Source organism: Bacillus sp. TCT6 (assembly GCF_056033845.1).
The window spans coordinates 3,706,235-3,762,761 of sequence record NZ_JBVYHX010000001.1 but is presented as its reverse complement, the minus strand read 5'-3'; the positions used below and the strand labels follow the sequence as shown (position 1 = coordinate 3,762,761).

65 protein-coding genes and 2 riboswitches (2 of these 67 cut by a window edge) are annotated in these 56,527 nt (G+C 35.0%); of the genes, 45 read left to right on the top strand and 20 right to left on the bottom strand.

Going from position 1 to position 56,527, the window contains the following annotated elements; all coding sequences use genetic code 11:
• The 8 genes from AC0ONG_RS19065 to AC0ONG_RS19030 all read left to right on the top strand — a co-directional run.
• A protein-coding gene (locus AC0ONG_RS19065) for a stage V sporulation protein AA (protein WP_000438368.1) crosses the window boundary here: on the top strand, window positions 1-452 show its 3' portion. 169 nt of this gene lie to the left of the window's left edge; 452 of the gene's 621 nt are visible here — the last part of the coding sequence; the start codon falls outside the window, past its left edge; it ends in the stop codon at window positions 450-452.
• On the top strand, window positions 445-861 hold the full coding sequence (gene spoVAB, locus AC0ONG_RS19060) for a stage V sporulation protein SpoVAB (protein WP_000572938.1): 417 nt from the start codon (window positions 445-447) through the stop codon (window positions 859-861). Before AC0ONG_RS19065 ends, spoVAB begins: the two co-directional genes overlap by 8 nt.
• 14 nt (window positions 862-875) lie before the next feature.
• Entirely contained in the window at window positions 876-1,334 is a 459-nt protein-coding gene (gene spoVAC, locus AC0ONG_RS19055) for a stage V sporulation protein AC (protein ID WP_000203809.1), read from the top strand.
• Window positions 1,335-1,347: 13 nt separating this feature from the next.
• Window positions 1,348-2,364 (top strand): stage V sporulation protein AD, encoded by a 1,017-nt coding sequence (gene spoVAD, locus AC0ONG_RS19050; protein WP_001241139.1) that lies wholly within the window; start codon window positions 1,348-1,350, stop codon window positions 2,362-2,364.
• A 3-nt stretch (window positions 2,365-2,367) separates the two neighbouring features.
• Window positions 2,368-2,718: a stage V sporulation protein AE gene (gene spoVAE, locus AC0ONG_RS19045; protein ID WP_000345907.1), complete on the top strand. Its 351-nt coding sequence runs from the start codon at window positions 2,368-2,370 to the stop codon at window positions 2,716-2,718.
• A 5-nt stretch (window positions 2,719-2,723) separates the two neighbouring features.
• The gene (gene spoVAEA / locus AC0ONG_RS19040) at window positions 2,724-3,293 is read left to right on the top strand and encodes a stage V sporulation protein SpoVABEA (protein WP_001254416.1); all 570 of its coding nucleotides are present in this window, start codon (window positions 2,724-2,726) and stop codon (window positions 3,291-3,293) included.
• On the top strand, window positions 3,280-4,752 hold the full coding sequence (gene spoVAF, locus AC0ONG_RS19035; RefSeq protein WP_000165593.1) for a spore germination protein SpoVAF: 1,473 nt from the start codon (window positions 3,280-3,282) through the stop codon (window positions 4,750-4,752). The genes spoVAEA and spoVAF overlap by 14 nt, the downstream gene beginning before the upstream one ends.
• Before the next feature lie 97 nt (window positions 4,753-4,849).
• Window positions 4,850-5,653, top strand: coding sequence for a Cof-type HAD-IIB family hydrolase (locus AC0ONG_RS19030; protein ID WP_002082221.1), 804 nt, complete (start codon window positions 4,850-4,852; stop codon window positions 5,651-5,653).
• Between the two features lie 31 nt (window positions 5,654-5,684).
• Here the strand turns inward: AC0ONG_RS19030 and AC0ONG_RS19025 are convergent, their stop codons facing one another.
• Window positions 5,685-6,551, bottom strand: a complete 867-nt coding sequence (locus tag AC0ONG_RS19025; RefSeq protein WP_001259343.1) for a DUF1002 domain-containing protein — start codon at window positions 6,549-6,551, stop codon at window positions 5,685-5,687.
• A 187-nt stretch (window positions 6,552-6,738) separates the two neighbouring features.
• On the opposite strand from AC0ONG_RS19025, the gene AC0ONG_RS19020 reads away from it, so the two are divergent.
• Both AC0ONG_RS19020 and ribT read left to right on the top strand, forming a co-directional pair.
• Entirely contained in the window at window positions 6,739-7,176 is a 438-nt protein-coding gene (locus tag AC0ONG_RS19020; protein ID WP_000853784.1) for a peptidylprolyl isomerase, read from the top strand.
• A gap of 462 nt (window positions 7,177-7,638) precedes the next feature.
• Window positions 7,639-8,007, top strand: a complete 369-nt coding sequence (gene ribT, locus AC0ONG_RS19015; RefSeq protein ID WP_000908401.1) for a GNAT family N-acetyltransferase RibT — start codon at window positions 7,639-7,641, stop codon at window positions 8,005-8,007.
• Window positions 8,008-8,027: 20 nt separating this feature from the next.
• Here ribT and AC0ONG_RS19010 read toward each other — a convergent pair whose 3' ends face one another.
• Together AC0ONG_RS19010 and AC0ONG_RS19005 are read right to left on the bottom strand one after the other, a co-directional pair.
• Entirely contained in the window at window positions 8,028-8,546 is a 519-nt protein-coding gene (locus tag AC0ONG_RS19010) for a DUF309 domain-containing protein (RefSeq protein WP_000283612.1), read from the bottom strand.
• A gap of 99 nt (window positions 8,547-8,645) precedes the next feature.
• Entirely contained in the window at window positions 8,646-8,741 is a 96-nt protein-coding gene (locus AC0ONG_RS19005; RefSeq protein WP_000510194.1) for a YjcZ family sporulation protein, read from the bottom strand.
• Window positions 8,742-8,910: 169 nt separating this feature from the next.
• On the opposite strand from AC0ONG_RS19005, the gene scpA reads away from it, so the two are divergent.
• The 6 genes from scpA (at window position 8,911) to AC0ONG_RS18975 (ending at window position 14,174) form a co-directional block, all read left to right on the top strand.
• On the top strand, window positions 8,911-9,654 hold the full coding sequence (gene scpA / locus AC0ONG_RS19000; protein ID WP_001199753.1) for a segregation/condensation protein A: 744 nt from the start codon (window positions 8,911-8,913) through the stop codon (window positions 9,652-9,654).
• Between the two features lie 158 nt (window positions 9,655-9,812).
• A complete protein-coding gene (gene scpB, locus AC0ONG_RS18995; protein WP_000375173.1) occupies window positions 9,813-10,385 on the top strand; it encodes a segregation/condensation protein ScpB in 573 nt (190 codons plus the stop codon).
• Window positions 10,386-10,463: 78 nt separating this feature from the next.
• Complete coding sequence (locus AC0ONG_RS18990) at window positions 10,464-11,366, top strand: ComEC/Rec2 family competence protein (RefSeq protein WP_001214828.1); 903 nt, start codon at window positions 10,464-10,466, stop codon at window positions 11,364-11,366.
• A gap of 211 nt (window positions 11,367-11,577) precedes the next feature.
• Window positions 11,578-12,720 carry an N-acetylglucosamine-6-phosphate deacetylase gene (gene nagA, locus AC0ONG_RS18985; RefSeq protein WP_002082222.1) on the top strand — a complete coding sequence of 381 codons (1,143 nt, stop codon included), beginning with the start codon at window positions 11,578-11,580 and terminating at the stop codon, window positions 12,718-12,720.
• 4 nt (window positions 12,721-12,724) lie between these two features.
• A complete protein-coding gene (gene nagB, locus AC0ONG_RS18980) occupies window positions 12,725-13,513 on the top strand; it encodes a glucosamine-6-phosphate deaminase (protein WP_001024209.1) in 789 nt (262 codons plus the stop codon).
• Window positions 13,443-14,174, top strand: coding sequence for a GntR family transcriptional regulator (locus AC0ONG_RS18975; protein ID WP_014894892.1), 732 nt, complete (start codon window positions 13,443-13,445; stop codon window positions 14,172-14,174). Before nagB ends, AC0ONG_RS18975 begins: the two co-directional genes overlap by 71 nt.
• Before the next feature lie 73 nt (window positions 14,175-14,247).
• Here the strand turns inward: AC0ONG_RS18975 and AC0ONG_RS18970 are convergent, their stop codons facing one another.
• Complete coding sequence (locus tag AC0ONG_RS18970) at window positions 14,248-15,054, bottom strand: Cof-type HAD-IIB family hydrolase (protein ID WP_000594250.1); 807 nt, start codon at window positions 15,052-15,054, stop codon at window positions 14,248-14,250.
• A 165-nt stretch (window positions 15,055-15,219) separates the two neighbouring features.
• On the opposite strand from AC0ONG_RS18970, the gene glcT reads away from it, so the two are divergent.
• The 4 genes from glcT (at window position 15,220) to ptsP (ending at window position 20,582) form a co-directional block, all read left to right on the top strand.
• Complete coding sequence (gene glcT, locus AC0ONG_RS18965) at window positions 15,220-16,068, top strand: glucose PTS transporter transcription antiterminator GlcT (RefSeq protein ID WP_001067323.1); 849 nt, start codon at window positions 15,220-15,222, stop codon at window positions 16,066-16,068.
• Window positions 16,069-16,407: 339 nt separating this feature from the next.
• Window positions 16,408-18,471, top strand: coding sequence for a PTS glucose transporter subunit IIABC (ptsG, locus tag AC0ONG_RS18960; protein ID WP_000473175.1), 2,064 nt, complete (start codon window positions 16,408-16,410; stop codon window positions 18,469-18,471).
• A 135-nt stretch (window positions 18,472-18,606) separates the two neighbouring features.
• Complete coding sequence (ptsH, locus tag AC0ONG_RS18955; RefSeq protein WP_000411080.1) at window positions 18,607-18,870, top strand: phosphocarrier protein HPr; 264 nt, start codon at window positions 18,607-18,609, stop codon at window positions 18,868-18,870.
• Window positions 18,870-20,582, top strand: a complete 1,713-nt coding sequence (gene ptsP, locus AC0ONG_RS18950) for a phosphoenolpyruvate--protein phosphotransferase (RefSeq protein WP_000174211.1) — start codon at window positions 18,870-18,872, stop codon at window positions 20,580-20,582. Before ptsH ends, ptsP begins: the two co-directional genes overlap by 1 nt.
• 97 nt (window positions 20,583-20,679) lie before the next feature.
• Here the strand turns inward: ptsP and AC0ONG_RS18945 are convergent, their stop codons facing one another.
• The 3 genes from AC0ONG_RS18945 to AC0ONG_RS18935 all read right to left on the bottom strand — a co-directional run bounded on the left by AC0ONG_RS18945 (window position 20,680) and on the right by AC0ONG_RS18935 (window position 22,314).
• Window positions 20,680-21,048 (bottom strand): DUF3915 domain-containing protein, encoded by a 369-nt coding sequence (locus tag AC0ONG_RS18945; RefSeq protein WP_000468030.1) that lies wholly within the window; start codon window positions 21,046-21,048, stop codon window positions 20,680-20,682.
• A 196-nt stretch (window positions 21,049-21,244) separates the two neighbouring features.
• The gene (locus tag AC0ONG_RS18940) at window positions 21,245-21,463 is read right to left on the bottom strand and encodes a hypothetical protein (RefSeq protein ID WP_000100493.1); all 219 of its coding nucleotides are present in this window, start codon (window positions 21,461-21,463) and stop codon (window positions 21,245-21,247) included.
• A gap of 233 nt (window positions 21,464-21,696) precedes the next feature.
• A complete protein-coding gene (locus tag AC0ONG_RS18935) occupies window positions 21,697-22,314 on the bottom strand; it encodes a nitroreductase family protein (RefSeq protein ID WP_000180387.1) in 618 nt (205 codons plus the stop codon).
• A 327-nt stretch (window positions 22,315-22,641) separates the two neighbouring features.
• Here AC0ONG_RS18935 and AC0ONG_RS18930 point away from each other — a divergent pair, with 327 nt between their 5' ends.
• The 4 genes from AC0ONG_RS18930 (at window position 22,642) to AC0ONG_RS18915 (ending at window position 26,382) form a co-directional block, all read left to right on the top strand.
• Window positions 22,642-23,934: a GGDEF domain-containing protein gene (locus AC0ONG_RS18930; RefSeq protein ID WP_001023182.1), complete on the top strand. Its 1,293-nt coding sequence runs from the start codon at window positions 22,642-22,644 to the stop codon at window positions 23,932-23,934.
• 90 nt (window positions 23,935-24,024) lie between these two features.
• Complete coding sequence (locus AC0ONG_RS18925) at window positions 24,025-25,161, top strand: serine hydrolase domain-containing protein (RefSeq protein WP_000592890.1); 1,137 nt, start codon at window positions 24,025-24,027, stop codon at window positions 25,159-25,161.
• Between the two features lie 4 nt (window positions 25,162-25,165).
• Complete coding sequence (locus AC0ONG_RS18920; RefSeq protein ID WP_000400426.1) at window positions 25,166-26,044, top strand: NAD(P)-dependent oxidoreductase; 879 nt, start codon at window positions 25,166-25,168, stop codon at window positions 26,042-26,044.
• A 5-nt stretch (window positions 26,045-26,049) separates the two neighbouring features.
• Window positions 26,050-26,382: a DUF3909 family protein gene (locus tag AC0ONG_RS18915; RefSeq protein ID WP_000365616.1), complete on the top strand. Its 333-nt coding sequence runs from the start codon at window positions 26,050-26,052 to the stop codon at window positions 26,380-26,382.
• Window positions 26,383-26,433: 51 nt separating this feature from the next.
• Here AC0ONG_RS18915 and AC0ONG_RS18910 read toward each other — a convergent pair whose 3' ends face one another.
• The 6 genes from AC0ONG_RS18910 to AC0ONG_RS18885 all read right to left on the bottom strand — a co-directional run bounded on the left by AC0ONG_RS18910 (window position 26,434) and on the right by AC0ONG_RS18885 (window position 31,436).
• Window positions 26,434-26,709: a hypothetical protein gene (locus AC0ONG_RS18910; protein WP_000054662.1), complete on the bottom strand. Its 276-nt coding sequence runs from the start codon at window positions 26,707-26,709 to the stop codon at window positions 26,434-26,436.
• 288 nt (window positions 26,710-26,997) lie between these two features.
• Entirely contained in the window at window positions 26,998-27,510 is a 513-nt protein-coding gene (locus AC0ONG_RS18905; RefSeq protein ID WP_000057322.1) for a 1,2-dihydroxy-3-keto-5-methylthiopentene dioxygenase, read from the bottom strand.
• Window positions 27,488-28,126 carry a methylthioribulose 1-phosphate dehydratase gene (locus AC0ONG_RS18900; RefSeq protein ID WP_000811319.1) on the bottom strand — a complete coding sequence of 213 codons (639 nt, stop codon included), beginning with the start codon at window positions 28,124-28,126 and terminating at the stop codon, window positions 27,488-27,490. The genes AC0ONG_RS18905 and AC0ONG_RS18900 overlap by 23 nt, the downstream gene beginning before the upstream one ends.
• Window positions 28,123-28,782 carry a 2-hydroxy-3-keto-5-methylthiopentenyl-1-phosphate phosphatase gene (mtnX, locus tag AC0ONG_RS18895; RefSeq protein ID WP_000027470.1) on the bottom strand — a complete coding sequence of 220 codons (660 nt, stop codon included), beginning with the start codon at window positions 28,780-28,782 and terminating at the stop codon, window positions 28,123-28,125. Before mtnX ends, AC0ONG_RS18900 begins: the two co-directional genes overlap by 4 nt.
• Window positions 28,779-30,023, bottom strand: a complete 1,245-nt coding sequence (gene mtnW, locus AC0ONG_RS18890) for a 2,3-diketo-5-methylthiopentyl-1-phosphate enolase (protein WP_000014205.1) — start codon at window positions 30,021-30,023, stop codon at window positions 28,779-28,781. Before mtnW ends, mtnX begins: the two co-directional genes overlap by 4 nt.
• Before the next feature lie 64 nt (window positions 30,024-30,087).
• Window positions 30,088-30,193: riboswitch (SAM riboswitch) on the bottom strand.
• 64 nt (window positions 30,194-30,257) lie between these two features.
• The gene (locus AC0ONG_RS18885) at window positions 30,258-31,436 is read right to left on the bottom strand and encodes a pyridoxal phosphate-dependent aminotransferase (protein ID WP_000765505.1); all 1,179 of its coding nucleotides are present in this window, start codon (window positions 31,434-31,436) and stop codon (window positions 30,258-30,260) included.
• Between the two features lie 14 nt (window positions 31,437-31,450).
• Here AC0ONG_RS18885 and AC0ONG_RS18880 point away from each other — a divergent pair, with 14 nt between their 5' ends.
• From AC0ONG_RS18880 to AC0ONG_RS18865, 4 genes are all read left to right on the top strand, one after another.
• Window positions 31,451-32,314, top strand: coding sequence for a carbon-nitrogen family hydrolase (locus AC0ONG_RS18880; RefSeq protein WP_002162505.1), 864 nt, complete (start codon window positions 31,451-31,453; stop codon window positions 32,312-32,314).
• A 71-nt stretch (window positions 32,315-32,385) separates the two neighbouring features.
• A riboswitch (SAM riboswitch) is annotated at window positions 32,386-32,527 on the top strand.
• Window positions 32,528-32,617: 90 nt separating this feature from the next.
• Complete coding sequence (gene mtnK / locus AC0ONG_RS18875) at window positions 32,618-33,799, top strand: S-methyl-5-thioribose kinase (RefSeq protein WP_000542670.1); 1,182 nt, start codon at window positions 32,618-32,620, stop codon at window positions 33,797-33,799.
• Window positions 33,796-34,857 carry an S-methyl-5-thioribose-1-phosphate isomerase gene (gene mtnA, locus AC0ONG_RS18870; RefSeq protein ID WP_000104607.1) on the top strand — a complete coding sequence of 354 codons (1,062 nt, stop codon included), beginning with the start codon at window positions 33,796-33,798 and terminating at the stop codon, window positions 34,855-34,857. The genes mtnK and mtnA overlap by 4 nt, the downstream gene beginning before the upstream one ends.
• A gap of 67 nt (window positions 34,858-34,924) precedes the next feature.
• Window positions 34,925-35,086: a YvrJ family protein gene (locus AC0ONG_RS18865; RefSeq protein ID WP_000393338.1), complete on the top strand. Its 162-nt coding sequence runs from the start codon at window positions 34,925-34,927 to the stop codon at window positions 35,084-35,086.
• Window positions 35,087-35,116: 30 nt separating this feature from the next.
• On the opposite strand, the gene AC0ONG_RS18860 is transcribed toward AC0ONG_RS18865, so the two are convergent.
• The gene (locus AC0ONG_RS18860; protein ID WP_000258453.1) at window positions 35,117-35,893 is read right to left on the bottom strand and encodes a 3-hydroxybutyrate dehydrogenase; all 777 of its coding nucleotides are present in this window, start codon (window positions 35,891-35,893) and stop codon (window positions 35,117-35,119) included.
• 196 nt (window positions 35,894-36,089) lie between these two features.
• On the opposite strand from AC0ONG_RS18860, the gene AC0ONG_RS18855 reads away from it, so the two are divergent.
• The 4 genes from AC0ONG_RS18855 to AC0ONG_RS18840 are packed head-to-tail and all read left to right on the top strand — an operon-like array spanning window position 36,090 to window position 38,257.
• The gene (locus AC0ONG_RS18855) at window positions 36,090-36,422 is read left to right on the top strand and encodes a PadR family transcriptional regulator (RefSeq protein WP_000107977.1); all 333 of its coding nucleotides are present in this window, start codon (window positions 36,090-36,092) and stop codon (window positions 36,420-36,422) included.
• Window positions 36,422-37,189 (top strand): DUF1129 domain-containing protein, encoded by a 768-nt coding sequence (locus tag AC0ONG_RS18850; RefSeq protein ID WP_000098920.1) that lies wholly within the window; start codon window positions 36,422-36,424, stop codon window positions 37,187-37,189. Before AC0ONG_RS18855 ends, AC0ONG_RS18850 begins: the two co-directional genes overlap by 1 nt.
• A 13-nt stretch (window positions 37,190-37,202) precedes the next feature.
• On the top strand, window positions 37,203-37,988 hold the full coding sequence (locus tag AC0ONG_RS18845) for a DUF1129 domain-containing protein (RefSeq protein ID WP_098829294.1): 786 nt from the start codon (window positions 37,203-37,205) through the stop codon (window positions 37,986-37,988).
• A 44-nt stretch (window positions 37,989-38,032) separates the two neighbouring features.
• Complete coding sequence (locus AC0ONG_RS18840) at window positions 38,033-38,257, top strand: DNA-binding protein (RefSeq protein ID WP_370541918.1); 225 nt, start codon at window positions 38,033-38,035, stop codon at window positions 38,255-38,257.
• 15 nt (window positions 38,258-38,272) lie between these two features.
• Here the strand turns inward: AC0ONG_RS18840 and AC0ONG_RS18835 are convergent, their stop codons facing one another.
• The gene (locus AC0ONG_RS18835; RefSeq protein WP_000371606.1) at window positions 38,273-38,890 is read right to left on the bottom strand and encodes an ImmA/IrrE family metallo-endopeptidase; all 618 of its coding nucleotides are present in this window, start codon (window positions 38,888-38,890) and stop codon (window positions 38,273-38,275) included.
• 174 nt (window positions 38,891-39,064) lie between these two features.
• Here AC0ONG_RS18835 and AC0ONG_RS18830 point away from each other — a divergent pair, with 174 nt between their 5' ends.
• The 3 genes from AC0ONG_RS18830 (at window position 39,065) to AC0ONG_RS18820 (ending at window position 41,231) form a co-directional block, all read left to right on the top strand.
• The gene (locus AC0ONG_RS18830; protein WP_000288335.1) at window positions 39,065-39,358 is read left to right on the top strand and encodes a DUF3928 family protein; all 294 of its coding nucleotides are present in this window, start codon (window positions 39,065-39,067) and stop codon (window positions 39,356-39,358) included.
• A gap of 108 nt (window positions 39,359-39,466) precedes the next feature.
• On the top strand, window positions 39,467-39,916 hold the full coding sequence (locus tag AC0ONG_RS18825; RefSeq protein ID WP_002005651.1) for an NUDIX hydrolase: 450 nt from the start codon (window positions 39,467-39,469) through the stop codon (window positions 39,914-39,916).
• Between the two features lie 139 nt (window positions 39,917-40,055).
• The gene (locus tag AC0ONG_RS18820; RefSeq protein ID WP_000552075.1) at window positions 40,056-41,231 is read left to right on the top strand and encodes an acetyl-CoA C-acetyltransferase; all 1,176 of its coding nucleotides are present in this window, start codon (window positions 40,056-40,058) and stop codon (window positions 41,229-41,231) included.
• A gap of 29 nt (window positions 41,232-41,260) precedes the next feature.
• Here the strand turns inward: AC0ONG_RS18820 and AC0ONG_RS18815 are convergent, their stop codons facing one another.
• On the bottom strand, window positions 41,261-41,986 hold the full coding sequence (locus AC0ONG_RS18815) for an AAA family ATPase (RefSeq protein WP_000568001.1): 726 nt from the start codon (window positions 41,984-41,986) through the stop codon (window positions 41,261-41,263).
• A gap of 214 nt (window positions 41,987-42,200) precedes the next feature.
• On the opposite strand from AC0ONG_RS18815, the gene AC0ONG_RS18810 reads away from it, so the two are divergent.
• Entirely contained in the window at window positions 42,201-42,929 is a 729-nt protein-coding gene (locus tag AC0ONG_RS18810) for a DUF4184 family protein (RefSeq protein ID WP_001116870.1), read from the top strand.
• A 37-nt stretch (window positions 42,930-42,966) separates the two neighbouring features.
• A complete protein-coding gene (locus AC0ONG_RS18805) occupies window positions 42,967-43,731 on the top strand; it encodes a hypothetical protein (RefSeq protein ID WP_000973897.1) in 765 nt (254 codons plus the stop codon).
• A 46-nt stretch (window positions 43,732-43,777) separates the two neighbouring features.
• Here AC0ONG_RS18805 and AC0ONG_RS18800 read toward each other — a convergent pair whose 3' ends face one another.
• A complete protein-coding gene (locus AC0ONG_RS18800; RefSeq protein ID WP_000758794.1) occupies window positions 43,778-44,209 on the bottom strand; it encodes a DUF3997 domain-containing protein in 432 nt (143 codons plus the stop codon).
• 131 nt (window positions 44,210-44,340) lie between these two features.
• Between AC0ONG_RS18800 and AC0ONG_RS18795 the strand changes: the two genes are divergently transcribed.
• The 3 genes from AC0ONG_RS18795 (at window position 44,341) to AC0ONG_RS18785 (ending at window position 45,623) form a co-directional block, all read left to right on the top strand.
• Window positions 44,341-44,796, top strand: coding sequence for an RDD family protein (locus tag AC0ONG_RS18795; protein WP_000769078.1), 456 nt, complete (start codon window positions 44,341-44,343; stop codon window positions 44,794-44,796).
• 154 nt (window positions 44,797-44,950) lie between these two features.
• A complete protein-coding gene (locus tag AC0ONG_RS18790; protein WP_000145659.1) occupies window positions 44,951-45,049 on the top strand; it encodes a hypothetical protein in 99 nt (32 codons plus the stop codon).
• 64 nt (window positions 45,050-45,113) lie between these two features.
• Complete coding sequence (locus AC0ONG_RS18785; protein ID WP_000218411.1) at window positions 45,114-45,623, top strand: SDR family NAD(P)-dependent oxidoreductase; 510 nt, start codon at window positions 45,114-45,116, stop codon at window positions 45,621-45,623.
• 64 nt (window positions 45,624-45,687) lie between these two features.
• Here the strand turns inward: AC0ONG_RS18785 and AC0ONG_RS18780 are convergent, their stop codons facing one another.
• Entirely contained in the window at window positions 45,688-46,788 is a 1,101-nt protein-coding gene (locus AC0ONG_RS18780) for an ABC transporter ATP-binding protein (protein WP_000818934.1), read from the bottom strand.
• Window positions 46,789-47,050: 262 nt separating this feature from the next.
• Here AC0ONG_RS18780 and malL point away from each other — a divergent pair, with 262 nt between their 5' ends.
• Window positions 47,051-48,727: an oligo-1,6-glucosidase gene (gene malL, locus AC0ONG_RS18775; RefSeq protein ID WP_000415168.1), complete on the top strand. Its 1,677-nt coding sequence runs from the start codon at window positions 47,051-47,053 to the stop codon at window positions 48,725-48,727.
• Window positions 48,728-48,767: 40 nt separating this feature from the next.
• On the opposite strand, the gene AC0ONG_RS18770 is transcribed toward malL, so the two are convergent.
• Entirely contained in the window at window positions 48,768-50,528 is a 1,761-nt protein-coding gene (locus tag AC0ONG_RS18770) for an alpha-glycosidase (RefSeq protein WP_000471787.1), read from the bottom strand.
• Window positions 50,529-50,852: 324 nt separating this feature from the next.
• On the opposite strand from AC0ONG_RS18770, the gene AC0ONG_RS18765 reads away from it, so the two are divergent.
• The 4 genes from AC0ONG_RS18765 to malR all read left to right on the top strand — a co-directional run bounded on the left by AC0ONG_RS18765 (window position 50,853) and on the right by malR (window position 55,625).
• Window positions 50,853-52,112: an extracellular solute-binding protein gene (locus tag AC0ONG_RS18765; RefSeq protein ID WP_000709931.1), complete on the top strand. Its 1,260-nt coding sequence runs from the start codon at window positions 50,853-50,855 to the stop codon at window positions 52,110-52,112.
• Between the two features lie 76 nt (window positions 52,113-52,188).
• Complete coding sequence (gene malC, locus AC0ONG_RS18760; RefSeq protein WP_001194983.1) at window positions 52,189-53,490, top strand: maltosaccharide ABC transporter permease MalC; 1,302 nt, start codon at window positions 52,189-52,191, stop codon at window positions 53,488-53,490.
• Complete coding sequence (malD, locus tag AC0ONG_RS18755; protein ID WP_001022600.1) at window positions 53,491-54,333, top strand: maltosaccharide ABC transporter permease MalD; 843 nt, start codon at window positions 53,491-53,493, stop codon at window positions 54,331-54,333.
• A gap of 269 nt (window positions 54,334-54,602) precedes the next feature.
• The gene (gene malR / locus AC0ONG_RS18750; protein WP_000219054.1) at window positions 54,603-55,625 is read left to right on the top strand and encodes a maltose operon transcriptional repressor MalR; all 1,023 of its coding nucleotides are present in this window, start codon (window positions 54,603-54,605) and stop codon (window positions 55,623-55,625) included.
• 13 nt (window positions 55,626-55,638) lie between these two features.
• On the opposite strand, the gene AC0ONG_RS18745 is transcribed toward malR, so the two are convergent.
• A protein-coding gene (locus tag AC0ONG_RS18745; RefSeq protein ID WP_000434586.1) for an aminotransferase A crosses the window boundary here: on the bottom strand, window positions 55,639-56,527 show its 3' portion. 275 nt of this gene lie beyond the right edge of the window; 889 of the gene's 1,164 nt are visible here — the last part of the coding sequence; the start codon falls outside the window, past its right edge; its stop codon occupies window positions 55,639-55,641.

Below are 56,527 nucleotides of genomic sequence, written 5' to 3'. Positions count from 1 at the left end.
TTGATGTTATGAAAGTAATTGAGATTATTCAACAGAAAGCATCTCATGTACAAATTAATTTACTCGGTTCTGGACAAACTCTTGTTGAAATTATATACGAAAAAAAGAAGGCGCATCCAGTTTTTTTCGGGCTTGTATGGCTGTTACTTTTCATTGGAGCGGCCCTTGCGATCATTTATTTCCATGAAGATGTAAGTATGCAACAAGTACATCAACGGTTATATTACATGATTACTGGAGAATTTAATGCGCAACCACTTTTATTTCAAATTCCTTATTCTTTAGGTCTTGGCTTAGGGATGGTTTTATTCTTTAATCATGTATTTCAAAAGCGAATTAATGAAGAGCCAAGTCCGCTAGAAGTTGAGATGTTTCAATACCAACAGTCGCTTGATCAATATGTAATCGTTAATGAAAACAAGGATAATATGAAACAACTTGCCGATGATTGAGTCTGGATTTGTTATTTTAATTGGTTTAGCTGGAGGGATTGCGGTAGGTAGCGGGTATGTCGCATTTTTAGCTGTACTTGGTATAATCCCCCGTTTAGCTCAATTAACGAGAAGTGGAAAGCATATTCAATATTTTGAGTGGGCAGTCATTGCAGGTACTTTAACAGGGGCTTGGTGTAGTTTGAAAAACATTACATTTCAAACATCGCAATATTGGCTCGTTATATTAGGGATATTTTGTGGCACGTTCATTGGAATGCTTGCTGCGGCATTAACAGAGGTGTTAAATGTTCTACCTATTTTAGCGAAACGAGTAGGGGTAGAGGGGAAGATTGTTGTTTTACTCATTGCTATTGTACTTGGGAAAGTAATAGGATCGTTGTTTCACTGGATTTATTTCGTAAAGTAGGAGGCAGTATATAAATGACAAGTCAGAAATTGAAGGATGATTACATAAATAAAGTGAAGGAGTATCATCCAAAGCCAAACTATTTACTAAATTGTATCAAAGCATTTCTTGTAGGTGGACTCATTTGTACAGTTGGAGAAGTATTGATGAAATTTTATATACATTATTTTCACTTCAGTGAACAAGAGGCAGGAAACCCAACTGTTGCAACGCTTGTTTTATTATCCGCGATTTTAACAGGATGTGGTGTATATGATAAAATCGGTCAATTTGCTGGAGCAGGATCAGCGGTGCCGGTGACAGGATTTGCAAATTCTATGGCGAGCGCTGCCTTAGAGCATAAGAGTGAAGGGATTGTTCTAGGGATTGCTACAAATATGTTTAAACTGGCAGGAAGTGTAATTGTATTTGGGGTTGTTGGTGCATATATCATTGGGTTAATAAGGTATACCTTTAAAGTTTTTATGTCTTAAAGGAGGGGCTAGTATGAGGTTGACCGGAAAACAAACGTGGGTATTTCAAAATGATATATATGTGAATGCAACGGGTACTGCTGTCGGTCCGAAAGAAGCTGAGGGCCCTCTTGGAAAAGATTTTGATATTTCATACGATGACTTGCATTGTGGAGAGGAAAATTGGGAGCTCGCCGAACGAAGATTAATGTCAGACTCAATTCAACAAGCAGTGCAAAAAGGGAATATAAAAACATCGCAAATTGATTTCTTTTTAGCGGGAGATTTATTAAATCAAACAGTGACAGCAAATTATGTTGCGCGTAAGTGGGGCATTCCTTTTTTAGGAATGTTTAGCGCTTGTGCGACGTCTATGGAGACTTTAGCAGTTGGCTCAGCTTTTATAGACGGTGGATTTGCAAATCGTGTCTTAGCTACAGTAAGTAGTCATAATGCAACGGCTGAAAGACAATTTCGCTATCCAACAGAGTATGGTGGGCAAAAGCCAGGGACAGCAAATTCAACTGTGACTGGTGCAGGATCTATATTAATTAGCAATGAAAAAAGTGCGATTAAAATTACGGCGGCTACAATCGGAAAAGTGCAAGATTTAGGAATCACAAATCCTTTGGATATGGGGGCAGCGATGGCTCCAGCAGCAGCTCATACAATTCAACAGCATTTTGAAGATTTAAGAAGAAGTGCCGATGATTATGATTTAATCGTTACGGGTGATTTATCAGCTGTTGGGACGCCGATTGCAAAACAACTTTTACTTGAGGAAGGTTACGATCTTGGGCATATATACAATGATTGCGGATTGATGATTTATGAATCAAGTCAAGAAGAAGTGTTTGCAGGTGGTAGTGGTTGCGCTTGTTCAGCAGTTGTCACATATGGCCATTTATTACACGAGATGCAAAAAGGGAATTTACAACGAATTTTTGTCGTTGCCACTGGCGCATTATTAAGCCCGATGATGATGCAACAGAAAGAAACGATTCCAACAATTGCACATGGTGTCGTATTTGAAAGAGTTAAAGGAGAGTGAATTGTGGATTTTATATATGCATTTCTTGTAGGTGGAGCTATTTGTGTAATTGGGCAACTATTGTTAGATTTCGCAAAGTTAACACCAGCTCATTTAATGGCAACTTTTGTAGTCATCGGAGCAATTTTAGATGGATTTGGATTGTACGATAAACTAATAAAGTTTGCAGGTGCTGGAGCAACAGTCCCTATTACAAGTTTTGGACATTCACTATTGCACGGAGCAATGCATGCAGCAGAAAAACATGGATATTTAGGAATTGGTATTGGCATGTTTAGTTTAACGTCTGCGGGCATTTCCGCAGCGATATTGTTTTCGTTTTTTATAGCACTTATATGTAAACCGAAAGGATAAATCAAATGAGACGAAGGGTTGTTTTGGTCACAGATGGAGATGAATATGCAAAGCGGACAATTGAGCTTTTAACAAAGGAATTTGGGGGAAGGTGTATTTCAGCATCACAAAGTAATCCAACCAAATTGACAGGGAAAAAAGTTGTTGAGCTTATTATGCAAACGCCATATGACCCTGTATTTGTCATGTTTGATGACAGTGGATTTATTGGAGAAGGATCTGGTGAGAAGGCTTTAAAATATGTGGCTACCCATAAACAAATTGATGTGCTCGGAATTTTAGCAGTAGCGTCTAATACGCATCATTGGGAATGGGCACGTGTAGATGTAAGTGTAGATCGGAATGGGAATTTAACCGAATACGGTGTTGATAAATTTGGACTTCCAGATGGTGAAATTGGCAGGATTAGTGGAGATACAATATATTGCTTAGACGATTTAAATGTTCCTGTCATTGTTGGAGTTGGTGATATTGGTAAAATGTGCGGGAATGATGAATGGGAGAGAGGGTCACCTATTACTAGAAAAGCGATTCAATTAATTTTGGAAAGGAGTGGTTTTTATGACGAAGCCTAAAAAGGTGGATATCCCTATATCAACTTTCATAAGTGACAATGAAAATTATTTAAAGCAGACAGTTGGACTAGGCGTTACATACGATGTTGGCATTCGTAAATTTCAAATTTTGAATAAAGAAATTGGTGTGTTATTTGTAAACGGACTTTGTGATACAAATTATATTATCCCTATTTTAGAAGAAGCGGTGGATACAAATGAGATAAGGGATGTAGAAGAAGATACAGTGAAGCTTTTAGAGAATCGCTTAATCCATCAACAAGTAAGCAAAGTGAAAACGATGGATGAGGTAATGCTCCAAGTATTATCAGGACTCATTGTGATATTTGTGGAAGGTGAAACGGAAGCGTTCGCGATCGATGTTCGTAGTTATCCAGGGCGAACACCGACAGAACCAGATACCGAAAAGGTAGTACGCGGTGCGAGGGATGGGTTTGTTGAAAATATCGTTGTAAATACAGCATTAATTCGTAGAAGAATTCGAGATCCACGTCTTCGAAATGAAATTATTCGAGTAGGAGATAGATCACAAACGGATATTTGTATTACATACGTTCAAGATGTTGCAAATCCAGACTTAGTAAAGATTATAAAACAAGAATTAAATAACATCGATGTAGATGGAATTACGATGGCGGATAAAACAGTAGAAGAATTTGTTGTAAAGCAAAGCTATAACCCATTCCCACTTATTCGATATACAGAAAGGCCAGATGTAGCAGCAAATCATCTACTAGAAGGGCATGTGTTAGTGCTCGTTGACACATCACCAAGTGCTATGATTACACCGACAACATATTTTCATCATTTACAGCATGCGGAAGAATTTAGACAAAATCCAGCTGTCGGTACATTTTTACGCTGGGTGCGCTTTTTAGGTGTTATATTCTCGTTATTTTTATTACCATTTTGGCTAGTGTTTGTATTTGATCCAACTCTTTTGCCAGCAAATCTTGCTTTTATTGGACCGACTAAGATGACGCATTTACCAATTTTATTACAGGTGTTAATGGCAGAGGTCGGACTTGAGTTTTTAAGGATGGCAGCCATTCATACTCCAACGCCGTTATCGTCTGCAGCAGGGTTGATTTCCGCTATATTAATTGGTCAAATTGCAATTGATGTAGGTTTGTTTGTGCCAGAAGTAATTTTGTATGTAGCGGTTTCGATGATTGGTGCATATGCAACACCGAGTTATGAATTAGGATTAGGGAATAAGGTTGGGAAATTGTTTGTTATTATTTTAACAGGTCTCTTCCATGAGATGGGATTTGTAATTGGTATGACGATATTAATTTTATTTTTAACGTCTATAAAAAGTTTACAAACACCTTATTTATGGCCGTTTTTACCATTTGATTGGGGCGCGTTAACAAAAATTTTACTCCGTCCAACAATGTCTAGTTTAAAAGTACGACCAAGTATTGTAAGACCTCAAAATGTAAAAAGACAAAAATAAACGGGATTATACACCCGTTTATTTTTTTTAGCAAAAATTTATTGTTTTTTAACAAAAATCACACATTTTTTGTGTACACTTAGAGTAGATATTGTGTATGGAAGGGGAAGAGGACATGATTAAATTATTTGTAAGTGATTTAGATGACACGCTCGTTTACGATGTGAATCATATGCAAAAAGAAGATGAACGTGCGCTGTGTTGGTTAGCTGAGAAAGGGACAAATATTTGTTTTGCCTCTGGCCGCTTTACACATAGAATTGATGAAGTTGTAAAAAGGTTTTCATTCCCATATTACACAACAGGCTTAAATGGAGCGACAATGTTACTTCCGGATGGGGATTTATTCCATGAATCGAGTTTTGAAAATACGGTTGCCCAGGAAATATATCGATATATACATAAAAAAGGACTAGCGGATATTGTTTGTGCAAATGAGCAGCGATATACAAAAAGGAAAAATGAACAACACCATAATTTTGAAGCGTATATGGGTGTGCATATCGCTGAAATTGAAGCGTTAGAAGAAGAGTTTGGTAAGACTGTGCACCCTGCAAAATTGTTTGTTTTTGGAGAAGAAGAGAAAATTGTGACGTTAGATCAAGAGCTACGAGATACGTTTCAAGGCGAAGCGGAAGTTTTTATATCAGGTAAACGCTATGTTGATATTATGCCAAGAGGCGTGAGTAAGGGTAGTGCTCTAAAGCGACTAATGGACCATTTGCAAATTGAAGCAAATGAAGTTGCTTGTATTGGAGATTCTTTCAATGATATTTCTATGTTTGAAGTAACCCCGCATTCATTTACTCTTCATCATGCCCATCCATATGTAAAGGAGAAAGCAAATCATATAGTGCGTTCGGTTGAAGAGGCTGTTATGAAATTACCGTTACTTGTATAAAAAAGAAGCCCGTCACTGGCGGGCTTCTTTTTTACTTGAATAAAGATTTAACAAAATCAATGATACTTGAGAAGAAATCTTTCACTTTATCTAGAAAACTTTGTCCTTCTTCAGATCCTAAAAAGGCAGAAACGTGTTCTTTTGCTTTGTTTAATTGACTACCAACTTGATTCCAATCGATATTAAGATTTTTCATTTTATCAAATAACGATACTAAGTTATCTAACTGTTCATCTGTTAATGTAATGCCTAATTGATCAGCAATTTTTTTAATTAATGAACGTAAATCTTCTGTTGTTTTTGGCTGTTCTTTTGCAATTTCTTCTTTAATTTTTGCAACAAGTTGAACTGCTTTTTCTTCACCAATTTTATCACCAAGCTGGGCTGTTTGTACCATTTCTTCATTCGCTACTTTTTTAACTTCTTCAGGAATTTGTTTATTGGACGCAGTTTCATATGCTTTCATTAATCCAGTTAAAGCTGCAGTTCCTGAAACTTTAAAAGGTGCGTTAATTTGAATTTCTGCATCTTTTACACCTGCTGTAATCAAAGCGTTAGTGTACATTGCATCTGTTACCCAGTTAATGTTCTTTGATCGTACAATAAGACCAGATCCTGGTTTAGTGTATGTAATCATAGAAGAAGAAATTGCTCTCGTACCAATTTGTGCTTTTGGAACAATGCCTTCTAGAAATTTATGTTCTTCCGCATTAGATACAGTAATAATTGTAGCATCTTTCGGTGCTTTCATTTCTTTTAACAGATCTTGTTTTTGTTGTTCGGATAAGTTCTCTCCTAGTGTAACAATTGATTCTCCCTCGATGATGTCTGCAAATGAAGCTGTTGGCATCATAAATACCGTTACAGCTAATAGCAGAGCTAATAATTTCGTTCTCACGAAAAATCGCTCCCTTTCTCTTTCTAAAATTTTCGGGCAACAAAGTTATTATAGTATATATTTCTTATTTGTCACCTAGCTTTTTCCACATTTCAAAAAAGAAGTATCTAGATTGTCGGATTCTTTTTGTTTCTAGTCATGAATGTGGTAATATAGTGCTGAGATAGTTGAAAGGAGACATATACATATGAAAACTTTAGGATACATATTAATGGAAAACGGTGAAAAAATCGACTTGGAATTTTTCCCAGAAGAAGCACCGAAAACAGTAGAAAACTTTAAAAAATTAGCAGAGCAAGGATTTTATGATGGTGTTACATTCCACCGTGTTATTCCTGGCTTCGTAAGCCAAGGTGGAGACCCAACAGGTACAGGTGCAGGTGGCCCAGGTTACTCTATTCCATGTGAAACTGATGGAAACCCTCATAGACACCTTGTCGGATCACTTTCTATGGCTCATGCTGGCCGTAACACAGGCGGTAGCCAATTCTTTGTTGTTCATGAGCCACAGCCACATTTAGATGGCGTTCATACTGTATTTGGTAAAGCAACAAGCGGTATTGAAACAGTATTAAAAATGCGTCAAGGCGATGTAATGAAAGAAGTTAAAGTTTGGGAAGAATAAGGTAAGGGAAAAGAGAGCTTTTGCTCTCTTTTTTTACTTTTAAATGGGACGGGGTACTTCTTCTGCAGCTCATCATACAAGTAGTATTGTTGCTAAAATATATTGCTTGTGAGAACAAACCTTTAACAAATTACATAGAATACATTACATTATATGTTTCAATAAATATTTTTTGTTATATTAATTTTGCTAGAAGTGTGCTGCTTTAGGGTAACTATTAATGAAGTGATATTGAATGATATGTTTCTTTCCATTCCATATAAAATTTTCTTTTTTTAACTCTATTTATTAAAGGAATAGTGCTGAAACATAGATTTGACTTTCTTCTTTTCGCTTTGTATGATTATCAAGTTGTTTTAGGCTCTTCTCACTCTGTTGAAAATATTGTAAAATGAATATGATATGAAAAGAGTGATTGAGGGGATTACTAGTTTGTAACTTTTGTAAGAAGGGATAAGGGTTATGTTAATTCGTTTTAAAAAAAGTTATGAAAAAATTGCAATGGGGCTTCTTTCGTTTATGCCAACTGAAAAAGATGTGAAAACATTACAATTGACAATGAAAGAATATGAAGCAAAAGATGATTGGCAATTGTATTTGTGGAAAGAGAATGAAGATTTTGTTGGAATAATGGGGATTGTAAAAAAAGAGAATCAAGTATTAGAAATTCAGCATTTGAGTGTCAACCCATCTCACCGTCATGTAGGGATTGGGACAAAGATGGTTCAAGAGTTAAAGAGTAAATTTCTTGAGTTTACAATTTGCGGAAATGAGCAAACAGCAAGTTTTTGCGAAAAATGTAAAGGGCTAGAACAAAATATACATTCGTGAAAGCAGGGATAAGTAGTTTATTATCTCTGCTTTCTTTTTTGTAATTGTTCATTTCGTTCAGTAATGACTTCTGTGCGATCACGCATAGTATGCTTGTTTATAATATATTCACTTGGGATAGCATTCAAATCTTTCCAAGGGAGGTTTTGTTTTTGACATAACTCTGTGCACTGCTTCTCTAACGATGGATCTGATAAGGGTAAAAATAAAGGTACAAAACGTTCTTTTTTATGGATAGATTGCAATCTTTCATTGAGCAAGGAAAGAAGTTGTACTTGATTAATTCCTAAACGTTGTAAAGACACACCGCTTTTTTCTAAAATTGTGATTGCGCTTTTCATCATTTTTGTAGAACCATTCCAGTTATCACGTCTTTGGTGGTATAAAGAAACTGCAATTTGAATGAGACCAACTAAGTAATGATCACGATTTCCTCGTGGTTTTGTCTTCCAGTACTCTTCTAGTATTTCGTGGCATTCAAAATAGTCGTAATCTCCTTGGAAATGAATTAAAAATTGTATGTATTCGGTAGGATACATGTTTTCTCGCCCCTATCTAACGGTTATACATATAAGTGTATCATAGAAATATGAACAATAAACGACTAGGAGATTTCCCCCTAGCCGTTATTGTTCATATTAGCAGAAGCAAGCTGCTCCTACAATAATTAGTAAAATAAACAGTACAACAAGTAATGCGAACCCACCGCTAAAACCACAATCAACGTGACCCATAGTTTTTTGACCTCCTACATTGTTCTTACTACACTGTTATCATATGAAGTGGTGGGCATGATGACATAGGCATCGGTCTATTTTTAATTAAATTTCTTAAAAAGGTTGGATAGAACATGAGTATGCTCTATACTTATGTTGTTATAGAAAAAATGTGGTGGGATGCTTTGTGCAATATAATTTTAAAGTAGAGGCTTTTGAAGGGCCTTTAGATCTATTGTTACATTTAATACATCGTTATGAAATTGATATATATAATATTCCTGTAGCAGATATTACAGAGCAATATTTATCTTATGTGCATACGATGAAAGAACTTCAATTAGATGTTGCAAGTGAGTATTTAGTAATGGCCGCAACGTTATTACAAATTAAAAGTAAAATGTTGTTGCCGAAACATGAAGAAGATGTACTTGATAACGGTGATGATTTTATAGATGATCCTCGTCAAGAATTGATGGAGAGGTTAATTGAATATAAGAAATATAAGCAAGTTGCTACTGAGTTAAAAGAAAGAGAACAAGAAAGAGCACAGCTATATACACGTCCACCAATTGACTTTACATCGTTGCAACAAGAAGAAGAGACAAGCTTGCCTCTTGATGTTACGTTATATGATATGCTAGCGGCATTTCAAAAATTAATGCGCCGTAAAAAGGCAAAAAAACCTGTAACAACACGTATTACTCGTCAAGAAATACCAATTGAACAGCGAATGACTGATATTTTAAAGCAGTTAAAAATAAAGGGTGGTCGCCAAAGTTTTTATGATTTATTTGTTGATGATGAACGTGAAATAATGGTCGTAACATTTTTAGCAGTTCTGGAACTTATGAAAAATCAACAAATCATAATTGAGCAAGAACATAATTTTGATGAAATTTTCGTATCAAGCTCTAATAAATCTGCATAGGGCAAGTATGTGAAATTGGGATAAAAACACTTTATCTCATGCTATGTTTTAATGTATCGTTTGGAACAAGAGAAAAAATATTGAACCGAACGCATTGATTGTGATTCGGTTTTTTGATGTGTATTTTTATGGGAAAATAGAAGGAAGGAGCTCGTGAAATGGATAGGAAAGAACAAAAGTCAATTATTGAAGGCCTTTTATTTGTTTCTGGTGATGAAGGGATTTATCCAGAACAAATAGCGAAAGTTCTTGAAATTGAAATGAATGAAGTAATGAATATTTTAGAAGAAATGCAACAAGAATGTGAAGGTGCAAACCGTGGTTTGCAAATTGTACAGTATGCAAAAGTATATCGTTTTGCTACAAAGAAAGAACATGCTTCATATTATCAAAAACTAATAGATACACCAACAGCTGCTTCGCTCTCACAAGCTGCCCTTGAAACGTTAGCGATTGTTGCATATCGTCAACCAATCACAAGGACTGAAATGGAAGAGATTAGAGGAGTTAAAACCGATAAGGCGTTACAAACGTTGGTTTCACATTTACTTATAAAAGAAATGGGAAGGGCGGAAGGACCAGGGCGTCCTATTTTATACGGAACAACAAAAGAATTTTTGGACACATTTGGATTGAAAACATTAGATGATTTACCGCCGCTTTCTGAAGAGAATGAACAAATGAATGAAGCAGATTTATTCTTCGGTTCCTTACAAGAGATATCGAAATAAAAGCTTAGCATTTTGCTAAGCTTTTTTTGTATATCAATTATTTACAGTGCCATACTAAATGAAAAAAGGAGACGAGTTATGAGAGGTATGCGGATTATTCTATTATTAGTTTCTGTTTTATTATGTTTTTCTTTAAATAGCGCATCAGCTAAAAGGTATATGATGTCCATTCATACTACGTCTCCTTTACATATGCATCGGCAACATCTTAGTAAAATGAAAGTGAGCTTTTTAAAAGTGGGACAAGGTGATGCAACACTTATCATAATGCCAAACGGACAAACAATGTTAATTGATGGAGGACCTTATGAAGCAGGAGAGGTTATTATTCAGAAATTAATTGAGAAAGGGATTAATCATTTAGATGTAATTGTCAGTACGCATCCCGATATGGATCATATAGGGGGGCTAATTCCAATTGTAGAGCAAATGCCGGTATCGCTTATATTAGATAGCGGAAAAACATATAGTTCTCTTACTTATCATACATATCGGAATAATATTAAAAAAAGAGGGATACCTTTTGTTTCAGTAAAGGAAGGGCAATATATACCGCTGGATCCACATGTTTCTATACAAGTATTAAACAATGGGAAATCAAAAGATGAAAATAATGAATCCTCAATTGTTTTGAAGGTACGATATGGAAAAGCGGATTTTTTATTAATGGGTGACGCGGATGTACGGACAGAACATGAAATATTAAAACAATTTGATGTACATGCAGATGTTTTAAAAGTGGGGCATCACGGCTCGTATACTTCAACAAGTGAAACGTTTATAAAAAAAGTGGAACCGCAGTTTGCTATTCTGTCTTATGGGAGTAGTAATCCGTATGGACATCCTCATCAAAGTGTAGTAAAACGCTTAAAAAGGCACGGTATAATGGTATATAGAACGAATAAACGTACAGTAGAAATAGAAACAGATGGTGAACATGTTATGTTAGAGTCTAGTGGGTTAATGCCATTGTTGAAGTGACTTCTATATTAGGGGTGGATACTGTCCCTTTTTGGAAAAATGAATACTATATATTATAATTATAATGGACGTAAGAAATTTCCTTTTTTGTTGAATAAAAAGGAAATTTCATTAGAATGTATAGACAACTACTCGTGCATATATTAAGATGGAACTAGGCGAATAAGGTAATAATAACAAGTAGGTATTTCATGGGAAAGGATCGATGAAAATGAAAACGCAAATTGTCATCAATGCCAAAATTTACACAGGTCAAGAAATAGTGGAAAACGGATTTATTCGTTACGCAGAAACCATTAAAGAAATTGGTTTGATGGCTCAATATGTACCACAAGAAAATGAAACTGTTTTTGATGCTACAGGGAAGATTGTAATTCCAGGTATGATCGATGTTCATATTCATGGTGGATACGATATTGATGCGATGGATGCAAATAGCGATGGGTTAGTAACTCTAGGTAAAGAAATGTTAAAAGAAGGGGTTACAACTTACTTCCCAACAACAATGACACAAGCTCCAGAGGCAATTGAAGCAGCGCTAACTGCTGCGAAAGAAGCAAAAGAAAAAGGAGCACATTTCGAATATATTCACTTAGAAGGACCTTATGTTTCAAAGAAACGTGCAGGTGCACAACCACTTGAACATATCGTTCCTGCAAATATTGAGCAATTTAAACAATGGCAAGAAGCAAGTGGGAATTTAATTAAATTAGTAACATATGCACCAGAAGAAGAGGGAGCGTTAGAGTTTGAACAATATCTTACTGAAACTGGTGTAGTTGGCACAATGGGGCATACAGATGCAATTGATGCGCAACTAAAAAATAGAAAGATTACACATGCGACACATTTATACAATCAAATGCGTGGATTACATCACCGTGAGCCAGGAGTTGTTGGTCATGTGTTATTAAATCCAGATGTAATGGTTGAAGTAATTACAGATGGTATTCATATTCACCCTGATATGGTGAAATTAGCATATAAGTTAAAAGGACCGAAAAAAGTAAGTGTTATTACTGACGCAATGCGCGCAAAAGGTCTTGAAGATGGATTATATGAGCTTGGCGGACAGCCGGTACATGTAAAAGATGGTAGTGCTCGATTAGAAGATGGAACGTTAGCTGGTAGTATTCTAAAAATGGATCAAGCTTTCCGAAATGTAATTGAATTTACAGGTTGTTCAATCGAAGATGCAGTACTGATGACATCAGTTAACCAAGCAGAAGAGTTTGGATTAAATAATAAAGGTGCATTAGCGGTAGGAAAAGATGCAGACTTTGTTGTGATGAATGAAGATTTACATGTATATGATACGGTTCGTTTAGGAATTCATATGAAGGAAGGGAAGTAATTAAATGAATATTCTTGTTGTAAAAACTCCAGAAGAACTAGCAGAAGCAGGTTATAAATTAATTGAAGAAGTTGTAAAAACAAAAGAAAATCCAACATTAGGAATGGCTACAGGAAGCTCTCCATTAGGTATTTATGCAGAAATGCGAAAAAATAAACTTGATACAAGCCGTGTAACCACTGTAAACTTAGATGAGTACGTAAATTTACCACATGAAGATAAAAACAGCTATCACTATTTCATGCAAGAACAGTTGTTTGATCATCTTCCATTTAAACAAACTTATGTACCAAACGGGATGGCAAGTGATTTAGAGGAAGAATGCAAACGTTACGAGGGCATTCTAGTTGCTAACCCAGTTGACCTACAGATTCTTGGAATCGGTGAAAACGGTCACATCGGATTTAACGAGCCAGGAACACCGTTTAATTCTCCAACGAACATTGTTGAATTAACAGAATCTACACGCCAAGCAAACCTTCGCTTCTTCGAAAAAGAAGAAGATGTGCCAACTCATGCGATTACAATGGGAATTGGAAGCATTATGAAAGCGAAACAAGTTCTACTTGTAGCTATGGGTGCTAAAAAGGCAGAAGCTGTTAAAGAATTATTGCAAGGTGAATATAGTGAAGAGTGTCCGGCTACAGTTTTACAACGTCATCCGAATGTAACCGTAATCGCAGATCAAGAAGCTCTATCTTTATGCAGTGAGGCGATTGCTGATGAACATCGACAAGTATTCACCATTTCCGATCTATTATCAGATTCAAGAGTGGGTGAAACAGCTAATTGAGGACGGCGAATGGAAGCCGGGAGATAAAATCCCATCTGAGAATGAACTTTGTGATAAGTTCGAAGTGAGTCGTATGACAATCAGACAGGCGATTAATAATTTAGTGGAACAAGGCTATTTATATCGGAAGCGTGGAATTGGAACATTTGTCCAACTTCCGAAAGTGGAACAAAAATTGCAAGGAATGACGGGATTCACAGAAGACATGATTTCTCGTGGGATGAACCCAAGTAGTCAATTACTTAGTTTCCGCCTAGTGCCAGCTACTGCTAAAATAGCAGACCGGTTGAGAATACAGGAGGGGGAATCGGTTTATGAAGTGAGGCGTATTCGCTTAGCTGATGATGAACCGATTGCTTTTGAGACGACATATTTGTCGCCAGCTCTTGTAAAAGATATTAACGAAGAGATATTGCAACAATCTTTATATGAACATTTAGAGAAAAAACTGGGCTTTAAACTTGTTAGCGCTACTCAGTCAATTGAAGCTTCTGTTGCAACGGAAAATGAAGCTGAACATCTGCATATTCCTAAAAAGGCGCCTGTACTTGTAATGCGTCAATGGTCATATTCAGAAGGTGAGATACCGCTAGAGTACGTGAAATGTATTTATCGTGGAGATCGTTATAAATTTATTACGAATATTGCACGTAACAAATAGTATATTTCAGTTTGTGAAGTACAGTGGAAATGAAAATGGATAACATGTAAAGAAATAAAAATACGACTCATCCTTATAAGGAATGAGTCGTATTTTTATTATGAGCAATTACGTGGTTAACAGCATCTTTGACGTGATTTACTACATAGTGAGCGTGTTTTTTCACTGCATCATCGGCTTGCGACATAGCAAAACTGTGAGGAGTTAAAGAAAACATAGGAATATCATTGTAAGAATCCCCTATACAAGCAATTTCCTCAGGTTTTATTTGAAACTCATTTAATAAAACAGAAATGGCAGAGCCTTTACTAACATTCGGTGGCATTACATCTAAACATTGTTCTGCTGAGATGAAAGTACTAACTTTCCCGTGGAATTTTTCATCAATTTTTTTCTGAAGGAGTTGTAAGCTCTCCTTTGTTCCACCGACAGAAATTTTATTTGGGAAAATTGTATCATCAATCTTCTGTAGTAAGTTTGGTTCTTCAACAGAAGTCATTGTTACTTGTTGTTCAAGTTCTTGAATAAAAGGTGTTTTCTCTTCAATGTAATAATTATGCTCATCACTTACATAACGGAAATAAGGATTTTCATTCGTCATAGCTAACAAATCGGGAAGTATGCTGGAATCAAAAGTTGCAGATAATAGTTGTTTATTTTCATGTGTATATACAAAAACACCATTTACACTAATACGATGAAAATTTGTATTTACAGCTTTCATTAAGTCTGCAATTTCATTATCAAGTCTTCCGGAAGCGAAGCAAAGAATAACATTTTGCTCGGCGAGGCTGCGTAGTGCCGCAACATCTTGCTCATCAATAAGACCTCCGTGTTGCATCATTGTACCATCGATATCACTTACAAACATTTTAATCATGTTGTTATCTCCTTTCTATGTACAGTTGCTCTTACATTATACGCATCATATATAAACATGTCTAAAAAATGAATTTTTATTAAATGGCAGATGTTTTACATTGACGACAAAGAAGAATATTCTGTAACATAAAAGTAGGCTATTTAAGTACGAGGGTGGTGTTATATGAATAATTATCTAGAAATTAAAAAAGTTTTAAATAATAATGTCATCATTGCTAGCCATCCTGAACACGAGGAAGTAGTAGTGATTGGTAAAGGAATTGGATTTGGGAAAAAAGCGAAAGATGTATTGGAGCAAGAACAAATCGAAAAAATGTTTGTCTTAAAAAATGAACGTGATCGTGAACAATATAAATTATTAGTGCCGCATGTTAGTGAAAAATTAATTGAATTGATGAACGATATTATGCTGTACATTCAAGAAAAAGCAAAATCTCCACTAAATGAACATATTCATATTGCGTTAACAGATCATATTTCATTTGCAATTAAAAGGTTAAAACAAGGACTTACAATTGATAATCCTTTTTTAGTTGAAACAAAAATGCTGTATCCAGAGGAATATGAAATTGCTGAAGGTGTTGTAGAACTTTTAAATTCTCGTTTGCAAATTACATTGCCAGAAGGAGAAATTGGTTTTATTGCACTTCACATTTACAGTTCGCTTACAAATTCTGATTTATCTTCAGTTAATCAAAACTCCCGTCTCATTGCACAACTTGTATCTTTAATTGAGACAAACTTACAAATTACATTAGATCAAGAGAGCATTCATTATTTACGCCTTATTCGTCATCTTCAATATGCTATTGAGAGGGTGAAAAAAGGAGAAAAAGTAGAGGAATCGCAAAGTTTTGCTGATTTATTAAAGGCGGAGTATCCAGTTTGCTATAACGTGGCTTGGAAGCTAGTTAAGGTCATGCAAAAAGAGTTGCAACTACCTGTATATGAAGCTGAAAGTATTTATTTAACGATGCACTTGCAACGCTTAGTAAAGGCAGAGCATGTGTAAAAAGTCATATATTTTTGTCTAAAATGAAAACGTTAAAAAAAATGATTGAATCGCTTACAATAGTTATGTATAATAACTATTGCAAAGTTATACAAATTTCGACAAACAGATTAAGGAGAGTAACGAAAACGTTTGCCTTAATTATAGTGAACTTATACGTAAACCTATTTTTGACACGTGTTACTGATTCGATCAGGCATGAGTGGAGAAAAGTAAGGAATGTAAGCTAGAGAAAGGGATATACTACCCTTTGTATAGCTATCGTTCTATCTTTTTTTCCTCATGTCTTTTTGGCGTTTGTCGGAAGGTATCAATATAGATAAGAGAGGAAGGGTTTCCATGTTTAAGAAGATCTTTGGTGTTCTTCAAAAAGTCGGAAAAGCGTTAATGCTTCCAGTAGCGATTTTACCGGCGGCAGGTATTTTACTTGGATTTGGTAATGCATTTCAAAATCCACAGTTAACAAATGTTATTCCTGCTTTAAAAGCAGATTGGTTCGTAATGGTTGCAAAAATTATGGAACAATCTGGTGATATTATTTTCGCTAACCTTGCATTATTATTCGCAGTTGGGGTAGCAATTGGTTTAGCTGGTGGAGACGGAGTAGCTGGTTTAGCAGCATTCGTCGGCTACTTAATTATGAACAAAACGATGAGTGTGTTCTTAGAAGTAGATAAGCTAGTGAAAGTAACAAGTTCTGGAGCAGACCCAGTAAAAATTGGATTTGCAGATCCAGCGTATGCAAACGTATTAGGTATTCCGACGCTACAAACAGGGGTATTTGGTGGTATTATCGTCGGTATAGTAGCGGCATATTGCTATAATAAATACTTCAACATTGAATTACCATCATACTTAGGTTTCTTTGCAGGTAAGCGTTTCGTACCGATCGCAACTGCAACATTCTCTTTAATAGTAGGTATTATCATGTGCTTCGTTTGGCCATACATTCAAGGTGGCTTAAACACGTTCTCACATCAAATGATTGATGCGAATAGAACAATCGCAGCATTTATATTCGGTTTAATTGAACGTTCATTAATTCCATTTGGACTACACCACATTTTTTATTCACCGTTCTGGTTCGAATTCGGTCAGTATACAAATGCAGCTGGCGAATTAATCCGTGGTGACCAAAAAATCTTTATGGCACAGTTAAAAGACGGTGTAGAATTAACGGCAGGTACATTTACAACTGGTAAGTATCCGTTCATGATGTTCGGTCTTCCAGCAGCAGCTTTAGCAATGTATCATGAAGCACGTCCAGAAAATAAAAAATTAGCAGCAGGTATTTTAGGTTCTGCAGCATTAACATCTTTCTTAACAGGTATTACAGAGCCACTTGAATTTTCATTCTTATTCGTAGCGCCAGTATTATTCGGAATTCATGCTGTATTTGCTGGTCTATCATTTATGACAATGCAAATTTTAGGTGTTAAAATTGGTATGACATTCTCTGGTGGTTTAATTGACTTCCTATTATTCGGTGTACTACCAGGCCGTACAGCATGGTGGTGGGTAATTATTGTTGGTCTTGTACTAGCAGTTATTTACTACTTCGGATTCCGCTTTGCAATCCGTAAATGGAATCTAAAAACACCTGGTCGTGAAGAGGCAAATGCGAATGACGGTGCAGGAAAAGCAGAAGCAGGCGAACTTCCTCGTGAAGTATTAGTAGCACTTGGTGGTAAAGAAAACATTGCTTCTTTAGATGCTTGTATTACTCGTTTACGTGTTCAAGTTAACGAACAAAAGAATGTAAACAAAGACCGCTTAAAAGAACTTGGAGCAGCTGGTGTACTTGAAGTTGGAAATAACATTCAAGCTATTTTCGGACCGAAATCTGACACGTTAAAATCACAAATTCATGATATTATGTCAGGTCGTACACCTCATGCTGAAAAAGAAGAACCTGTAAAAGTGGAAGAAACTCCTCAAAAAGTTGATGAAAATGAAACAATTGTATCACCAATTGAAGGGAAAATCTTACCAATTACAGAAGTACCTGACCAAGTATTCTCAGGAAAAATGATGGGAGATGGATTTGCAATTGAGCCAACTGAAGGAACAGTAGTTTCTCCAGTTAACGGTGAGATCGTTAATGTATTCCCTACAAAACATGCGATTGGTATTCAATCTGAAGGCGGAAAAGAAATTTTGATCCACTTCGGTATTGATACTGTAAAATTAAATGGTGAAGGTTTTGAAGCGCTTGTAGCACAAGGCGACAAGGTGAAACAAGGCCAACCATTATTAAAAGTAGATCTTGCATTTGTAAAAGAAAATGCACCATCTATCATTACACCAATTGTCTTTACAAACTTACAACAAGGGCAACAAGTCGAATTGAAAAAAGATGGAAATGTTAAGAAGGGCGAAACCGCTATTATTGACATTCAGTAGGAATTTGACGCAAAATGTTTATAATTATAATAGGCGATGTGGTTGACCGAACATCGCCTATTATATACAATAGATGATGTAGTACTCACGTCTATACAACTAAAAAATACTGTAATTTAAAGGAGATAAATTATCATGGAAAAAATCTTTAAAGTAACTAGCGACTCAGGAATTCATGCTCGTCCAGCAACTCTACTTGTAAACACTGCAAGCAAATTCGGTTCTGACATTAACTTAGAGTATAACGGAAAGAACGTTAACTTAAAATCAATTATGGGCGTAATGTCTTTAGGTATTCAACAAAACGCAGAAATTAAAATCACTGCAAATGGTGATGATGCAGCTCAAGCACTAGCAGCTATCGAAGAAACTATGAAAAACGAAGGATTAGGAGAATAATGACTCTTAACATTCAAGGGATCGCTGCATCAAGTGGGATTGCTATTGCAAAGGCTTTCAGACTTGAAAATCCTGAATTTAACATCGAAAAGAAATCAATTACAAACGAAGCTGCAGAAATTGCACGCTTAGACGCTGCGCTTGAGAAAGCAAAAACTGAATTAGAAGCTATTAAAGACCACGCATTTGCTGAGCTAGGAGCTGACAAAGCTGCGATCTTTGAAGCACATTTATTAGTGTTAAATGATCCAGAACTAGTAAACCCAGTAAAAGATAAAGTGAATAGCGAAAAAGTAAATGCTGAATTTGCAATGGATGAAGTTGCATCAATGTTTATTTCTATGTTTGAAAACATGGATAACGAATATATGAAAGAACGTGCTGCAGACATTCGTGACGTAACAAAACGCGTTCTTGCACATTTACTAGGAATTAACTTCTCAAATCCTGGTACAATTTCTGAAGAGGTAATCATCATTGCTGAAGATTTAACACCATCTGATACAGCTCAGTTAAACCGTAAGTATGCAAAAGGTTTCACTACTGATATCGGTGGACGTACATCTCACTCTGCAATTATGGCTCGTTCTATGGAAATTCCAGCTGTTGTTGGTACAAAAGTTGTTATGGAGAAAATCCAAAACGGCGATATCGTTATCATTGACGGTTTAGATGGAGAAGTAATTGTAAACCCATCAGAAGAAACTCTTCGTTCGTTTGAAGAAAAGAAAGCGAAATTTGAAGAGCAAAAAATTGAATGGGCAAAATTAAAAGACCAAGCTACTGTAACAAGTGATGGACATCACGTTGAGCTTGTTGCAAATATCGGAACACCAAATGATGTACAAGGTATTATCGATAATGGTGGAGAAGGCGTTGGTTTATACCGTACAGAATTCTTATACATGGGCCGTGACAATCTTCCAACAGAAGAAGAGCAGTTCGAAGCGTATAAAGCAGTTCTTGAAGGTGTAAAAGAAGGTCAACCAGTCGTTGTTCGTACACTTGACATCGGTGGAGATAAAGAGCTTCCATACTTACATTTACCAAAAGAAATGAACCCATTCTTAGGATACCGTGCAATTCGCTTATGTCTTGATGAGCAAGATGTGTTCCGTACACAACTTCGTGCATTACTTCGTGCTAGCGTATACGGCAACTTAAAAATTATGTTCCCAATGATTGCAACTCTTGATGAGTTCCGTCAAGCGAAAGCGATTTTATTAGAAGAGAAAGCGAAACTTGTAGAAGCGGGTACAACTGTTTCTGATTCTATTGAAGTTGGTATGATGGTTGAAATCCCAGCTTCAGCAGTATTAGCAGATCAATTCGCGAAAGAAGTTGATTTCTTCTCTATTGGAACGAATGATTTAATCCAATACACAATGGCTGCAGACCGTATGAACGAACAAGTATCATACTTATACCAACCATATAACCCATCTATTTTACGTCTTGTAAAAATGGTTATCGATGCTGCTCATAAAGAAGGCAAATGGGCTGGCATGTGTGGTGAGATGGCGGGAGATTCACTTGCTATCCCATTATTATTAGGATTAGGTTTAGATGAGTTCAGTATGAGTGCAACATCTATTCTTCCTGCAAGAACACAACTAAGCAAGTTGTCAAAAGCAGAAATGGAAACATTAGCAGAAAAAGCATTAATGATGTCAACTGCTGAAGAAGTTGTTGAACTAGTTAAAAGCATATAATTAATAAAAAAACCTGAGTCGATTTGAAATCGGTCTCAGGTTTTTTCTATGAGAAAAGTAAATCTTGTTTTCTTACTATAGAGGATAAGACACAGAACTAGATAGCGATAGCAACGATATCAGTTGGGCATACACGTAAAATACCATTAAAAGTATTACGTTGACGGTGCTTATCATCTTTGTTGTCGTCTTTATTATCTTTATCATTATTGTTACGAGCTAAAGCGGAGAAAAGAGCAACACCGTTAGCGAAACCTTCAAAAATTACATCGTTGAAAGATCCGATACCTTTAATGCTTAAAAGAGAAAGCTCTGTTCCAACTGAAATGCTAGCAAGTACGTTACATACAGCTGGTTGTTGTGGTTTTACCTCTCTCTCTTTCTCGCGATGGTCACGATGGTCGCACTCTCTTTCACGATGATGACAGTCTCTAAAGTTATCACAGCATCCAAATGATCCAAACATAATCCTCATCACCCCCTTCACACTTATAATCTATGTAAGTTCGGTAGTTAGTGACTGGACAGAGAGTGGAATTTTTTCTAGGGGATTTTCTCATTTTAAATGACTAGCTGGGTGTTTAGTATGGAATGATGTTTAAAATAGGGGTAATATAACAAAAAAATGTAAAAACCACCAAAATAAACGAAATGGGTAGCCTTTACACTTTTTTACTTTTATATAAAACGATGATATATACAGGAAGAGCTAGGAGTAGTGGTACGATGGATCGTGCAGTATGTTTTTCTGATTCTAATTGAAATGCTTCTTCTTTTGGGAATTGTAAAATGGAGATGTTTGCGGCATCACCAATAAAATATAGAAGCAGTACAGTTACTATGTAACATAAAAGTGCGATCAAGCTTCCGTATGAACTCAATGAAAATCCCTCTCTTGTTATCTATTTGTTATCATTGTATCACAATTGTAATAAAAACACACGGGTATATTTCAATACCTTAACAAAATTCGACACAAAACGTCACGTTTGTTTATGATAAAGGAATAGAATATACTTTTCTATAAGTATAAATGTCGAATGATTTGTAGTAATATTACAAAAGTATGACAGGAAATAAAAAACGAAGGTAATGTAGTTACCTTCGTTTTTTATTATTTTGCCCACTCACTCACTTGCTCTACGCTCATACGTGGTGCAGGGTGACCTTTTAAAGTTGATTCACCAATTGTAATAAGCATAATTGGAACGTAACGAGATGAAACGTTAAATTCGTCTGTCAGTGCTTGTGGATTGAAGCCACCAATAGCACAAGTATCCCAACCAGTTGCTTTAGCTGCAAGCATAAGTTGCATTGCTGCTAAAGATGCATTTGAAAAGGCAGCATCTCTCGGGAATTGTTCACGAGCATATGCAGATTCAATATTTTTAGCTAAGCGTTCTTTTGCTTCTTCTTTCATAAATCCTTGTTCTACAATTGGACCATATACTGGCTCAACATTTTTATAAGCTTCTAAATCACCTAAAATAGCGACTACTGCAGAAGCATCAAGAATTTGTTGTTGGTTATAAGCTATTGGGTGTAATCGTTTTTGTACATCTTCACCTTGAAAAACAAGGAATTTCCAGTGTTGTAAGTTCCAAGCGGAAGGTGCTTGTGCTGCGGCTTTTAAAATCTCATGCAATTCTGTAGATGAGATTTCTTTATTTGGGTTGAATGCACGTGTAGATGTGCGTTCATATAAAACGTTAAAAAAGTTGTCGTTTGTCATTATATATCCTCCAAATTGTATATAAAATTATCAAGAAAACGCAATGTATATTACTTACATTTTGTAAGTTGTCGAATTTAAGAATATAATATCTTTATTTTAATTGTCAAGTTTTAAGAAATAAGCTAGGGCATTCATACAAACGATATAATTCCTATAATCATACACTAAAAAAGGAATTTATAGAGTGAAAAGGGAAGATAACATTCTCAATTAGCTTGTTAATATGTATCTCTCGCAAATTAAAGTTTATTAGAGAACAGTCTTTTAAAAATGTTTGTGAGGAATTCAGTAGAACAAGATATATGAAGTGAGTGAAGACTAGTGATGAACATACTACATTTTTTATTAGAGAATACGGTTTTCCAAAATGTGTTACAAGATTTGCAGTTAAATGTCCTTTATATAGAAAATGGATGTAAGCATCAACAAACGATAGAAAATATCCATCCAAAATGTATGTTTATAGCAAATAATTTTGAAGAGGGCGAACTATTATTTCAAAGAACGAAACCGCACATTATAATTATGTATGTAACAGATTATTCTCAAATCAAATATATAAAGAATATGTATACCCCGCAAAGTACATTCATTGTCATTTGGGATCAACAAATAACAAAAGAATTTACAGATGTACTTGCATTAGGAATACGTAATATTGTAATAGCCCCTGTAACTCCACAAGCAGTATTAGAAGAAGTGAATAAGAGTTTGTATCAACTTTCTTTAGTAAGGCAAGTTAGTTTGCAACAGGAACTGCTTCAAACGATGTTTGATTTTCAAAATGATTTATTATTTATAGTAGAAGATGATGAAATTGTTGATTGTAATACAAATTTTTTAACTTTTTTCGGATATGAAAATTTGTTTGCCTATCGTGAGCAACATTTAGTATTTGCTGAACATTTTATTAGAGAAAATGGATACTACTCGACGACGCATGATATAACATGGCTAGACGATACTTTATCAAGTGGTAGAAGAATTAAGATGTCAAATTATGAAGGGGAAGTATCTACTTTTCTATTACGTGCGACACCATTGCCAGAAGATTTATCAAGATTTATTGTAAAATGCACGGAAATTACAGAATTAGATGAAATCTATCAAGAACAAGAAAGACTTGCTATGGTAGATTCATTGACAGAGATTTATAATCGTTTAAAGTTTCAACAAATACTAGAGGTAGAGTGGGAAAAGGTAATACGTAGTGATGAGAAAATAGCAATCATTTTATTTGATATAGATAATTTTAAAACAGTTAATGACACATATGGTCATGATTTTGGTGATTTGGCATTAATACAACTTGCAGAGCTTATGAAATCTAAAGTGGAGCAGCAACACGTATTTGCAAGATGGGGAGGAGAAGAATTCATTATATTAGTGACAAATACAGTAGAAAAGGAAGCATTTCAAGTTGCGGAGTCATTACGATTCTTCATTGAAACAAAGCAATTCACTGGAATTTCGAAGCTAACAGCTAGCTTTGGAGTTGCGTTATATGAACAAGGAACTACAAGAGAAGAATTAATGCAACGAGCGGACATTGCTTTATATGAAGCGAAAAAAAATGGAAAGAATCAAGTATGTGTGTACAGAAAAGAAAAAATGTAATTTTTCGCAACAAATTGTTGCGATTTTTTTTTATTGTTTGATAATAGAATAGGGGGACAATTTTTAGCGAAGGAATTATGGAGGATCGACATGATAAAAAAAGTAATGATAATGGCTTCACTGTCTGCTATAGTTGGCGGCGGAGTATACTATTTTCTTGTTAGCCCCAATATAAAGGAAAACACAGTATTAACAACTAAGGTGAACCCTACTATTGAACCAGAAGTGCAAGGGAATATAGAAGAAAAAGAAGAGCAACAAATTGATTATGCTAGCATATCTCAAAAATTAGATCAATATTTAGTCGGAAAGCAATTTAATGGAACAGTTTTGGTAACAGATAAAGAGCATGTTATATTGAATAAAGGATATGGCTATGCTGATGTTCAAAATAAAATTGAGAATACGCCTCAAACAAAATATCGTATCGGTTCTATTACGAAAACAGTTGTTGCCACATCTATTTTACAGCTGCAAGAACAAGGGAAATTGAATATTCAAGATAATGTAAATAAATATATTCCTTCATTTCCGGAGAATAAAAATATTACGCTATATCATTTATTAACACATACCTCTGGTTTACCTGAACACGCAAAAGGCAATGTTAATGCTGCTTCACGTTTACAGTTAATTAATTGGATCGGACGTCAAAATTTAGAATTTCCTGCAGGAACAGGTTGGAGATATACAGATTATAATTATATGGTGCTTGCTTATATAATAGAACATATATCGAAAAAACCTTTAGGAGATTACATAAAAGAAAACATATTTGTAAAAGCAGATATGCATGAATCCGGTATGGGAAATATGGTACCTGGCGATAAAAATTTTACAAAGGGTTATGTGAAAAAAGATCAAGAGCTTGTACCAGCGCAGAAGTTAGGCATGGATTGGCTATATGGTTGTGGTGAGATGTATACGACAGTTGGAGATATGAAGAAGTTAGACGAAGCAATTATAAATGGAAAACTTCTTTCTGAACAAAGTATACAAGCAATGTTTTCACCTTCAGCAGAACGGAAATATGCATTTAGTTTTTATATATATGCAGATTATTTTCATAATCATGGTGTATTATCTGGTTGGAACACTTTTAATAATTTTAATAAAGAAAAAGGAACTTTTGTTATGTTATTTTCAAATGTGAAAAATAGTATGGATGATGACTTTAATAAAGAGTTCCGAAAGATGGTAAATGATTTATTAGAACAAAGGGGATGAGAAAATGGAACATAAAACTTTATCAATAGGTTTCATTGGTATTGGCGTAATGGGAAAAAGTATGGTTTATCACTTAATGCAAGATGGTCATAAAGTATATGTATATAATAGAACGAAAGCAAAAACAGATTCTTTAGTGCAAGATGGTGCACATTGGTGTGATACGCCAAAAGAGTTAGTGAAGCAAGTTGATATTGTAATGACAATGGTTGGATATCCACATGATGTAGAAGAAGTGTATTTTGGTATAGAAGGAATTATAGAACATGCAAAAGAAGGTACGATAGCAATTGACTTTACGACATCTACACCTACCTTAGCAAAACGCATTAATGAAGTTGCAAAAAGCAAAAATATATATACGTTAGATGCACCTGTCTCAGGAGGAGATGTTGGTGCGAAAGAAGCAAAACTCGCAATTATGGTAGGTGGAGAGAAAGAAATATATGATAGATGCTTACCTTTACTTGAAAAGTTAGGAACAAACATTCAATTACAAGGACCAGCTGGGAGTGGACAACATACAAAAATGTGCAATCAAATTGCGATTGCTTCCAATATGATTGGAGTATGTGAGGCTGTTGCTTACGCGAAGAAGGCTGGACTGAATCCAGATAAAGTGTTAGAGAGCATTTCAACAGGGGCAGCAGGTAGCTGGTCATTAAGTAATTTAGCTCCTCGAATGTTAAAAGGAGACTTTGAGCCGGGATTTTATGTAAAGCATTTTATGAAAGATATTAAAATTGCTTTAGAGGAAGCAGAAAAATTACAATTATCAGTCCCGGGCTTAAGTATGGCGAAAGAATTGTATGAAGAGTTAATTAAGGATGGAGAAGAAAATAGTGGAACACAAGTATTATATAAAAAATATATAAGGGGGTAAACGAGGTGGACCTTCAAAAGTTTGATGAGATGATTGATACTGTACAGCGAGCTACTTGTATGAAAATTAATGAAAAACAAAAAGAAGCTTTTAAACAAAAGTATGATTTTGAACCAGAATTTGAATATGGAAGAGATGAGAAGGGGCATTATGTAATTCGAACCTCAAAAAAGATGTTAGAAGAAATGGAGTTTTATTTGGCATTGAAATATGATCGTGATGGAGTGGATCTTTATATGCAAGCTGAGATTGACGGTATATTTCATGTATCTGTTAGCTATGGTGAAGATGCCCTACATCTACAAGAATTGTTTCAATTTCTAGAAGAAAATAAATAAAAGTCCTCATTTGAGGACTTTTATTTATTTAGTCATCTTTAATTTTTATAATTATAAGTTAGAAGCGCGGCGGCATCGTTCAACCGGGAATGGGATAATTTGTGCGATGTGATTAGGACCCAATTGTTTTGTACGAGCATGGCGTATTATATAAAAAGCACACAGAATTGAAACAGGAATAGCGCCGAATAAACCAAACAATAAAGCGCTTACACAAGATGCGACAAATCCTAAAACACCAATTTCTAACTCTTCCATAATAGCTCCTAAAATAACTGGAAATGCTCCACATGTAACCCCAAGTATAAGTGCGATAAGTAAGCTCATGATTATCCCCCTCTGTTTGCGATATTATTTTCCTTCTTAATTAATTGTAGTATATCATATACAAAACAGAATTTTCAGAAAAAATTCAATAAATATTCAAAAAATGTTCAAAAAATATACTTGAAAAATCAAGGTGTTAAATTTGTGATGAAGTGGTACTTTTGAGTAAATAAAAAATCAGGCTTATTTCAAAAATGAAATAAGCCTGTTCCATAGGAGGATGTATATATGTAGAGTGAATAAAAGTTTGGAAAAGGGGGTCCAAGTCCTTTTATTCAACTAACTACCTTAATAGATTGGAACCCAGCCTTCAGTTGTCACAAAAATACGAATAGCTACAACTTGACGATCATCTTGCAAGGTAAAATAATGTCTTGCATTTTCAGGAACAGATATGAGATCGCCTGGCTCAAGTTCAACATCAAAGAATTTCCCATCTTTGCCTTCAATAGCGAAAATGCCATGACCACTGACGATAAAGCGAACTTCGTCATCTGTATGATGATGTTCTTTTTGGAAATTAATTAATAATTCGTCAAGGTTAGGTGTGCTATTTGAAAGTGAAATTACATCATGTGCTTTATAACCTCGACTTGCTGAAACATCAGCGATTTCTTTTGAAAAAACAGCTAATATTTCAGCTTTGTTTTCATCTGTTAACGAATAATTTTCATTTAAATGAGTAGGAAGTTTAGAAATGTTCCATTTCTCATATAAAACGCCTTCCTCTTGTAGAAATTTAGATACTTCCACTTCATTTTCAATGCGAGTATTTACTTCATGAATACGAATTTGCGCCATTAGAAACGCCTCCTTGAATTGATAATAGTTTTATATGAAATTGGAATAAAAACTCATAAGCTTCTAATCTTTTCTTTGCATCAAAGCTATCTCGGCCCCATACGGTAATACCGTGGTTACGGATTAATACTGCTCCTGAATCACCTTTTATATGCTTTCGGAAGTTTTCTCCAAGCGTTGGGATATGGGCATGGTTTTCGATAATAGGAATGTGAATTGTTGCACCTTCTTCCCAAATATCGAGAGCTTTAATAATTTCTTGATTTTGAAGGGTGACTGCATCATTATATAAATTTGTGATGACATTGTTATCAGTTGTATGAACATGAAGTACGCACCCGGCATTTGTATTGTTATAAATATGTGTATGCAATACTGTTTCTGCTGACGGGCGTAATTCAGTCTCTAATACGGGACCCCCTAAATGATCTACTAATAGAAAATCATCTGGAGTAGTTTTTGTTTTATCTTTACCACTTGCTGTAATAAGAAAAGTAAGGGGCTCATGACTAACCTTTATAGAAATATTACCACTCGTTGCCGGAAACCAATTTCGTGTTGTTAATTCTTTTTTTATCTCGCTTAAGTCATACCATTGACGAAAAAGTTGTTTCATAATTTCACCTCCAACAAATGTTTTAATTCATTTTGAATATCATGGAATGTTTCAAACGGTGTATAAGCAATATAATTCTCTTCACACTTTGTAATAAGGAAGTCACGAGCAAATACTTTATCTGCTTGTTTCGCAGCTTGTAAATCAGTAATTGAATCTCCAATCACAATATGGAAGTCATTCGTATCACTCAATTTACGGATGAGTGATGATTTACATAATCCGCAATGATTTTGACAATGATGATCACAAGGATGAGGCCAATTCACCGTAATGTATTCATTTGAAAAATCTGTTTCATTACAGTAAATTTGCTCTTTTGGAATGAGTCCTTGTAAGAGTGGATAGACGAAGAAATCCATTCCACCTGATATAACGTAAAAAGAAATGTTATTTTCATTTATAAATTGTATAAATTCATGAAAACCATTACGAATTTCAGCAGTTTCTATTAAAAATTGAATAATTTCATCGTGCAGATGAGTAGGTATTAATTGAAATAATTGAGAAACACCTTCTTGAATAGATAGCTCTTGTGATAAAATTCTATTCTTTACTTCTTCAGCTTCTGGTGGTGCGAATTTTTCCATAATGGACATAATGTTATCATTATTTGTAATCGTGCCATCGAAATCACAAAATACTTGAATACTCATAATTTCACCTCATGAGAGGGATTTCCCCATATTTGTAGTGCACTATGCAAATTTATGTCATCTACTTCATGGAGTGGTTTATTTTGCAAAGTAGCATCAATTGCAGTACGGAAAGCTTTACCACCGCCTTGCGCTCCATTTGGATGTCCATGTATCCCGCCGCCAGCATTAATAACAACATCTTTACCGAAATCTCGTACAATAAAGGGAACGAAACCAGGGTGAATACCAGCAGACGGAACAGAAAAGCTCTTCTTGAAAAATGCATCGTCTTCAGTTAAATATTTTGAGATAGCAAGAGCTTCCTCTTTTTCTAGCGCAACACTTCCGTATGGAGATGGGAATAATGAAAAGTCAGCCCCAGCATAGCGTAGTAGCTTTCCGAGTAATAATGGAGATGAAATTCCATATAACCTAGATGCTGAATAAGCACCACTTACAGCAGGGTGTGCCATAATAGGAACTGGGATTTCATCATCTTCTGCAAGTGATTGTAGTACATCTAGTCCGTAAGCAAATACGTTAAATAATAGAATATCAGCTCCAGCTTGCACTGCACGTTTCGCATTTTCTTTTAAATCAAAAGTTCGTCCTGTTAAATTTACGGCATATAACGTTTTATGTCCGTATGTTTCATATACGGATTGTAAAACTTCTTTTCCAGATACAATGCGTTTCGTAAGTGGTGTTAATGCATTTTCAAATAATATTTCATCATCTTTTACTATATCTACACCACCAATTGCTTGATCGCGTAATTGCGTTTTTAAATACCCAATATTTCGTCCAATCATTCCTTTAAAAATACTCATTAAAAGGGGACGATCATGCACTTGTAAAAGATTTCGAATACCATCTATACCGAACTTAGGACCAGGAAAATGCTTTTTTAACTCATCTGAAAAAGTTAAGTCAATTAATTTTACTTCGCCATCAAGGGATAGCTTTCCAAATGTAGTCGTTAAAATTGCTGGTAAATCTGGACTGAAGTTTAATAACGGATATTCGATTTTAATAATTCCGCGTTTTACTTTTTTACGTAAATACGAATTTGTATGTTCATTTTCAGCTAATTCCTCAATATGAATGACGTTGCCTTTATGTTGCTTTAATTGTTCTTGCAATAATTGTGGCAAATGAGTCCAAGAGCCAATTGTTAAACCAAGTGCAATTTGCTCAGCCTTTTTTTCTAAGTTATGTGAATCATCATGGATTAAATACGTCGCTATAATTCCGCTCATTGTTATAACCTCCTAGTTAAATAAAAAAACCTCTCAGCTAAGGAGAGGTTTTTTTACAACCAGCTCCTTATCTGTCAGCGTAATGCTGCGAGAATTAGCACCGTGTCTACAATTGTAGATCGGTTGCCGGGTTTCGTCGGGCTCGTCCCTCCACCTGCTCTTGATAAGAAGTATTTAGAAATGTTTAAATTTTTAAGATAACTGAATTTTGTCAGATATTTTTCATGTTGTCAATTACTTTTTGAAAAAATTTAATTTATCAATTCGATTAATGGCTTCCCGTAATCTATCTTCTGTATGCAAGAGACCCACACGGATATACCCTTCGCCATGTTCACCAAATCCAACACCAGGAGCAACTGCAACATGTGCTTTTTCTAGTAAAATATCAGCAAATTGCTCAGAGGTATATCCTTTTGGAACAGGAAGCCATGCAAAGAATGACCCTGTTGGAATGTTTACATTCCAACCAATTGATTGACAAGCCGAAATAAGAGCGTTTCGTCGAGATTCGTAACTATTTACAAGGTCTATTACGCAAGACTGTGAACTTAATAGTGCTTCGCGGGCAGCATCTTGAACTGCACCAAAAATACTAACATACATATGATCTTGTAATAAGTTAATGGTTTCAATGACACTTTCATTCCCTACTGCAAAAGCAATACGCCATCCAGCCATATTGAAAGTTTTCGATAGAGTGTAAATTTCAATACCTGTATTTTTAGCACCGTCTGCTTGCAAGAAACTAACAGGTTTTTGACCATCGAATCCAATCGCACCGTAAGCAAAATCATGAACCACTAATATATTATGTTTATTAGCAAAATGAATAGTTGCATCAAAAAAATCTTTTGATGCAGTAGCACCTGTAGGATTATTTGGATAGTTTAAAAACATTAATTTTGCACGCTCGGCAATAGAGTTATTAATTTTTGTGTAATCTGGTAAAAAGTTATTTTCTGCAATAAGCGGCATTGTTTCAAATTGTGCTTTTGCTAAAGCAACTCCTGATAAATAATCTGGATAGCCTGGATCTGGAACGAGAATCGAATCACCAGGGTTTGTAAAACAAACTGGTAATTCTACTAATCCAGCCTTTCCACCAAACAATATAGCAACTTCAGTTTTCGGATTTATTATTACATCATATTCACGTTGATAGAATGTTGCCACGGCTTCTTTTAAACTTTCATGTCCGCGAAATGGCGGATATTTATGATGAATGGTCTTTTCTGCAGCATCTTGTAAAGCTTTTACGATATGCTGCGGTGTTGGTTGATCTGGATTACCTTGACCTAGATTAATAACATCGTGACCAGCTGCAACGAATTTGTTAACTTTTGCAACAAGTGAAGCGAAAAATTGTGTTGGCAATGATGTTACTATCTCAGAAGGTTGAAATAATTTCATACTTTCCACCTCTTTTGAAAGTTGTTACAATTCTAGTGACAAATGATATAATCTTTCCAGTATTTTGTAAAGAGAAAAATAAGAATGGGGCTGAAAAAATGAAAGTCGCATGTATTCAAATGGATATTGTTTTTGGGGATGTAGAAAAAAATATTGAGAATGCTAAAAATAAAATAAGCGAAGCGATGAAGGAGAGACCGGATGTTATTGTCTTACCAGAATTATGGACAACAGGATATGATTTAGCAAGACTTTCTGAAATTGCAGATAGGGATGGATTGGAAACGAAAGAAAAGTTGAAAGAATGGTCGAAACAATATGGTGTACATATTGTTGGTGGTTCCATAGCGAAGCAAACAGAGCAAGGTGTTACAAATACAATGTATGTGGTAAACAAGGAAGGAGAACTAGTCAATGAATATAGTAAAGTGCATTTATTTCAGCTTATGGATGAACATAAATATTTAATCGCTGGAAATAGTACAGGTGAATTTAAGTTAGATGATGTAGAGTGCGCCGGCACAATTTGTTATGACATTCGTTTTCCAGAGTGGATGCGCGTTCATACTGCAAAAGGTTCAAAAGTTTTATTTGTTGTAGCAGAATGGCCATTAGTTCGTTTAGCACATTGGCGTTTGCTATTGCAAGCAAGAGCAGTTGAAAATCAATGTTATGTTGTTGCCTGTAATAGGGCAGGAAAGGATCCGAATAATGAGTTTGCCGGTCATTCTTTAATTGTCGATCCTTGGGGCGAGGTTGTTGTAGAAGCAAATGAAGAAGAATCAATTTTATTTGGAGAGCTTGTATTCGAGAAAATTAAAGAAGTACGTAAAGGAATTCCAGTTTTTGCGGATCGTCGTCCAGAATTATACAAATAAAATGTTGACAAGTGATTTTTATTCTTGGTATAGTCTTCAACATAAAGTTAAAAATTCAAAAAATTATACAACTCTTATCAAGAGCAGGTGGAGGGATTTGGCCCGATGAAGCCCAGCAACCGACCGTAATACCATTGTGAAATGGGGCGTTTATTACGCCAAAAGGCACGGTGCTAATTCCAGCAGAAAGTAAAACTTTCTGGCAGATAAGAGGGGAGAAGATAAACTTCAAACCTCTTTCTTAGTGGAAAGAGGTTTTTCTATGTTAGAAAAACCTCTGAATTTAAAAAGGGGGAGAAGACGATGGGATATTATTCATTAACAGAAATAACAGCTGTACAATATGCGAAAGATCATGGCTATTTTGAAGCGAAGGCAAATGTCGTTTGTCATGAAATTGGAGACGGAAACTTAAATTACGTGTTCAAATTAGATGATGGAGAGAAATCAATTATAATAAAACAAGCACTGCCCTATGCGAAAGTAGTTGGTGAAAGCTGGCCATTGTCTATAAAAAGAGCAACGATTGAAAGTAAGGCCTTACAAATTTTTGCGCAGTATGTACCGGATTATGTTCCAGCAGTGTACAGTCATGATGAAGAGTTAGCGATAACGGTAATAGAAGACTTATCAAGACTAACAATTACAAGAAAAGGATTAATAGGCGGAGAAGAATATCCGCTTTTATCCCAGCATATCGGCCGTTTTCTAGCACATGTTTTATTTTACACTTCAGATTTTGGTTTACAATCAGAAGAGAAGAGGGTACTAGAAGGTACCTTTGTAAATCCGGATCTTTGTAAAATTACAGAGGATTTAGTGTTTACAGATCCGTTTGGACATTATGATACAAATGATTATGAGCCAGATTTACAGCTCGTGGTTGATGAACTTTGGAGTGATAAAACTTTAAAACTAAAAGTAGCACAATATAAATATAAGTTCTTAACAAGAAAAGAAACTCTTATTCATGGTGATTTACATACTGGTAGTATTTTTTCGTCACCTTCTGAAACGAAAGTGATTGATCCAGAATTTGCGACCTATGGCCCATTTGGATTTGACATAGGTCAATTTATTGCAAATCTATTATTAAATGCTTTATCTAGAGAAGAAGAGAAAAGAAGTGTACTATTTTTCCATATAGAAAAGACGTGGAGTTATTTTGTAGAAACTTTTACAAAGTTATGGATTGGAGAAGGTGTAGAAGCATATACGAAAGAAAAACAATGGTTACCAATTATTTTGCAAAATATCTTTACTGATGCAGTTGGATTTGCCGGATGTGAACTGATTCGTAGAACAATTGGTTTAGCTCATGTAGCAGATTTAGATGAAATAGAAAATAAAGAAACAAGAATTCAAGCTAAGAAACAAGCGCTATCCTTAGGTAAAGAACTAATAAAATATGAATCTAAAAGTGCTGATATTCAACTGTTTCGAACATTATTTCAACAGACAGTTTCAGGGGGCGTAAAAGCGTGAGTACAATTGTTACTGTTCCGAGATCTGTAAGCTGGAAAGGTGATGCAATTGCGGTATTAAATCAAACGAAATTGCCGCATAGCACAGAATACAAAACATTGACGACTATTGAAGAGGTTTGGAAAAGCATCATAATGTTAGAAGTACGAGGAGCGCCTGCAATTGGAATTGTAGCTGCATTTGGCTTAGCGCTTGCATCAAAAAAATATAACATTGTACATATTGAAGAATTTCAAAAGAAGTTTAATAGAGATTGTAATTATTTAGGAACGTCACGCCCGACAGCAGTAAATTTATTTTGGGCAATTGATCGTATGAGAGAATCTATTCGAGAGATTACTACAATAAAAGAAGCACAAAAAACATTAGAAGAAGAAGCGCTTCGCATTCAGCAGGAAGATGAAGAGGTGTGCCGAAATATTGGGGAATATGCGTTAACATGTTTTAAAGATGGCGATAATATTTTAACAATCTGTAACGCTGGAAGTATCGCAACTGCCAGATATGGAACTGCATTAGCTCCCTTTTATATTGGAAAAGAGAAAGGTGTGCGTTTACATGCATATGCGTGTGAAACGAGACCAGTTTTACAAGGTGGTCGCTTAACGACCTGGGAATTGAAGCAAGCAAATATTGATGTGACCCTTATTACAGATAATACTGCAGCTCATGCTATTCAAACGAAAGAAATAAATGCAATTATTGTAGGGGCGGATCGAATTGTCGCAAATGGAGATACGGCAAATAAAATAGGGACAATGAATTTAGCTATTTTAGCAAAGCACTTTGATATCCCATTTTATGTTGCTGCGCCACTGTCAACATTTGATGTTACGAAAGAAACTGGAGCCGAAATAATTATTGAAGAAAGAGATGAAACAGAAGTTACGAAAATCTTTGGAAAACAAGTAGCACCAATTGGAACGAATGTTTATAACCCTGCATTTGACGTAACACCGAACGAATTAATTACAGGAATTATTACTGAGAAAGGTATTATAAGCGGGGATTATAAACGAGAAATTGCATCATTATTTGAAAAACAGGCTAATACATAATAGCTTGTTTTTTTATGCCTAAATGCAGTGTTTTCTCTTACTTATATAATGAAAGGAGGAGAAGAGGATGGAAGAGTGGATCAAGATGATAGGTAATGTAGGGTTTCCAATTGTTGTAACATTATATTTACTCCACCGTATTGAAAGTAAATTAGAGGGGGTAATTGTTGCAATTGAGAAGCTCCCGCGGCAATTACTAAAGTACGAAGATCCTCGCAATAAAAAATAAAGTTTGCTCTTCTTGAGCAAACTTTATTTTTTATTGAGCAGTATAGCCACCATCGATAACGACAGCTTGACCAGTAATACCTTTAGCTTTTTCACTCGCTAAAAACATAGCATAATCAGCGATTTCTTGTACTTGTAATAAGCGCTTTTGTGGGACGAGTGGATAAATAACATCTTCTAAAACATTTTCAAGTGGTACATTTCGTGTAGTAGCTAAGTCTTGTAGTTGATTACGTACAAGAGGGGTATCGACATAACCAGGGCAAAGGGCATTAACAGTAATACCATGCGTAGCACCTTCTAAAGCGGCAACTTTTGTTAATCCAATTACGCCATGTTTTGCACTATTATAGGCAGCTTTTCCAGCAAACCCGACCAGGCCGTTAATAGAAGCGACATTAATAATACGACCATATTTTTGTTGTTTCATAATCGGAAAGGCATGCTTAATTGCGATAAACGGAGCAATTTGCATAATTTGAATTAGCAGCTCGAACTTTTCAGTTGGAAAGTCTTCAATGGGTGAAACGTGTTGCATTCCTGCGTTGTTAATTAATATATCTAATGAACCGAAATGATCAACTGTTTGAGAAATTGCTGCTGTAATTTCCTCTTCAGATGTAACGTCACATTTTAAACCGATAGCTTGAAAACCTTCATTTTGTAATTGTTCAGCAGCTTCTTTCGCACGTTCTTCAAGACGATCAGTAATCACAACTTTTGCACCTTCTTTTGCAAAAGTACTTCCCACTTCATATCCAATACCACTCGCAGCACCTGTTAAAAAGACAACTCGATTTGTAACCATGATGAAAAACATCCCTTCATAATAAAGTTTTCATAGTGCACTATTTAGAGAGGTTATAATGAAATTCCTGCAAACATTTGGAAAAAATATCGCTAGCTATCTTGTTTTGCAAAATAGTCTTTGCTATACTATTTTGTAAAGCAAGATACTTACGCTTATCTATCTTGTAAAACAAGATAGTAGGAGGATTTGAATTATGTCGACAAGTCAAATGCTGAAAGGGATCTTAGAAGGATGCTTACTTGCTATTATTTCTGAAGGCGAAATATACGGTTATGAAATGAGTGAGAAGCTAGCAAAGTATGGTTTTACAATGGCGAGTGAGGGAAGTATTTATCCGTTATTAATACGAATGCAAAAAGAAGGATTAATAACAAGCGTAATGAAGGAATCTCCATCTGGTCCAAAGAGAAAATATTACACATTAACAGAAAAAGGCGAGGAAGCACTTGATGAATTTATGGATCGCTGGGAAGCGATGCAAAGTAGTGTAGAACGTTTACTTGAAGGGAAGGGAAGGAGAAAATAATGTCATCAAGTGAAGCACAAAAGTTTTTGTTAGATATGAGATTATTTTTGACGGCAAAGAGTGTGAAAGAAAGTGATATTGAAAACTTTTTAGAAGACGCAGAACTTCATTTAATAGAAGGTGAGAGTGAGGGGAAGAGTGTAGAAGATATTTTCGGAAGCTCACCGAAAGAATATGCAAATGAACTTGTAAAAGTGATGGAAAGAGATAGACAGGAAACGTGGAAGCAAATTGGTTTTACAGTAATGAATATCGTATCTTTTTGGATTATTGCTTCTATCTTAATAGTGAGTAATGGAATGTTACAGATTTCACTTATTCAGTGTATCGGTTACAGTTTTTCATTGATTTTAGTTGTTATGGGTCCTAATTTTCTACTTCGCAAAATGACCTTCGTCACAAGCTTTACAAAAACATGGTTTTCTATGTGGTCTTTAGTTATGATTGCTCCATTGTTTTTATTAGGAGCTGTTACGATATTAGATGTGATATATCCTACAAAAATGCTCACATTCACCGAAGTCCAAAGTTATATATTAGCTGGTGGGATTTTTATCATCACAGTAGCTATAAATATATATTTTGAAGGATGGTTTAAAAACTTATATTTAATCATTCCGCTTTCTATGATGTTAATGTTTAAAACATTTACATCTGAAGATCTTATGCCAATGCTATTTCAAATTATATGTTTATGCGGAAGTTTGTTTATTTTAATTTTCCTTGAAATTATGATGAAGACGAATAGAAGAGAAACGGTTAAATAAGGGAGTGATAAAAGTGCTATCGAATGAAGGACAAAAGTTTTTAGATGATACTCAAGGGTATTTACGAACGAAGGGCATTAGAGAAGCTGATATTATTTCCTTTATAGAAGATGCGGAAGTTCATTTAATAGAAGGAGAAAAGAGAGGGAAGAGTGTAAATGATATATTCGGTCATGCTCCAAAAGAGTATGCAAATCAACTTGCCAAAGAGATGGAAGTTGATAAAAAAGGGAATTATAAATTATTGCTTTACTTTATTATAAATTTATTAGCATTCACGATGATGAAGAGTGTATTTTTTAGTGAAGCCGACCATCGTTTGTCTTATTCTTTAATTGAATTAATCGGATATCTGATTATGATTTTTGTAGGAATTAGTGTATTAATATGGGGCATGAGAACAGCCTCATTTAAGCGTAAAAGAACTGAATTTTTAATTATGTATATAACAGGTGCGATATGGTTTTTATCAATTTTCAGTATTGCATTATTAAATAATTTTTATGGTACAACATTTATTAAATTTACTGCGACAGAAAGCTTCATTCTTGTTGGAATAGTAGTTCTATTTGCAGCTATTGTAAATATTAAATTTGGTGGTTGGTTTACTTTGGCGTATTTACTAGTTCCAATTGCATTGGAATATGTATTCGTAATGATAGATTTATCAAGTATTATTGGAATGTATGTACAACAAATAATTCTTTTCATTGTTATTCATATGCTTTTGAAAATTCATATAAAATTAGAAAAAGGAAAGTATACGAATAAAAAGAGAGACAGTATTATTTATAGGTAAATTGAGTAGTAGTTTTCTAAGGTTAACCTAACAATAACTCTTTTATAAAAAGGATATATGTTGACTATTTTATTAATATATTAGATTACACATCAGGATATATTCTGTTTTTCGGTTTAATAGGAAAGCGGCTGCTCTGGATATACAAAAAATTATTTCCAAAGAAATATTATATAGGGATTTTTAGAGGGATTACATTTACATTTAGTTGTCTATTTTTATTTCTAGCAGCCGGGATTTGGTTTGTTGATTGGAACAAGTTGTTTTAAACAGTAACATGAGGGTTACTGTTTTTTTCTTTGTAGTAAAGAGCTTTGTAAAGAGAGCGCTTTTTGTTCTGTTGTTAATAAGGAATGAATATGAACGTTTTCTGGACGAGGGACTATCGGATACATAAGATTTGTTGGAGAAGGGTGGTGCTCCGAGCCGGTTGGAGAATGAGGATCTGCATGAGTAAGTTTTCCATGAATACGTCTTGTAAATAAAATATGACCGATTTCGTGAGCGAGCGTATATATATTTTTCATAGGGGCAGCCGAATTTGTTAAAACGATATAGCCAGTAAGTTGCTGTTGTTTTGCTAAAGAATAAGCGCAGGCAATTACTGCTGTTTCTTTGAAATAATCACTGCCAATATAACAAATATAAAGGTCGCATTCAGGAGCTTCATTTACACATGTTTGGAAAAAGGATGCCAACTTTTCTTGACTTTGAATGGAATTTTTATAACTGATTTCACGGTCAAAAAAACGGAAAAGTTCATTTAATACAATTACTTCTTGAATTTGAAATGTAATGGGGTGCCAAATTGATTCTGCAACAGCTAAATCTTTTGCGATGCGGTCATCAGAAATATCGGCGCCGGGAGTAATGCAAATACATATATTGACGTATGGATCCATAAGGAACACCTCAAATGAAAAAAGTTCTTCCTATAATATATGTGGGGAAAAGATGTCATGTATGGATAAACGCCTTCTTTATTGAATATATAGATGACAAGTCGAAAAAATTTCATAGTTCTATAACATGGTATGGTCGTCTTTTTGATATAGTAAAGGAAAGGGGGAGAATATATGTATACATTAAAAATCGTTTCAGACAGAGAAGCACTTTATCAATTTGCGAGTTATGTAAGAGTTGTACGAGGGGTTGAAGATGTATATGTAGAGGTGGGAGAACCTTTATATGAACATCCTTTAATGAAGTTTTATGTACATATTAAGCTGAAAGAAACATATGAGCAGCATAAAGCGTTACAGGAAATAGCAAGATTAGTAGAATTGGGTCGTTTTACATATGTCCATTATCGTAATGATGAAATTGAGGAAGCTTTTGAAGCTGTAAAATATGAAAGTTTTAAGAAATAAAGATGAAAAAACGGAGGCGAAAGCTTCCTTTTTTTCTTTAAAATTACATGAACAAAAAGAGAGAAATTTTGTTATGATAAGGGAGGTTAGGGAAAGGGGAATTTACATATGGGGTATATTGAAGAGTTACGAAAAGTCGTTGGTACAAGACCGCTTATTCTCGTAGGATCAGCAATCATTATATTAAATGATAAACAAGAAGTATTGCTTCAATATCGTTCAGATACATATGATTGGGGTGTACCTGGCGGGGCGATGGAACTGGGTGAAACGACAGAAGAAACGGCACGTAGAGAGTTATTTGAGGAAACGGGGTTAACTGCAAAAATAATGCAATTTCTTGGTGTTCTATCAGGAAAAGAAGTATATTTCCGTTATCCGAATGGCGATGAAATTTTCAATGTCATTCATCTGTATCAGGCACATCATGTGAGCGGGGAATTAAAGCTCGATCATGAAGGGTTGAAACTTCAATATTTTCCAGTAGATAAGTTGCCAAAATTGAATGAAACGACAGAGAAAATTTTGCAAAAGTTTTTATATGCACTGACAGAATAGAAGGTTAATTCCTTCTATTTTTATTATATGAAATATTTTGATTTTTTAGTATGTTTATAGTATGATAGTTATAGATATACATCTTATGGAATTTCACCTAAAAACTTACTAGGGTACATAAGAGAGGGGCAAGTACAAAATGCATAATGTTGTTATTACAGCTGCAGTTCGTTCGCCAATTGGAACTTTTGGAGGAGCGCTAAAAAATGTAACGCCAGTAGAATTAGCTGTTCCTGTACTTCAGGAAGCTGTAAAACGAGGCGGGGTAGAACCACATGAAGTTGATGAAGTAATTTTAGGTCATTGTATTCAAAGAACTGATGAAGCAAATACGGCGAGAACAGCTGCATTAGCGGCAGGATTTCCTGACACAGTTACGGGATATACAATCCAACGTCAATGTTCTTCAGGTATGCAAGCAATTATGTCAGCTGCAATGCAAATCCAATTAGGTGTAAGTGATGTTGTTGTTGCAGGTGGAGTAGAAGCGATGAGTTCGAGCCCTTATGCATTGAAACAGCACCGCTGGGGACAACGTCTACAGCACGGAGAAATTCGTGATACGGTGTGGGAAGTGTTAGAAGATCCGATTCACCATATTATGATGGGTGAAACAGCGGAAAATTTAGTTGAACAATATGAAATTACAAGAGAGGAACAAGATGAAGTTGCTCTTCGCAGTCATACATTGGCACTGAAGGCAATCGAGTCTGGACACTTTGACGATCAAATTGTTCCTATTACAATAAAAGAACGTAGAAAAGAAGTAGTATTTTCGAAGGATGAGCATCCACGTGCAGATATTACAGCGGAAAAATTAGCAGGGTTAAAACCAGCATTCCGTAAAGATGGGTCTGTAACTGCAGGTAATGCATCTGGCCTGAATGACGGAAGTGCAGTTCTAGTATTAATGAGCGAAGAAAAAGCAAAAGAAAAAGGCTTACAACCGTTAGCTAGAATTGTTGGATATTCAGTAGCTGGAGTAGACCCGAAAATTATGGGTATTGGACCAGCACCAGCAATCCGAAAAGGATTAGAGAAAGTAGATTGGTCATTAGAAGATGCAGATTTACTGGAAATTAATGAAGCTTTCGCGGCTCAATATTTAGCTGTAGAGAAAGAGTTAGGTTTAGACCGTGAAAAAGTGAACGTAAACGGTAGTGGCGTAGGACTTGGGCATCCAATTGGTTGTACAGGGGCTCGTATTACAGTAAGTTTAATTCACGAATTAAAAAGACGTGGTTTAGAAAAAGGAATTGCCTCTTTATGCGTTGGTGGCGGTATCGGGGTTGCCTTATTTATAGAAGCACTATAAAAAAGAAGCAGCTATTGCTGCTTCTTTTTTTATGACTCAAATAGATGATGGAATAATCGATCGCGATTTTCAAAGAAAAGTTTCGTCGTTTGATAATGCTCGGTTTCTTCTAATGTGGATTCGTGAATCCCCTCTTGTGTTAAAGAGTATATAGTAGATTCAGGGTAAGCCATTAAAATAGGAGAATGCGTCGCAATAACAAATTGTGAACCTTGTTCAGCTAGTTCGTGCATTCGAATGAGCATGGAAAGTTGTCTCATCGGTGATAGAGCTGCCTCAGGCTCATCTAAAATGTATAAACCTTGTCCTGAAAAACGATTCATAAATAAGGAAAAGAATGATTCACCGTGTGATTGTTCGTGTAGTGAAACGCCGCCGTAAGATTTTATAGCATCTATTTCATCAATATAAGAAGCAACGTTATAAAATGATTCAGCGCGAAGAAAGAAACCGTCGTTTGGTGTATTGAAACTTTTTGAAATTCGAAGGTATTCATGTAAAGATGAATGTGAATCGTTTGTGCTAAAGCGGAAATTCTTCGTTCCACCTTCTGCATTAAAACCTAACGCAATTGCAATTCCTTCAAGTAATGTTGATTTACCCGTTCCGTTTTCTCCAATAATGAATGTTACATTTGGATGGAAAGCTAGTGATTGTAATGTTCGAATAGCGGGTAAGCAGTAAGGATATGCGGAAAAACTAGGGATATTTTCTTTTTTTAATGTGACATTTTGTAAAAAGGGTACGTCAATCAATATATAAACCTCAATTCATAACGGATTTTGAATCTAAAAAGGCAGCAAATACAAGTGTTAATAACACCTGAATCCCTTCTTGTTTTCTGAATATTTATGTGGATTATATCATTTAAACTATCATATTCCAATGTGAAAATAAATATTGCATGAAGATCCATTCTCTCGTTATGATATATGGTATTCTACTGAAAATGTGAGAAGGAGTTAAAGTATGCCGTTTACATTTGCACATCCAGCAGCAGTTCTTCCTTTTGCGAAAAAGCATTCTAAATATATGTCAGTAACGGCTCTTATATTAGGTAGTATGGCGCCTGACTTTGAATATTTTTTACACTTTAGACCGTATGGTGTTATTGGGCATACGTGGCTTGGGTTCTTATATTTAAATTTACCACTTGTCTTCTTATTAGCATACATATATCATTACATTTTAAAAAAGTCTTTTATAACACATTTACCTAAACCATTTGCTGGCTACTATACATATGCAGTAGACAAGGGGTGGGGTCTTCATACATGGAAGGATCTTTTTGTATTTTGTTATTCAGCATTATTCGGTATGTTAACGCATGTTGTTTGGGATGCATTCACTCATAAGACAGGCTATTTTGTTATGAAAATACCATTATTGCAAAGAGAATGGTACGGTATCTCTGTTTATAAATATATGCAACATGGAAGTACATGTATTGGTTTTCTATTATTAGCATACGTTTTATGGAAGCATAGAAATGAAATGGGTAAAGACTTTATTTTAGCTTCGGAAAAAAGAAAGTATTGGATTTCAGTAATTGTTGTGGCAACTATTATATTTATCGTGTATGTGTTCCTAGATCCCTATTTTCATATTTTCCAAATTGGAGGTATAATAGTATCTGGACTGACAAGTTCATTTTGTGGACTTTTCATTGTTTCTATAGTTTACAAAGCAAGGGACTAATTTTATATTCATGAATGATAGCGTTAGGAGAAATGAAATGATGAAAGCATGGAAAAGTATTTTTGTTTTATGTAGTTTTCTTCTTATGTTAAGTGGTTGCTTCCATCAAGAAGAAAAGAAAGCTGAACCGAAGAAGAAAGAATCTATTCCTGAAACAAAAGAATATGGTGGGCGTGAGCTGAAAAAAGTAGGACAAAAAGTGAAAGAAACAGGCTGGGGTACTTTCAAGTTAGAGCAGATGCATTCTGTGAATCAAACATTTGAAGTAGCGCCAATGAAAATTCACGTACAAGATGTGAAAGTAATCTCTTTATCACAGATGAGTGAAAAGGCAAAAAATACATTGAAAGTATACACGGCACTAACTCCTGAAGAAGTAAAACGTAGATTAGGGGATAAAGTAAGCCAAGAAGATGCAGAATTATATGCATCGCTAAGTGGAACAGAGATTAGTAATACAATTCGTTACGTTGAGATTACATATAAAGTGGAGAATAGCGGAAATAAAAATATGCAATTTTTCTCTATGAATGATGTTATAATTAATGGTAAGCAACATTTTAAAGTAGCGACTCAAAACTTTTTATATGACGAAGATACGTTAGTTGGTACAAAAAATGTATCAAGAGAAGACTATAAGCCTGGTGAAACAAGAGATGGGATTATTGGTTTAATACTTGACGATGGAAAAGACAAGGTAAAGGATATTCAGTTTATAACTGATGATTTACTTGCAGGAGATTCAGAAACACAAGATGTTGTAAAAGAGCCACAAACGTTTAATATCTCACTTTCGGAGTAATGTGTTTTTAAAATAATGTAAGACAAAACAGTCAGCACTCAAAAGATTATGCTGACTGTTTTTTTATTTCTTTTATGTATGAATCTACATTTTGAAAAGGTACCTTAATTTTAAACGCATCTTTTTGTTTATTAAATTGCTTTTCATTATAGGGACCGAAACGTTTATTGTGCTTTACGTCAATAATCCAATAATGTTCACTTTTTTTATTTGCAATTGCTGCGTCAGGGTTATTTGGATCTGATTTTTCCTCAGTTTGTTTTGCAATAATGTATTTATCATCCCAAGCAATGTCTGTAATTTTTGCAGGGATGTATTGTGTGGCATATACAGCATCTTGCGAGGGGAAAAGTTCAAATGCATTTCCAGAAGTACGTATGAGCTCGTATTCATCGTTAACCGTATAAGTTAAGTGACTTGTGTTTCCTGTACAACCAGTTAATAGGAAGGCGACGAATAGGATTATCCATTTTTTCAATATGGGAACCTCCTTTATAATGCTATTGTAACAAATTGTACAAGAAAAGTAAGAGAAACGCTAGTTTACAATGTTTTTTAGAAGTGGTACGATGAGACGGGTAAAGAAGGATATGAAGGAGTCGACATAAAATGAAGTTAAAGATGCATCGTCCAGCGCTTGTAATGAATCGCATAGGTGCTTCCCTAATTGACATGTTTTTAATCTCGGTTATGTATGGTGCAGTAGTAGCTATTATGACCGGAAACTATAGTGCTATGTTTAAGCGCTTTAATATAAGTTTAGGTGATTTTAGATATGATTTCGCAGTAGTTTTCATATTAATGGCGATATATTTTATTGTGTTACCCTTTATTTGGAACGGTGTTACACTTGGCAAAAAGGTAACGAGAATAAAATTAATTTCATTGAAGAGTGAAAAGCTAACGTTGCAAACATTAATTATAAGATTTTTTGTATTGTTATTGCCGAACGTATTGCTATTAGGAATTCCATTAATATGTAACGTATATATGATGTTGTTCCGCAAAGACAATTGCGGTTTTCAGGACTTAATTACAAAGACGAAAGTAATAAGTCTTGTATAATGAAAAAAGACCTTTTTATACATAAAATAAGAAGGTCTTTTTTGTTATACTACAATTTATGTAATAATATCATTTTGGGTTTTAATAGATTGAAAATTAAGAAAATGTTATAATGATTAAAATAATATCTTTATATAATAAGGGGGAAATTGAAATGACTGGAGGTAGTGTAATCTTTTGGGGGATTTTAATTTTCATCGGTTTAGTTTTCGATCAGCGTAATAGTAGGAAAAAAGAAGGAGTAAAAAAGTAATCGCTTACAAATGAATGAGCAATTTTTCTTGCTTGCAGATTAATCTTATAAAGGAGTATACTGAATGACGGTAAGACTTATAGAAGGGGTAATGAAAATGAAGCTTGCAGGAAAAGTTGCTATCGTAACTGGCGGTGGCATCGGTATTGGACGTAATACAGCTCTTTTGTTGGCTAAACAAGGCGCAAAAGTTATTGTGACGGACATTGATCAAGAGAGTGGACAAGCAACAGTGGAGGAAATTATGAATCTAGGCGGAGAGGCACTTTTTGTATCCTATGATATGGGAAAACAAGGAGATTGGCAACGCGTTATTAGCATTACTTTGAATGCATTCAGTCGCATTGATATGCTTTTTCAAAATGGTGGTTTATATAAAATAGATTCTATTTTTTCTCGCCAACAAGAGAACGATTCCAATGTACTTTGTATTAATGACGTTTGGATAGAGATAAAACAATTAACGTCATCTTTTATGAAACAGCAAGAAGAAGTGGTGCTTAGTGATTTACCGATTTTCGGTATTATTAGCACGAAAGGACAATCATTTCATACAGTAGAAGCCCTAGTATAATAATGAAAACCGCCCTCAATATATGTGGACGGTTTTTTTGTATGTTATATAGAAGGAAATTTTTTTAGCGAATACGTTGTTCTGTTTGGCTGTCAAAGAAATGCGCTTTATTTAAATCAAATGCCAATTTAATTTGATCTCCAGGTGAGAATATATGTCGTGCATCAACACGTGCTGCAAAATCTTGATTTCCAAGTTTCATATATAAAATAGATTCAGCACCTAACAATTCAGCAACTTCAATTTTTGTTGTGAAAGTAGTAGATTGTGAAGCTTCTAAAAATAGTAGTTCATCATGAATGTCCTCCGGGCGAATACCTAAAACAATTTCCTTATTTACATAGCCTTGTTCACGTAGCATCTTCATTTTTCCTTCAGATACTTTGATTTTTATGGTATTGTCTATAACGAAATCGGTTTCAGTCAATTTACCACGAAAGAAGTTCATCGCTGGTGACCCGATAAATCCACCCACGAAAATGTTTTCTGGTGTTTCATATACTTCTTTTGGAGTTCCAATTTGTTGAATCTTTCCATCCTTCATAACGACAAGACGCGAAGCCATAGTCATTGCTTCTGTTTGGTCATGTGTTACATAAATTGTTGTTGTTCCAAGGCGATGATGTAGCTTAGAAATTTCTGAGCGCATTGCAACACGGAGTTTAGCATCTAAGTTTGATAATGGTTCATCCATTAAGAAAACTTTTGCATCTCGAACGATTGCTCTACCTAACGCAACACGTTGGCGTTGTCCACCTGATAATGCTTTCGGTTTTCTATCTAAATATTGTTCAAGCCCTAAAATTTTTGCTGCATCTTTCACACGACGATCGATTTCATCTTTTGGTATTTTTCGAAGTTTTAATCCGAATGCCATATTATCATATACACTCATATGTGGATAAAGAGCGTAGTTTTGGAAGACCATTGCGATATCTCGATCTTTTGGAGGAACATCATTCATTAGTTTACCATCAATTGAAAACTCGCCTTTTGAAATATCTTCGAGTCCAGCTACCATTCGTAATGTTGTAGATTTTCCGCATCCAGAAGGACCGACAAATACGATAAATTCTTTATCTTGAATGTGTAAATTAAAATCGGTTACAGCTGTTACGTTATTATCATATATCTTATAAATATTTTCTAATTTAAGTTCTGCCATGGTATTTCCCCCTAGAAATAATTATGCAAACGTTTTCTTTGAGTTCATTATAAACGAATAGATTCAAAAAATAAATAAAAAAATAAAACGTTTTCATTTATTGAAGAGTTATTAGTAATTTTCGTATGTTTTCTTAGAAAAAGAACAATAAAAATTGTAAGCGCTATTTTAAATTGAGATAGAATCTGTTATCATTCATTAATGAAAACGTTTGCGCCTTAAAAAAGAGAAAAATGAATTATGAATGAAATGGGGTAGCATAATGGAAAAACAATGGTGGAAAGAAAGCGTAGTATATCAAATTTATCCTCGTAGCTTTATGGATAGTAACGGTGATGGTATAGGAGATCTTCAAGGGATTATTTCAAAGCTAGATTATTTAAAAGAGTTAGGGATTGATGTGATTTGGTTATCACCAGTCTATGAATCTCCAAATGATGATAATGGTTATGATATAAGCGATTATTGTAAGATTATGAACGAGTTCGGAACAATGGAAGATTGGGATGAGCTATTACATGAAATGCATGAACGTAATATGAAATTGATGATGGATTTAGTTGTTAATCATACATCTGATGAACATAAGTGGTTTATTGAATCACGTAAATCAAAAGATAATAAATATAGAGATTACTATATATGGCGTCCTGGAAAAGAAGGGAAAGAACCGAACAACTGGGGAGCTGCTTTTAGTGGGTCTGCATGGAAGTACGATGAAATGACGGATGAATATTATTTACATCTGTTTTCTAAAAAACAGCCGGATTTAAACTGGGATAATGAAAAGGTAAGACAAGATGTTTATGAGATGATGAAGTTTTGGTTAGAAAAAGGAATTGATGGATTCCGCATGGATGTGATCAATTTTATTTCTAAAGAAGAAGGATTACCAACTGTTGAAACAGATGAAGATGGCTATGTTTCAGGTCATAAACATTTTATGAACGGTCCAAACATTCATAAATATTTGCATGAAATGAATGAGGAAGTATTATCGCATTATGATATTATGACGGTTGGTGAGATGCCAGGTGTAACGACAGAAGAAGCCAAATTGTATACTGGAGAAGAACGAAAAGAGTTGCAAATGGTATTCCAATTTGAACATATGGATTTAGATTCAGGAGAAGGTGGAAAGTGGGATGTAAAACCATGCTCACTTCTTACTTTAAAAGAGAATTTGACAAAGTGGCAAAAAGCATTAGAGCATACCGGATGGAATAGCCTTTATTGGAATAACCATGATCAGCCTCGCGTTGTATCTCGTTTTGGTAACGATGGAATGTATCGCATTGAATCAGCAAAAATGTTAGCGACAGTTCTTCATATGATGAAGGGAACGCCATATATTTATCAAGGTGAAGAAATCGGAATGACGAACGTTCGATTCCAATCAATTGATGAATATCGAGATATTGAAACGTTAAATATGTATAAAGAAAAAGTGATAGACCATGGTGAAGATATAGAAAAAGTAATGGAGTCTATTTATATAAAGGGTCGTGATAATGCTAGAACTCCGATGCAGTGGGATGATCAGAATCACGCTGGATTTACAACAGGTGAACCTTGGATTACTGTAAATCCTAACTATAAAGAGATTAATGTGAAACAAGCAATCCAAGATGAAGGTTCAATTTTTTATTACTATAAGAAATTAATTGAGCTACGCAAAAATAATGAAATAGTTGTATATGGATCATATGATTTAATATTAGAGAATAATCCTTCTGTTTTTGCTTATGTAAGAACATATGGAGACGAAAAACTACTTGTTATTGCAAACTTTACTGCGGATGAAAGTGTATTTGAAATGCCTGAGGATATTAGTTATAGTGAATCAGAATTATTTATACACAATTACGATGTAGAAATCGGATCGATAGATAACATTACATTACGTCCGTATGAAGCGATAGTATTCAAATTGAAATAAGAAAAATCCTTATGCCACCTTGGCATAAGGATTTTTTGGATTACCATTTTAATATGGAGAATCCATATGGAGGAAGTGTAACTTGTAATACACTTGCTTCCGCTGAAAATTCTTCATTTGTATAAATGTTAATTATTTTCTTACCAGTAACATGAAGAGGGAGTGAAACTGTAACTTCACTATTAGTAGGGTTTAAAACGAAAAAGATAGTTTCATCCTCATATGTTTTCGTATAAGAAATATAATTATGTTCATCATTTGCTTCGATGAATTGAAAAGTACCATGTCCTCCAAAAGCTTCATGTTGTTTTCGTAATGAAATCAATGTTTGTATATGTGTAAATAATGCATGATCTTGTTCTTTAGTATCCCAAATCATACATTTACGGCAATCGGGGTCCATACCACCATCCATGCCGATTTCATCTCCGTAATAAATGCATGGAGAGCCGATGAAAGAAAGATGGAATACATAGAGCAATTTCAACTTATTTTTATCTCCGTTGCATGTTGTTAAAATTCTTGGAGTATCATGGCTATCTAATAAATGAAAGGCTGCTTCATTTACATTCATAGAGTAGGAATGTAGAGATTCTGTAATTTGCTTCATGAACTCACTTGCTTTAATGGAATCGTTAGCAAAGTAAGAAAGTAGAGCGTTTGTAACAGGGTAGCTCATGACAGCATCAAATTGATCGCCTTGTAGCCATGGAAGGGCATCGTGCCAAATTTCTCCCAAAATATATACTTCAGGATTTAATGTCTTTATTTCAGTTCGGAATTCTCTCCAAAAATTGTGATCGACTTCATTTGCGACATCAAGGCGCCAGCCATCTATATTAAATTCTCGTACCCAATAACGTCCTACTTCAAGTAAGTATTCTTTTACATCTGGATGAGCTGTATTTAATTTAGGCATATACGGTGTAAAGGCGAAAGTATCATAATTTGGAAGTGGCTCGGTTATAATTGGGAATTCATGAATGTGGAACCACTCTTTATATGCGGACTTCTCACCGTTCTCTAGTACGTCTTGAAATTTCTCGAAAAAGTATCCACTATGATTAAACACAGCATCGAGCATTACTTTTATACCGTGCTTATGACATTCTTCAACGAGCTCTTTGAAAGTTTCTTTCGTCCCAAATTGTGGATCAATTTCCATATAGTCAATTGTGTCATATTTATGGTTTGAATGAGCTTTGAAAATAGGTGTGAAATATATTCCGGAAATGCCAAGCTTAACAAGGTAATCAAGGTTTTGAATAACACCAGCAAAATCTCCACCGAAAAAATTAGTTGGAGTTGGATTCGTACTTCCCCAGGGAAGAGTGTTTTCTGGATTCAGCGTACTATCGCCATTAGCAAATCGTTCAGGGAAAATCTGATACCAAATGGTGTCTTTAATCCAAGATGGTGCTTTGAATACATCATCTGCATGAATAAATGGAAAACAGAAAAAGTTACCAACATCATCATTTGGAATGTTAGAAAAGAATCCTCGCTCTGTATAAATAAGAGTGTCTGTTTCAGATTTTAATTCAAACCCATAACGTAAGCGCTTAAATTTGGGTTCGATTGAAATGGACCAATAATCAAATAATGCAGTAGAACCCGTTTTTTTCATGGGTGTACTTGATGATATCCATTTCCCGTCTTTCCATTCGTAAGGATCACCGTAAATAAGATCGGCGCTTTGAATATCATCTCTCTTAGTACGTACTCGGATGTGAATTGTTTGTTCATCATAAGCGTATGCATAATTATCTTTCGGCCTATGATAAATGGCTTCTTTAAACATATAGAAAATCCCCCTTCAATATCTCTATACATAGTATTCCCTTAAGTGTAATAATAAAGCCTATATTGCAAACGATTGCCTTTCTCGTAGCTTTAATATTGCTTATAAGAGTAGTATTCATTTCATATAAAGTCAATGTATAAAGAGTATAATGACATAATTTTTAAATTAATATTTGCAAAATGAATAAAAGAATGTATAATGATAGACAAATAGCGCAAACGTTTTCATAGACTTGAGATATTGTTTGCGCTTCAATTAAACTATTAAATGCAAACGTTTTCAGTTACTGAGGTACATAGACAATTTAGGGAGGTTTTTGGGATGAAGAAAGCATTATCATTATTAACGGTTTCAGCATTATCTATTGGTATGTTATCTGCATGTGGACCGAAAGATTCAGGGAAAAAAGAGGAAAGTAAAGCGAAAAAAGACTATGACCTTCTTGTTTGGGAAGATGAGAAAAAAGGTGTGGGTCTAGAGCCAGCGGTGAAAAGTTTTGAAAAGAAATATAATGTGAAAGTAAAAGTTGAAGAGGTTCAGATGACGAAACAAATAGAAAAACTTCGTCTCGACGGTCCAGCTGGCACAGGGCCAGATGTTGTAACATTGCCACATGATCATATTGGTAATGCGGTAACAGAAGGGCTACTTTCAGAAGTGAAAGTAGATGATACAGTAAAAAGTAAATTTACAGATTTATCAATAGAAGCACAAACATATAACGGAAAAATATACGGTTTACCAAAAGCGATTGAAACACCAATCTTTATTTATAATAAAAAAATGATGCAAAAAGCACCCGAAACGATGGATGAACTGTTTAACTTCTCAAAAGACTTTACGAAAGATGGAAAATACGGATTTTTAGCACTAGGAGATAACTTCTACTTCGCTAATGCATTTATGGCAGGTATGGGTGGTTATGTATTTGGTGAAAAAGATGGAAAGCCAAATGCAAATGATATTGGATTAAATAATAGCGGTGCGGTACAAGGTGCTGAATATATTCAAAAATGGTACAAAGAAAAGTTATTCCCGAAAGGTATTATCGGTGAATCTGGTGGTTCAGCTGCAGATGGATTGTTTAATGAAGGAAAAGCAGCATCTATTATGAATGGTCCATGGGCATTCCAAGCGATGGAAAAGGCTGGAATAGATTATGGTGTTGCTCCAATGCCGAAATTACCAAATGGTCAACCGATGAAAACGTTCGTTGGTGTAAAAGGATGGCATGTAACAAGCTTCTCTAAACAAAATGATTTAGCTACAAAATTTACTGAGTGGGTTACAAATGAAGAAAATGCTAAAATTCGCTTTGAGAAAACGAAAGAAATTCCACCAGTAAAATCAGTAATGGAAGATCCAATCATTAAAGAAAATGAGGCTGCAAAAGCGGTTGCGACGCAATCGGAAAATGGAATTCCAATGCCGAATATTCCAGAAATGCAGGAAGTTTGGAAACCAGCTGGGGATGCGCTTCAATTAGTTGTATCAGATAAAGAAGCACCAAAATCCGCACTTGATAGTGCAGTGAAACAAATTAAAGGTAATATTGAGGCAAATCATAGTAAGAAAAAATAAGGTGAAATTCGTGCCTCTAATATGAGGGGCACGAATTCTCTCCCTTCCATGTGGGAAGAAAAAAGGGGGAAGGAACATGCAAACATCTATGGAACCTGCAAAGGGGTTAAACCATTCAAAGCATAGGAAAATGGCAACCGTGTTATCAATCATTCCGGGCATGGGCCAAATATATAATAAACAATTTGTAAAAGGTCTTATTTTTCTAGTATTAACAGGTTCATTTATTGTAGCCTTTGCTGATTTATTAAATATGGGATTATGGGGCATTGTAACGCTCGGTACAGAAGTTCCACGTGACCATTCTGTCTTTCTATTAGTAGAAGGGATCTTGGCACTTATCGTTATCGCGTTTGGGCTCGGCATATATGCATTTAACTTATATGATGCATATCAAAATGGAAAGAAACGTGATATAGGAACACCGTTAAATTCTGTAAAAGAGCAATACCGTAATTTGTTAGATCAAGGCTTTCCTTATTTAATGGTTTCACCAGGTTTTCTACTACTTATCTTTGTTGTCGTATTTCCAATCATCTTCGTAATTTTAATTGGATTTACAAACTATGATTTATATCATTCTCCTCCAGCTAAATTAGTAGATTGGGTGGGTTTTAAAAACTTTATTGATATTTTCACATTACCGATGTGGAGAGATACATTTTTAAGTGTATTTTCTTGGACTGTCATTTGGACATTCGTTGCAACAACATTACAAGTTGCACTTGGTATTTTTTTAGCGATTATCGTAAATCAGCCTGGTATTAAAGGTAAGGCAATTATTCGAACAATCTTTATTTTACCGTGGGCTGTTCCAGCATTCGTATCTATTCTTGTATTTGCTGGTATGTTTAATGAAACATTTGGAGCAATTAATAACCAAGTATTAGCTTTATTCGGGATTGAAAAGATTGCTTGGATGACAGACCCGTTTTGGTCAAAGATTGCTTTAATTATGATTCAAACATGGCTTGGTTTCCCGTTCGTCTTTGCAATGACAACAGGTATATTGCAATCGATTCCAGGAGAATTATATGAAGCGGCTACAGTAGATGGAGCAACTGCTTGGCAACAGTTCCGCAAAATTACATTGCCACTTGTGTTATATGCAACAGCGCCAATATTAATTACGCAATATACGTTTAACTTTAATAATTTTAGTATTATTTATCTATTTAATAACGGAGGACCTGCTGTGTCTGGACAAAATGCAGGTGGAACGGATATTTTAATTTCATGGATCTATAAGTTAACGATGACTTCGGCTCAGTACGGCAAAGCAGCAGCTCTTACAATGATTTTATCGTTAATTGTTATTACAGTTGCGTTATGGCAATTTAAGAGAACAAAATCATTCCAAGAAGAGGATATGATGTAAATGAATATTAAACGACAAAAGATGCTACGTCTTTCATTAAGTTATTTAGTTATCTTCATAATGTGTGCGATTATTTTCTATCCATTACTATGGATAATTGGCTCATCGTTTAATCCAGGGGATAGTTTATCTGGGTCAAGTATTATTCCGAAAAATGCCACATTAGATCATTATCGCAAGCTACTTGATCTCGATTCAAGTAATTACTTACTTTGGTATAAAAATACTTTGAAAGTTAGCGTAATGACGATGATTTTCTCTGTACTAGCCATTAGTTTTACTGCTTATGCATTTTCGAGATATCGTTTTGTTGGAAGAAAGAATGGTTTATTAACATTTTTAATTTTGCAAATGATCCCGAATTTTGCAGCGTTAATCGCACTATATATATTAGCTCAGTTAACAGGATTACTTGATACACATCTTGCATTAATTTTAATTTATGTGGGCGGAGCAATTCCGATGAATACATGGCTTATGAAAGGGTATTTTGATACGATTCCGAAAGAGTTGGATGAATCAGCTCGAATGGATGGAGCAGGGCATTTCCGTATTTTCTGGCAAATCATTATGCCACTTGCAAAGCCAATCGTAGCGGTTGTAGCGTTATTTACTTTCATTGGTCCATTTACAGATTTCATTTTAGCGAGTATTATTTTGCGAACACCAGAAAATTATACTTTGGCAGTTGGATTATATGAAATGGTTGCGAAGAAATTCGGTAATGAATTTACAACGTTTGCAGCGGGTTCTGTGTTAATTGCGATCCCGATTTCAATTTTATTCCTATCACTACAAAAATATTTTGTTTCCGGTTTAACAGCTGGAGGTACGAAAGGATGAAAAATGGGACATTACGTCCCATTTTTCTTTTCATCTCCCCATAAATAACTTTATAGGGAGATGAAAAGAGATTTGACATCACATGTGAAAAGATGTCAAATAAATAGTATATTATAGTATAGGAAAAAATAGCTATATCCCTTACAATACATGAAGAGGGAGAATAGGATTAGTTTTGCAAGATATAAGAAATAAAAATTTATGACTTGCAATGAGTGCGAGATAAAATATATGAAAAATGGCAGAGAAATGAGAGGAGGGGGATTTTTATGACAGTTACAATTAAAGATGTGGCGAAGCAAGCGAATGTTGCACCATCAACAGTTTCTCGTGTAATTGCTGATAATCCAAGTATAAGTGAAAAGACAAAGCGCCGTGTTAGGAAAGTAATGAGTGAATTAGGGTATCATCCTAATTTAAATGCGAGAAATCTTGCGAACCAAACGACGAAAACACTTGGCCTTGTTATGCCAAGTTCTGCAAGTAAAGCTTTTCAAAATCCATTTTTCCCAGAAGTTATAAGAGGGATTAGTTCATTTGCACACGTAGAAGGTTATGCGCTTTACATGTCGACAGGTGAAACGGAAGAAGAAATTTTTAATGGTGTCGTAAAGATGGTACAGGGACGCCAAATTGGTGGCATTATTCTTTTATATTCAAGAGAGAATGATCGGATTATTCAATATTTACATGAACAAAATTTCCCGTTTGTTTTAATAGGAAAACCATATGATCGAAAAGATGAAATTACATATGTAGATAATGACAATTATACAGCTGCAAGAGAAGTGGCAGAATATTTAATTTCATTAGGGCATAAGCAAATCGCGTTCATTGGTGGTGGATCAGATTTACTTGTAACGAGAGATCGTTTAGCTGGTATGAGTGATGCCTTGAAATTAGCAGACATTGTATTACCAAAAGAATATATTTTACATTTTGATTTTTCGAGGGAAAGTGGTCAACAAGCGGTTGAGGAATTAATGGGACTGCAGCAACCGCCGACGGCAATTATGGCAACGGATGACTTAATTGGACTTGGTGTGTTAAGTGCTCTTTCTAAAAAAGGATTCGTTGTACCGAAGGATGTTTCTATTGTAAGCTTTAATAATGCTTTATTATCAGAAATTGCGAGCCCTCCACTTTCGACAGTTGATGTGAATATTTATCAGCTGGGATATGAGGGAGCAAAAGCTTTAGTTGATAAAGTAGAGAATGCAGAATCCACTGCAAAGTGTATCATTATTCCTCATAAATTACTAAAACGTCAAACTTGTGATCATTATGCATAAAAAAGCTAAGAGTTTAACTCTTAGCTTTTTTCTTTAGAAAGGCTTCTAATCGGTCGCAGCCTTCTTTTAAAGTTTCAATACTATACGCATAGGACAAGCGAAGGTAGCCTTCACCGTATTCAGAGAATGCTGTTCCAGGAACTACAGCTAGTCCAGCTTCTTTGACAAGATCAAGTGCAAAATCAAATGATGAAGATGTCAAATGACCAACATATGGGAATAAGTAAAATGCACCTGTTGGCTTTTCAACTGTTAATCCCATTTGAGTGAGTCTATTATATACGTAATCACGGCGTTTTTTATATTGGTGGCGCATCATTTTGGGTGCGTCTTTAGCTGCTGTTAATGCTTCAATTGCAGCGTATTGAGCGATTGAAGTAGCACACGTTACATTGTATTGATGAACTTTTAATATGTGTCCAGCTAAATAGCTTGGTGCAAATAAAAGTCCAACACGCCAGCCAGTCATAGAATGTGATTTAGATAAACCGTTAATGACAATTGTCTTTTCACGCATTTCTGGGAAATGAGCGATAGATGTGTGCTTTTGTTCATATACCAGCTCGCTATAAATTTCATCTGAAAGGACGAAAATATTTTTGTCTTTTAAAACATCTACAATATCTTTTAGTTCTTCTGTTGATAAAGTTACACCGGTCGGGTTAGAAGGATACGGTAGTACGATACATCTTGTTTTTTCTGTAATAGCATTTTTAAGCGCTTCAGCTGTTAAACGGAATCCAGTTTTACGAACATCTACAAAAATAGGTGTTGCACCGCATAATCGAATAATAGGTTCGTAACCTGGATAAATAGGAGCAGGTAAAATTACTTCTGTTCCTGGCTCTAAAATCGTTCGAAATGTAACATCAATTGCTTCGCTAGCACCGATTGTAACGATG

Bases quoted from the DNA above. Each gene is read 5' to 3' on its own strand.
- spoVAB (WP_000572938.1), top strand. From the start codon at position 445: ATGATTGAGTCTGGATTTGTTATTTTAATTGGTTTAGCTGGAGGGATT.
- spoVAC (WP_000203809.1), top strand. From the start codon at position 876: ATGACAAGTCAGAAATTGAAGGATGATTACATAAATAAAGTGAAGGAG.
- spoVAD (WP_001241139.1), top strand. From the start codon at position 1,348: ATGAGGTTGACCGGAAAACAAACGTGGGTATTTCAAAATGATATATAT.
- spoVAEA (WP_001254416.1), top strand. From the start codon at position 2,724: ATGAGACGAAGGGTTGTTTTGGTCACAGATGGAGATGAATATGCAAAG.
- spoVAF (WP_000165593.1), top strand. From the start codon at position 3,280: ATGACGAAGCCTAAAAAGGTGGATATCCCTATATCAACTTTCATAAGT.
- AC0ONG_RS19030 (WP_002082221.1), top strand. From the start codon at position 4,850: ATGGAAGGGGAAGAGGACATGATTAAATTATTTGTAAGTGATTTAGAT.
- AC0ONG_RS19020 (WP_000853784.1), top strand. From the start codon at position 6,739: ATGAAAACTTTAGGATACATATTAATGGAAAACGGTGAAAAAATCGAC.
- ribT (WP_000908401.1), top strand. From the start codon at position 7,639: ATGTTAATTCGTTTTAAAAAAAGTTATGAAAAAATTGCAATGGGGCTT.
- AC0ONG_RS19010 (WP_000283612.1), bottom strand. From the start codon at position 8,546: ATGTATCCTACCGAATACATACAATTTTTAATTCATTTCCAAGGAGAT.
- AC0ONG_RS19005 (WP_000510194.1), bottom strand. From the start codon at position 8,741: ATGGGTCACGTTGATTGTGGTTTTAGCGGTGGGTTCGCATTACTTGTT.
- scpB (WP_000375173.1), top strand. From the start codon at position 9,813: ATGGATAGGAAAGAACAAAAGTCAATTATTGAAGGCCTTTTATTTGTT.
- AC0ONG_RS18990 (WP_001214828.1), top strand. From the start codon at position 10,464: ATGAGAGGTATGCGGATTATTCTATTATTAGTTTCTGTTTTATTATGT.
- nagA (WP_002082222.1), top strand. From the start codon at position 11,578: ATGAAAACGCAAATTGTCATCAATGCCAAAATTTACACAGGTCAAGAA.
- nagB (WP_001024209.1), top strand. From the start codon at position 12,725: ATGAATATTCTTGTTGTAAAAACTCCAGAAGAACTAGCAGAAGCAGGT.
- AC0ONG_RS18975 (WP_014894892.1), top strand. From the start codon at position 13,443: ATGAACATCGACAAGTATTCACCATTTCCGATCTATTATCAGATTCAA.
- AC0ONG_RS18970 (WP_000594250.1), bottom strand. From the start codon at position 15,054: ATGATTAAAATGTTTGTAAGTGATATCGATGGTACAATGATGCAACAC.
- glcT (WP_001067323.1), top strand. From the start codon at position 15,220: ATGAATAATTATCTAGAAATTAAAAAAGTTTTAAATAATAATGTCATC.
- ptsG (WP_000473175.1), top strand. From the start codon at position 16,408: ATGTTTAAGAAGATCTTTGGTGTTCTTCAAAAAGTCGGAAAAGCGTTA.
- ptsH (WP_000411080.1), top strand. From the start codon at position 18,607: ATGGAAAAAATCTTTAAAGTAACTAGCGACTCAGGAATTCATGCTCGT.
- ptsP (WP_000174211.1), top strand. From the start codon at position 18,870: ATGACTCTTAACATTCAAGGGATCGCTGCATCAAGTGGGATTGCTATT.
- AC0ONG_RS18945 (WP_000468030.1), bottom strand. From the start codon at position 21,048: ATGTTTGGATCATTTGGATGCTGTGATAACTTTAGAGACTGTCATCAT.
- AC0ONG_RS18935 (WP_000180387.1), bottom strand. From the start codon at position 22,314: ATGACAAACGACAACTTTTTTAACGTTTTATATGAACGCACATCTACA.
- AC0ONG_RS18930 (WP_001023182.1), top strand. From the start codon at position 22,642: ATGAACATACTACATTTTTTATTAGAGAATACGGTTTTCCAAAATGTG.
- AC0ONG_RS18925 (WP_000592890.1), top strand. From the start codon at position 24,025: ATGATAAAAAAAGTAATGATAATGGCTTCACTGTCTGCTATAGTTGGC.
- AC0ONG_RS18920 (WP_000400426.1), top strand. From the start codon at position 25,166: ATGGAACATAAAACTTTATCAATAGGTTTCATTGGTATTGGCGTAATG.
- AC0ONG_RS18910 (WP_000054662.1), bottom strand. From the start codon at position 26,709: ATGAGCTTACTTATCGCACTTATACTTGGGGTTACATGTGGAGCATTT.
- AC0ONG_RS18905 (WP_000057322.1), bottom strand. From the start codon at position 27,510: ATGGCGCAAATTCGTATTCATGAAGTAAATACTCGCATTGAAAATGAA.
- AC0ONG_RS18900 (WP_000811319.1), bottom strand. From the start codon at position 28,126: ATGAAACAACTTTTTCGTCAATGGTATGACTTAAGCGAGATAAAAAAA.
- mtnX (WP_000027470.1), bottom strand. From the start codon at position 28,782: ATGAGTATTCAAGTATTTTGTGATTTCGATGGCACGATTACAAATAAT.
- mtnW (WP_000014205.1), bottom strand. From the start codon at position 30,023: ATGAGCGGAATTATAGCGACGTATTTAATCCATGATGATTCACATAAC.
- AC0ONG_RS18885 (WP_000765505.1), bottom strand. From the start codon at position 31,436: ATGAAATTATTTCAACCTTCTGAGATAGTAACATCATTGCCAACACAA.
- mtnK (WP_000542670.1), top strand. From the start codon at position 32,618: ATGGGATATTATTCATTAACAGAAATAACAGCTGTACAATATGCGAAA.
- AC0ONG_RS18865 (WP_000393338.1), top strand. From the start codon at position 34,925: ATGGAAGAGTGGATCAAGATGATAGGTAATGTAGGGTTTCCAATTGTT.
- AC0ONG_RS18860 (WP_000258453.1), bottom strand. From the start codon at position 35,893: ATGGTTACAAATCGAGTTGTCTTTTTAACAGGTGCTGCGAGTGGTATT.
- AC0ONG_RS18855 (WP_000107977.1), top strand. From the start codon at position 36,090: ATGTCGACAAGTCAAATGCTGAAAGGGATCTTAGAAGGATGCTTACTT.
- AC0ONG_RS18850 (WP_000098920.1), top strand. From the start codon at position 36,422: ATGTCATCAAGTGAAGCACAAAAGTTTTTGTTAGATATGAGATTATTT.
- AC0ONG_RS18835 (WP_000371606.1), bottom strand. From the start codon at position 38,890: ATGGATCCATACGTCAATATATGTATTTGCATTACTCCCGGCGCCGAT.
- AC0ONG_RS18830 (WP_000288335.1), top strand. From the start codon at position 39,065: ATGTATACATTAAAAATCGTTTCAGACAGAGAAGCACTTTATCAATTT.
- AC0ONG_RS18825 (WP_002005651.1), top strand. From the start codon at position 39,467: ATGGGGTATATTGAAGAGTTACGAAAAGTCGTTGGTACAAGACCGCTT.
- AC0ONG_RS18820 (WP_000552075.1), top strand. From the start codon at position 40,056: ATGCATAATGTTGTTATTACAGCTGCAGTTCGTTCGCCAATTGGAACT.
- AC0ONG_RS18810 (WP_001116870.1), top strand. From the start codon at position 42,201: ATGCCGTTTACATTTGCACATCCAGCAGCAGTTCTTCCTTTTGCGAAA.
- AC0ONG_RS18805 (WP_000973897.1), top strand. From the start codon at position 42,967: ATGATGAAAGCATGGAAAAGTATTTTTGTTTTATGTAGTTTTCTTCTT.
- AC0ONG_RS18795 (WP_000769078.1), top strand. From the start codon at position 44,341: ATGAAGTTAAAGATGCATCGTCCAGCGCTTGTAATGAATCGCATAGGT.
- AC0ONG_RS18790 (WP_000145659.1), top strand. From the start codon at position 44,951: ATGACTGGAGGTAGTGTAATCTTTTGGGGGATTTTAATTTTCATCGGT.
- AC0ONG_RS18785 (WP_000218411.1), top strand. From the start codon at position 45,114: ATGACGGTAAGACTTATAGAAGGGGTAATGAAAATGAAGCTTGCAGGA.
- AC0ONG_RS18780 (WP_000818934.1), bottom strand. From the start codon at position 46,788: ATGGCAGAACTTAAATTAGAAAATATTTATAAGATATATGATAATAAC.
- malL (WP_000415168.1), top strand. From the start codon at position 47,051: ATGGAAAAACAATGGTGGAAAGAAAGCGTAGTATATCAAATTTATCCT.
- AC0ONG_RS18770 (WP_000471787.1), bottom strand. From the start codon at position 50,528: ATGTTTAAAGAAGCCATTTATCATAGGCCGAAAGATAATTATGCATAC.
- AC0ONG_RS18765 (WP_000709931.1), top strand. From the start codon at position 50,853: ATGAAGAAAGCATTATCATTATTAACGGTTTCAGCATTATCTATTGGT.
- malC (WP_001194983.1), top strand. From the start codon at position 52,189: ATGCAAACATCTATGGAACCTGCAAAGGGGTTAAACCATTCAAAGCAT.
- malD (WP_001022600.1), top strand. From the start codon at position 53,491: ATGAATATTAAACGACAAAAGATGCTACGTCTTTCATTAAGTTATTTA.
- malR (WP_000219054.1), top strand. From the start codon at position 54,603: ATGACAGTTACAATTAAAGATGTGGCGAAGCAAGCGAATGTTGCACCA.